Source organism: Enterococcus sp. 3G6_DIV0642, assembly GCF_002140635.1.
GTDB classification, from domain to species: Bacteria; Bacillota; Bacilli; order Lactobacillales; family Enterococcaceae; genus Enterococcus_D; species Enterococcus_D casseliflavus.
Genome location: NZ_NGLH01000001.1, coordinates 3,238,110 through 3,295,780, shown reverse-complemented (window position 1 = coordinate 3,295,780; position 57,671 = coordinate 3,238,110). Strand labels below are relative to the sequence as shown.

At 44.9% G+C, this 57,671-nt stretch carries 56 protein-coding genes and 2 other annotated features (1 of these 58 only partly in view); of the genes, 43 read left to right on the top strand and 13 right to left on the bottom strand.

The window, feature by feature from the left end; all coding sequences use genetic code 11:
* The 5 genes from A5878_RS15930 to A5878_RS15910 all read left to right on the top strand — a co-directional run.
* Positions 1 to 821, top strand: the 3' portion of a protein-coding gene (locus A5878_RS15930; protein WP_005230620.1) for a bifunctional 3,4-dihydroxy-2-butanone-4-phosphate synthase/GTP cyclohydrolase II. 391 nt of this gene lie to the left of the window's left edge; 821 of the gene's 1,212 nt are visible here — the last part of the coding sequence; the start codon falls outside the window, past its left edge; it ends in the stop codon at positions 819 to 821.
* Between the two features lie 21 nt (positions 822 to 842).
* Positions 843 to 1,316, top strand: a complete 474-nt coding sequence (gene ribE / locus A5878_RS15925; RefSeq protein WP_005230622.1) for a 6,7-dimethyl-8-ribityllumazine synthase — start codon at positions 843 to 845, stop codon at positions 1,314 to 1,316.
* Positions 1,317 to 1,786: 470 nt separating this feature from the next.
* Positions 1,787 to 2,860 carry an iron ABC transporter permease gene (locus A5878_RS15920; protein ID WP_005233272.1) on the top strand — a complete coding sequence of 358 codons (1,074 nt, stop codon included), beginning with the start codon at positions 1,787 to 1,789 and terminating at the stop codon, positions 2,858 to 2,860.
* 4 nt (positions 2,861 to 2,864) lie between these two features.
* Complete coding sequence (locus A5878_RS15915; protein ID WP_005230626.1) at positions 2,865 to 3,647, top strand: ABC transporter ATP-binding protein; 783 nt, start codon at positions 2,865 to 2,867, stop codon at positions 3,645 to 3,647.
* Positions 3,640 to 4,653, top strand: a complete 1,014-nt coding sequence (locus tag A5878_RS15910; protein ID WP_005230628.1) for an ABC transporter substrate-binding protein — start codon at positions 3,640 to 3,642, stop codon at positions 4,651 to 4,653. Before A5878_RS15915 ends, A5878_RS15910 begins: the two co-directional genes overlap by 8 nt.
* Before the next feature lie 149 nt (positions 4,654 to 4,802).
* On the opposite strand, the gene A5878_RS15905 is transcribed toward A5878_RS15910, so the two are convergent.
* Positions 4,803 to 5,144, bottom strand: coding sequence for a MazG nucleotide pyrophosphohydrolase domain-containing protein (locus A5878_RS15905; protein WP_005230638.1), 342 nt, complete (start codon positions 5,142 to 5,144; stop codon positions 4,803 to 4,805).
* Between the two features lie 86 nt (positions 5,145 to 5,230).
* On the opposite strand from A5878_RS15905, the gene A5878_RS15900 reads away from it, so the two are divergent.
* The 7 genes from A5878_RS15900 to A5878_RS15870 all read left to right on the top strand — a co-directional run bounded on the left by A5878_RS15900 (position 5,231) and on the right by A5878_RS15870 (position 13,139).
* Positions 5,231 to 5,791, top strand: a complete 561-nt coding sequence (locus A5878_RS15900; protein WP_005230646.1) for a TIGR00730 family Rossman fold protein — start codon at positions 5,231 to 5,233, stop codon at positions 5,789 to 5,791.
* A gap of 146 nt (positions 5,792 to 5,937) precedes the next feature.
* Positions 5,938 to 6,924: a tRNA-dihydrouridine synthase gene (locus tag A5878_RS15895; RefSeq protein ID WP_005230648.1), complete on the top strand. Its 987-nt coding sequence runs from the start codon at positions 5,938 to 5,940 to the stop codon at positions 6,922 to 6,924.
* A gap of 150 nt (positions 6,925 to 7,074) precedes the next feature.
* Entirely contained in the window at positions 7,075 to 7,515 is a 441-nt protein-coding gene (locus tag A5878_RS15890) for a MarR family winged helix-turn-helix transcriptional regulator (RefSeq protein ID WP_005230651.1), read from the top strand.
* The gene (locus A5878_RS15885; RefSeq protein WP_034869469.1) at positions 7,512 to 8,948 is read left to right on the top strand and encodes an MDR family MFS transporter; all 1,437 of its coding nucleotides are present in this window, start codon (positions 7,512 to 7,514) and stop codon (positions 8,946 to 8,948) included. Before A5878_RS15890 ends, A5878_RS15885 begins: the two co-directional genes overlap by 4 nt.
* Positions 8,949 to 9,103: 155 nt before the next feature.
* Entirely contained in the window at positions 9,104 to 10,009 is a 906-nt protein-coding gene (gene rarD, locus A5878_RS15880; protein WP_005230654.1) for an EamA family transporter RarD, read from the top strand.
* Positions 10,010 to 10,287: 278 nt separating this feature from the next.
* Positions 10,288 to 11,130 carry a BglG family transcription antiterminator LicT gene (licT, locus tag A5878_RS15875; protein ID WP_005230655.1) on the top strand — a complete coding sequence of 281 codons (843 nt, stop codon included), beginning with the start codon at positions 10,288 to 10,290 and terminating at the stop codon, positions 11,128 to 11,130.
* A 137-nt stretch (positions 11,131 to 11,267) separates the two neighbouring features.
* Positions 11,268 to 13,139, top strand: a complete 1,872-nt coding sequence (locus A5878_RS15870) for a beta-glucoside-specific PTS transporter subunit IIABC (protein ID WP_005230656.1) — start codon at positions 11,268 to 11,270, stop codon at positions 13,137 to 13,139.
* Between the two features lie 187 nt (positions 13,140 to 13,326).
* Here A5878_RS15870 and A5878_RS15865 read toward each other — a convergent pair whose 3' ends face one another.
* Positions 13,327 to 13,998: a cyclic nucleotide-binding domain-containing protein gene (locus A5878_RS15865; protein WP_086295771.1), complete on the bottom strand. Its 672-nt coding sequence runs from the start codon at positions 13,996 to 13,998 to the stop codon at positions 13,327 to 13,329.
* A gap of 196 nt (positions 13,999 to 14,194) precedes the next feature.
* Here A5878_RS15865 and A5878_RS15860 point away from each other — a divergent pair, with 196 nt between their 5' ends.
* The 5 genes from A5878_RS15860 to A5878_RS15840 all read left to right on the top strand — a co-directional run bounded on the left by A5878_RS15860 (position 14,195) and on the right by A5878_RS15840 (position 18,426).
* Positions 14,195 to 15,127 carry a phosphate/phosphite/phosphonate ABC transporter substrate-binding protein gene (locus tag A5878_RS15860; protein ID WP_005230658.1) on the top strand — a complete coding sequence of 311 codons (933 nt, stop codon included), beginning with the start codon at positions 14,195 to 14,197 and terminating at the stop codon, positions 15,125 to 15,127.
* Positions 15,128 to 15,287: 160 nt separating this feature from the next.
* Positions 15,288 to 16,079, top strand: a complete 792-nt coding sequence (phnC, locus tag A5878_RS15855; protein WP_005230661.1) for a phosphonate ABC transporter ATP-binding protein — start codon at positions 15,288 to 15,290, stop codon at positions 16,077 to 16,079.
* Complete coding sequence (gene phnE / locus A5878_RS15850; protein ID WP_010748971.1) at positions 16,051 to 16,830, top strand: phosphonate ABC transporter, permease protein PhnE; 780 nt, start codon at positions 16,051 to 16,053, stop codon at positions 16,828 to 16,830. Before phnC ends, phnE (A5878_RS15850) begins: the two co-directional genes overlap by 29 nt.
* The gene (gene phnE / locus A5878_RS15845) at positions 16,827 to 17,609 is read left to right on the top strand and encodes a phosphonate ABC transporter, permease protein PhnE (protein WP_005230666.1); all 783 of its coding nucleotides are present in this window, start codon (positions 16,827 to 16,829) and stop codon (positions 17,607 to 17,609) included. Before phnE (A5878_RS15850) ends, phnE (A5878_RS15845) begins: the two co-directional genes overlap by 4 nt.
* 4 nt (positions 17,610 to 17,613) lie before the next feature.
* On the top strand, positions 17,614 to 18,426 hold the full coding sequence (locus A5878_RS15840; RefSeq protein ID WP_005230667.1) for a metallophosphoesterase: 813 nt from the start codon (positions 17,614 to 17,616) through the stop codon (positions 18,424 to 18,426).
* A gap of 69 nt (positions 18,427 to 18,495) precedes the next feature.
* On the opposite strand, the gene A5878_RS15835 is transcribed toward A5878_RS15840, so the two are convergent.
* Positions 18,496 to 18,972 carry an ImmA/IrrE family metallo-endopeptidase gene (locus tag A5878_RS15835; RefSeq protein WP_005230668.1) on the bottom strand — a complete coding sequence of 159 codons (477 nt, stop codon included), beginning with the start codon at positions 18,970 to 18,972 and terminating at the stop codon, positions 18,496 to 18,498.
* 5 nt (positions 18,973 to 18,977) lie between these two features.
* A complete protein-coding gene (locus A5878_RS15830) occupies positions 18,978 to 19,310 on the bottom strand; it encodes a helix-turn-helix domain-containing protein (protein ID WP_005230670.1) in 333 nt (110 codons plus the stop codon).
* A gap of 163 nt (positions 19,311 to 19,473) precedes the next feature.
* Here A5878_RS15830 and A5878_RS15825 point away from each other — a divergent pair, with 163 nt between their 5' ends.
* On the top strand, positions 19,474 to 19,839 hold the full coding sequence (locus tag A5878_RS15825; RefSeq protein ID WP_005231942.1) for a hypothetical protein: 366 nt from the start codon (positions 19,474 to 19,476) through the stop codon (positions 19,837 to 19,839).
* A gap of 41 nt (positions 19,840 to 19,880) precedes the next feature.
* On the opposite strand, the gene A5878_RS15820 is transcribed toward A5878_RS15825, so the two are convergent.
* Positions 19,881 to 21,632: an ABC transporter ATP-binding protein gene (locus tag A5878_RS15820; RefSeq protein ID WP_034869465.1), complete on the bottom strand. Its 1,752-nt coding sequence runs from the start codon at positions 21,630 to 21,632 to the stop codon at positions 19,881 to 19,883.
* Between the two features lie 59 nt (positions 21,633 to 21,691).
* The gene (locus A5878_RS15815; RefSeq protein WP_034869462.1) at positions 21,692 to 22,537 is read right to left on the bottom strand and encodes a MarR family winged helix-turn-helix transcriptional regulator; all 846 of its coding nucleotides are present in this window, start codon (positions 22,535 to 22,537) and stop codon (positions 21,692 to 21,694) included.
* A 201-nt stretch (positions 22,538 to 22,738) separates the two neighbouring features.
* On the opposite strand from A5878_RS15815, the gene A5878_RS15810 reads away from it, so the two are divergent.
* The 4 genes from A5878_RS15810 (at position 22,739) to A5878_RS15795 (ending at position 25,568) form a co-directional block, all read left to right on the top strand.
* Positions 22,739 to 23,344: an NADPH-dependent FMN reductase gene (locus A5878_RS15810; protein ID WP_005230680.1), complete on the top strand. Its 606-nt coding sequence runs from the start codon at positions 22,739 to 22,741 to the stop codon at positions 23,342 to 23,344.
* Between the two features lie 36 nt (positions 23,345 to 23,380).
* Complete coding sequence (locus A5878_RS15805) at positions 23,381 to 23,902, top strand: NADPH-dependent FMN reductase (RefSeq protein ID WP_005230681.1); 522 nt, start codon at positions 23,381 to 23,383, stop codon at positions 23,900 to 23,902.
* Positions 23,903 to 24,126: 224 nt separating this feature from the next.
* A complete protein-coding gene (locus A5878_RS15800) occupies positions 24,127 to 24,960 on the top strand; it encodes a glycosyltransferase family 8 protein (RefSeq protein ID WP_005230685.1) in 834 nt (277 codons plus the stop codon).
* A 140-nt stretch (positions 24,961 to 25,100) separates the two neighbouring features.
* Positions 25,101 to 25,568 carry a TspO/MBR family protein gene (locus A5878_RS15795; protein WP_010748985.1) on the top strand — a complete coding sequence of 156 codons (468 nt, stop codon included), beginning with the start codon at positions 25,101 to 25,103 and terminating at the stop codon, positions 25,566 to 25,568.
* A gap of 47 nt (positions 25,569 to 25,615) precedes the next feature.
* Here A5878_RS15795 and A5878_RS15790 read toward each other — a convergent pair whose 3' ends face one another.
* Positions 25,616 to 27,421 (bottom strand): M3 family oligoendopeptidase, encoded by a 1,806-nt coding sequence (locus tag A5878_RS15790; RefSeq protein WP_060791883.1) that lies wholly within the window; start codon positions 27,419 to 27,421, stop codon positions 25,616 to 25,618.
* Positions 27,422 to 27,820: 399 nt separating this feature from the next.
* Here A5878_RS15790 and arcA point away from each other — a divergent pair, with 399 nt between their 5' ends.
* The 8 genes from arcA to A5878_RS15750 all read left to right on the top strand — a co-directional run bounded on the left by arcA (position 27,821) and on the right by A5878_RS15750 (position 35,356).
* Entirely contained in the window at positions 27,821 to 29,044 is a 1,224-nt protein-coding gene (arcA, locus tag A5878_RS15785; RefSeq protein WP_005230691.1) for an arginine deiminase, read from the top strand.
* A 19-nt stretch (positions 29,045 to 29,063) separates the two neighbouring features.
* Positions 29,064 to 30,083 carry an ornithine carbamoyltransferase gene (gene argF, locus A5878_RS15780; protein WP_005230693.1) on the top strand — a complete coding sequence of 340 codons (1,020 nt, stop codon included), beginning with the start codon at positions 29,064 to 29,066 and terminating at the stop codon, positions 30,081 to 30,083.
* A 17-nt stretch (positions 30,084 to 30,100) separates the two neighbouring features.
* Positions 30,101 to 31,036 (top strand): carbamate kinase, encoded by a 936-nt coding sequence (gene arcC / locus A5878_RS15775; RefSeq protein WP_005230702.1) that lies wholly within the window; start codon positions 30,101 to 30,103, stop codon positions 31,034 to 31,036.
* 41 nt (positions 31,037 to 31,077) lie between these two features.
* Positions 31,078 to 31,767, top strand: a complete 690-nt coding sequence (locus A5878_RS15770) for a Crp/Fnr family transcriptional regulator (protein ID WP_005230704.1) — start codon at positions 31,078 to 31,080, stop codon at positions 31,765 to 31,767.
* A 63-nt stretch (positions 31,768 to 31,830) separates the two neighbouring features.
* On the top strand, positions 31,831 to 33,282 hold the full coding sequence (locus A5878_RS15765) for a YfcC family protein (RefSeq protein WP_005230705.1): 1,452 nt from the start codon (positions 31,831 to 31,833) through the stop codon (positions 33,280 to 33,282).
* Positions 33,283 to 33,359: 77 nt separating this feature from the next.
* Complete coding sequence (locus tag A5878_RS15760) at positions 33,360 to 33,866, top strand: arginine repressor (RefSeq protein WP_005230706.1); 507 nt, start codon at positions 33,360 to 33,362, stop codon at positions 33,864 to 33,866.
* A 214-nt stretch (positions 33,867 to 34,080) separates the two neighbouring features.
* A complete protein-coding gene (locus A5878_RS15755) occupies positions 34,081 to 34,596 on the top strand; it encodes a VanZ family protein (protein ID WP_034869460.1) in 516 nt (171 codons plus the stop codon).
* 64 nt (positions 34,597 to 34,660) lie between these two features.
* Entirely contained in the window at positions 34,661 to 35,356 is a 696-nt protein-coding gene (locus A5878_RS15750; protein ID WP_005230708.1) for a YoaK family protein, read from the top strand.
* 33 nt (positions 35,357 to 35,389) lie between these two features.
* Here A5878_RS15750 and A5878_RS15745 read toward each other — a convergent pair whose 3' ends face one another.
* The 3 genes from A5878_RS15745 to A5878_RS15735 form a co-directional block, all read right to left on the bottom strand.
* Entirely contained in the window at positions 35,390 to 35,719 is a 330-nt protein-coding gene (locus A5878_RS15745; RefSeq protein ID WP_005230709.1) for an SdpI family protein, read from the bottom strand.
* A 159-nt stretch (positions 35,720 to 35,878) separates the two neighbouring features.
* Positions 35,879 to 36,361, bottom strand: a complete 483-nt coding sequence (locus A5878_RS15740) for a VOC family protein (RefSeq protein WP_005230712.1) — start codon at positions 36,359 to 36,361, stop codon at positions 35,879 to 35,881.
* A gap of 39 nt (positions 36,362 to 36,400) precedes the next feature.
* Positions 36,401 to 37,279, bottom strand: a complete 879-nt coding sequence (locus tag A5878_RS15735; RefSeq protein ID WP_373270296.1) for an aldo/keto reductase — start codon at positions 37,277 to 37,279, stop codon at positions 36,401 to 36,403.
* Between the two features lie 97 nt (positions 37,280 to 37,376).
* Between A5878_RS15735 and A5878_RS15730 the strand changes: the two genes are divergently transcribed.
* Complete coding sequence (locus A5878_RS15730; protein ID WP_005230715.1) at positions 37,377 to 37,745, top strand: helix-turn-helix domain-containing protein; 369 nt, start codon at positions 37,377 to 37,379, stop codon at positions 37,743 to 37,745.
* Between the two features lie 62 nt (positions 37,746 to 37,807).
* Here A5878_RS15730 and A5878_RS15725 read toward each other — a convergent pair whose 3' ends face one another.
* The 3 genes from A5878_RS15725 to A5878_RS15715 form a co-directional block, all read right to left on the bottom strand.
* Positions 37,808 to 38,107, bottom strand: a complete 300-nt coding sequence (locus A5878_RS15725; RefSeq protein WP_005230717.1) for a hypothetical protein — start codon at positions 38,105 to 38,107, stop codon at positions 37,808 to 37,810.
* 154 nt (positions 38,108 to 38,261) lie between these two features.
* On the bottom strand, positions 38,262 to 39,659 hold the full coding sequence (locus tag A5878_RS15720) for a L,D-transpeptidase family protein (RefSeq protein WP_005230719.1): 1,398 nt from the start codon (positions 39,657 to 39,659) through the stop codon (positions 38,262 to 38,264).
* Positions 39,660 to 39,943: 284 nt separating this feature from the next.
* Positions 39,944 to 40,927: an L-lactate dehydrogenase gene (locus A5878_RS15715; RefSeq protein ID WP_005230720.1), complete on the bottom strand. Its 984-nt coding sequence runs from the start codon at positions 40,925 to 40,927 to the stop codon at positions 39,944 to 39,946.
* A gap of 355 nt (positions 40,928 to 41,282) precedes the next feature.
* Here A5878_RS15715 and pth point away from each other — a divergent pair, with 355 nt between their 5' ends.
* The 12 genes from pth to lysS all read left to right on the top strand — a co-directional run bounded on the left by pth (position 41,283) and on the right by lysS (position 56,197).
* Positions 41,283 to 41,843: an aminoacyl-tRNA hydrolase gene (gene pth / locus A5878_RS15710; protein WP_005230721.1), complete on the top strand. Its 561-nt coding sequence runs from the start codon at positions 41,283 to 41,285 to the stop codon at positions 41,841 to 41,843.
* An 11-nt stretch (positions 41,844 to 41,854) separates the two neighbouring features.
* Complete coding sequence (mfd, locus tag A5878_RS15705) at positions 41,855 to 45,373, top strand: transcription-repair coupling factor (protein WP_005230743.1); 3,519 nt, start codon at positions 41,855 to 41,857, stop codon at positions 45,371 to 45,373.
* Positions 45,374 to 45,388: 15 nt separating this feature from the next.
* Positions 45,389 to 47,020: a polysaccharide biosynthesis protein gene (locus A5878_RS15700; protein ID WP_086295769.1), complete on the top strand. Its 1,632-nt coding sequence runs from the start codon at positions 45,389 to 45,391 to the stop codon at positions 47,018 to 47,020.
* The gene (locus A5878_RS15695) at positions 47,007 to 47,273 is read left to right on the top strand and encodes an RNA-binding S4 domain-containing protein (protein WP_005230745.1); all 267 of its coding nucleotides are present in this window, start codon (positions 47,007 to 47,009) and stop codon (positions 47,271 to 47,273) included. Before A5878_RS15700 ends, A5878_RS15695 begins: the two co-directional genes overlap by 14 nt.
* Positions 47,274 to 47,356: 83 nt before the next feature.
* Positions 47,357 to 47,803 carry a septum formation initiator family protein gene (locus A5878_RS15690; protein WP_005230746.1) on the top strand — a complete coding sequence of 149 codons (447 nt, stop codon included), beginning with the start codon at positions 47,357 to 47,359 and terminating at the stop codon, positions 47,801 to 47,803.
* Positions 47,804 to 47,877: 74 nt separating this feature from the next.
* On the top strand, positions 47,878 to 48,321 hold the full coding sequence (locus tag A5878_RS15685) for a S1 domain-containing RNA-binding protein (RefSeq protein ID WP_010748998.1): 444 nt from the start codon (positions 47,878 to 47,880) through the stop codon (positions 48,319 to 48,321).
* A 100-nt stretch (positions 48,322 to 48,421) separates the two neighbouring features.
* Positions 48,422 to 49,822, top strand: coding sequence for a tRNA lysidine(34) synthetase TilS (tilS, locus tag A5878_RS15680; protein ID WP_005230749.1), 1,401 nt, complete (start codon positions 48,422 to 48,424; stop codon positions 49,820 to 49,822).
* Positions 49,823 to 49,841: 19 nt separating this feature from the next.
* The gene (gene hpt / locus A5878_RS15675) at positions 49,842 to 50,387 is read left to right on the top strand and encodes a hypoxanthine phosphoribosyltransferase (RefSeq protein ID WP_005230750.1); all 546 of its coding nucleotides are present in this window, start codon (positions 49,842 to 49,844) and stop codon (positions 50,385 to 50,387) included.
* A gap of 73 nt (positions 50,388 to 50,460) precedes the next feature.
* Complete coding sequence (gene ftsH, locus A5878_RS15670) at positions 50,461 to 52,569, top strand: ATP-dependent zinc metalloprotease FtsH (protein WP_005230753.1); 2,109 nt, start codon at positions 50,461 to 50,463, stop codon at positions 52,567 to 52,569.
* Between the two features lie 142 nt (positions 52,570 to 52,711).
* Entirely contained in the window at positions 52,712 to 53,593 is an 882-nt protein-coding gene (gene hslO, locus A5878_RS15665) for an Hsp33 family molecular chaperone HslO (RefSeq protein WP_005230756.1), read from the top strand.
* Positions 53,594 to 54,607: a tRNA dihydrouridine synthase DusB gene (gene dusB / locus A5878_RS15660; protein ID WP_005230757.1), complete on the top strand. Its 1,014-nt coding sequence runs from the start codon at positions 53,594 to 53,596 to the stop codon at positions 54,605 to 54,607.
* A gap of 96 nt (positions 54,608 to 54,703) precedes the next feature.
* Positions 54,704 to 56,197, top strand: coding sequence for a lysine--tRNA ligase (lysS, locus tag A5878_RS15655; RefSeq protein WP_005230758.1), 1,494 nt, complete (start codon positions 54,704 to 54,706; stop codon positions 56,195 to 56,197).
* Positions 56,198 to 56,866: 669 nt separating this feature from the next.
* Positions 56,867 to 57,431: a sequence feature (16S ribosomal RNA rRNA prediction is too short), on the top strand.
* 20 nt (positions 57,432 to 57,451) lie between these two features.
* Positions 57,452 to 57,639 (top strand) — a sequence feature (16S ribosomal RNA rRNA prediction is too short).
* Positions 57,640 to 57,671: the final 32 nt, after the last annotated feature.

The window sequence follows — 57,671 nt, the reverse complement described above, 5'->3', positions numbered from 1 at the left end:
ATCGCCCTGGTCATATCTTCCCTTTGACCGCTCAACCTGGCGGCGTGTTGGAACGCAGAGGACATACAGAAGCGGCTGTGGATTTAGCAAAGCTTGCTGGCAGCGTGGAAGCAGCCTACATTTGTGAGATTTTAAATGAAGATGGCACGATGGCTCGGGTCCCAGAATTGAAAAAATTAGCAGAAAAATGGCAGCTGCCGTTTTTGACCATTGATGAGTTGGCGGAATATCTACGAGGAACCACGCCTATCACGGTGGATCTGCCAACGGCTTATGGGGCGTTCCAATTGACCTTATTTGAAGATGAGTTCGGCAATGAACACCTTTTACTAGCCAAAGGCGAGATTCAACATACTACCGAGCCGCTGTTACTACGGATCCATTCAGAGTGTTTAACAGGCGACGTCTTCGGCTCTCATCGCTGTGATTGCGGCGAACAGCTACAAGAAGCGATGCGGCAGATCGAAGCAAAAGGCCGCGGTGCGATTTTGTATCTACGCCAAGAAGGCCGCGGTATTGGCTTGCGGAACAAGCTCCGTGCCTATCAGCTGCAGGAACAAGGCATGGATACTTATGAAGCAAATATTGCATTGGGGTTTGCAGCAGATGCTCGTCATTACACGTTTGCCGCCGATGTTTTACGTTCCTTAGAAGTGCAGGAGATTCAACTGATGACCAACAACCCTGACAAGGTGAAGGAATTAGAAAGCTTAGGGATCAAGGTAGTAGCACGGGTACCGCTGGAGATGCCTGCGCATAAAGAAAACAGCAGCTATTTGAAAACGAAGAAAGAAAAGTTTCACCATTACCTATCTATTTAATCAACCAAAGGAGAATGAGCGATGACAGTATTTGAAGGAACGTTTCAGGGAGAGGCAGTCAAAGTAGGGATCGTGGTCTCACGATTCAACGAGTTTATCACTTCCAAGTTAGTGGAAGGCGCCAAAGACAATTTGCTGCGTCATGGAGTCAAAGCAGAAAACATCGATGTGTATTGGGTACCAGGGGCTTATGAGATTCCGTATATTACCAAAAAAATCGTTGACCACAAGCAATACGATGGGATCGTGACATTAGGTGCCTTGATTCGCGGAGCAACGACTCACTATGAATTGATCTCAAATGAAGTGGCGAAAGGCGTAGCCCAAATTGGTCTGAATGCCGACATTCCGATCATGTTTGGTGTGTTGACGACTGAAACAATCGAACAAGCCATTGAACGGGCGGGAACCAAAGCCGGCAACAAAGGCAGTGAAGCCGCTCAAGGTCTTTTGGAGATGATTTCGTTGAATCAGCAAATCCTTGGCAACGCATAGGTTTCACGTTCGAACAAAGGGAAGCTACAAGAACAAGCCTGCCTGAGCATAGGCATCAGACTGGAGACAGACTTCGTACAAAATGAAGTCTGTCTTTTTTCATCATTTAAAAGCATGGGATTATTTTTGCCAAAGGATTCGCTTCTTCACGGGTACCGTATTTTCGATAGGTCAATGGAGAGGAAAACGCCCAATCAATCACGAACATTAGAATAACTCTTATTTAAGGAAATTTTCAGAAAATTATTTACATTTCACAAAAGGTTCCTTATAATGACTCTATTCATTGAGAGTGATTCTCATTTGCAAATAGATGTCAAAGCAGTACATGGCTTTGGCGCTTTTCATGAGAAGAACTGTTATAAGCGAAAAAACGCACAGATGCTTCTTTTATGATGGTGGCGAGGCAACAGTCAGGTTGTTTTTGCTGTGAAATCAGGAGAGGATCGTGCTGAATAAAGGAGAATCACATGTCGGTAGGGTTGATTAAATCAAATCGTTGGATGGTTTCGACAATCATTTGCTGTGTTTTAGTTGTCGCCATTCTCTTATCTGCAGGAGTTGCTTTGGCAAACGGACAAGCCAATATCACCCTTGGCGAAGTTTATCAAATTCTCTTCTATAAAATCAGCCATGGATTGGTTGGTGATCTTTCAGGCATTTCAGACGCAAACATCAATATCGTCTGGTTTGTTCGGGCACCGCGGGTCTTGCTGTCTATTTTTGTGGGCATGGGGTTAGCGATCAGCGGGGCAGTGATGCAGGCGGTGGTCCAAAATCCGCTGGCAGATCCCTATATCTTAGGGATCTCTTCAGGCGCATCCTTAGGGGCGACCTTCGCCATCTTAGTCGGTTTTGGCGGCTCGGCGCTAGTCTTGCAGCTGGGCTTATCGTTTGGTGCCTTTGCAGGAGCGGGGATTGCCACCATTTTGGTGCTGCTGCTTGCTAGTATCGGTGGGAAAATGACTTCCACAAAACTCGTGCTGTCGGGGACGATCGTCAGTGCCTTATGCAGCTCTGTTTCAAACTTGATCATCTATCTGGCTAGCAATGCAGAAGGGATGAAGACTGTGGCGTTTTGGTCGATGGGCAGCTTAGCCTCGGCTTCTTGGAACAAATTGGGCTTTATCGTGGTTCTGGTTTCTTTGATCACGCTGTTCTTCCTGACGCAATACCGTGTTTTGAATACGCTTTTGCTGGGAGATGAAGTTGCTTCCACCTTAGGGGTCAAGCTGACCTTCTATCGTCGTTTTTACATGCTGCTAGCAGCGCTATTAACCAGTATCATCGTTGCGAATTCTGGTATGATCGGCTTTGTCGGCTTGATCATTCCTCATATCGTACGTGGAGTCAGCGGGTCGGATCATCGCCTGTTGATGCCTTTGACCGCTTTGACAGGCGCGTTGTTTTTGATTTGGGCGGATGTGATCGCCCGCTCGACCCTGCAAGGAGTCGAACTGCCGATCGGGATCATTACAGCGCTGATTGGCGCACCGATCTTTATCTATATCATTGTCAAACGGCAATACAACTTTGGGGGGTGACGGAATGAAATTAGCAGTTGAAAAGCTCAATCTAACGATCGGGGACCAACAGATTCTAAAAGACATCTCCGTCCAAACCGCACAGGGGCAATTTGTCGGCTTGATTGGTTCCAACGGCAGCGGCAAGTCTACATTGTTAAAAGCTATCTACAAAACGTTGAAACCTGACAGCGGCGACATTTATTTAGGTGAGATGAATATTTTGAAAAGTTCCGAAAAAAAAGTCGCCCAGCAAGTCAGCGTCGTCAGTCAGTTCAATGAGTTGAGCTTTGATTTAACAGTAGAACAGATGGTGCTTTTAGGCCGCACGCCCCACAAGGGTTTGTTGGAACAAGACACTAAAGCCGATCATGAGCTGGTCACCGCAGCCTTAGCCAAAACAGGGTTAAGTGCCTACAGAAAACGCAGCTACCTCTCATTATCAGGAGGCGAAAAACAGCGGGTCGTCCTTGCTCGTGCCATCACCCAAGAACCGAAATTTATGATTCTCGATGAGCCGACCAATCATTTGGATATCCGATATCAACTGGAAATCTTAGAGACCGTCAAGCATCTGAAGATTGGCTTGTTGGCGGCGCTGCACAATTTGGAACAAGCAGCCAATTATTGCGACATCATCTATGCCTTAAAAGATGGTCGGGTCGTAGGGTATGGCGAACCAGAAACGCTGCTGACAGAAGAACTGATCGAAGAAATCTATGGCGTGAAATGCAGTATTTACCATCATCCGATCACAGGCGGATTAGGGTTTCATTATTATTTTGAAAAGGAGCAAACAGATGAATAAATGGGGAAAAATGATTGGGGTAGGATTGGCAGTCTTTACATTAAGCGCTTGCGGCAATACGAAGGATGAAGGAACTTCGGCTTCTTCCTCACAGGCAGAAAGTACGTATCCCTTAACCATCAGCAACTACACCAAAGCAGAAGGCGGTACGCAATGGACCGCCAAGGACCAAACCTTTAATGAAGCACCGAAAAAAGTCGTAGCCAACACACGACCAGCAGCGGAATTGCTGCTGCATCTCGGCCTCAAGGATCAGATTGCGGGTGTCGGTGCAACCTTTGGTGCCGCTGATAAGGAAGTTGCTGCTGATTACGCAGAACTAAACGACCTGGGCAGCGACTATATCAGTAAAGAAACGGCGCTCAGTGTGGATCCAGATTTGATTTTTGGCCGCGGAGGACTTTTTGATAATCAAGATTGGGGCGTTGGCACCGTTGATTCCTTGAACGAGATGGGCATTCCGACTTACGTCCAAGAAACCTCTGTCACTGGGGCGACGTTTGATTCTGTGTATCAAGACATTGAAAACCTTGGTAAGCTCTTCAATGTCCCCGAGGCAGCCGCTGCTTTTGAAAAAGAATTAAAGGATCGCCAGAGTGCCTTGGAAGAAAAAGTAGCAGACAAAGAAGAGCAAACCTTTGCCCATCTCTTTATGTCTGATCCAAGTGTGGTCAGTGTCTATGCCGCTCAAGACGAGTCTTTTTTCAACAGTAACTTTGACATGATCAAACTGAACAATGTGTTTCAAGACTATTCAGGAGAAGTCAGTGTCGAAACCTTGATCGAAACGGATCCCGATGTCTTGATCGTCGGCGACTGGTCAACGATCGAAGGCAGTGTTTCTGGTCAAGAAATCATTGAAGGCTTGTACAAAAATGACAAACTCTCCAGCATGAAAGCCATCAAAAACAAACAAGTCTACAGCATGGACTACAATTATCTCTTTGGCTACGGCTACCAAGCCTTGACTGGTTTGGAAGAACTGGTAGAGCAAATGGCACAATAAACACCTCCTATTGCATAAAAAGGAGAACCAACTTTTTATATAATAGAAGAAAACCAACGTTTCACTGGCCGATCGACCACAGAAACGTTGGTTTTTTGTATTTAAGAAAAGCAACCTTTGCCGCTGCCCGTTCCGCAACAAGTATCCCGTTAGCTATTTTTTTCTGTCATATGGTTCATTTGATAGCGAGACAATAGCTTCTCTTTGTGTTTTTGCATGATCGTTTCTAGAGAAATATCGTATTTATCGGCGAGAATAAATAAGTTATCCAGTACATCGCCCAATTCTTCCGTCAGATTTGCCAGTTTTTCTTCCGGCAAGCCTTCTTGTTCATCGGGACGGTCACGGCCAATCTCCAATGTCCGAATGGCACGGCTCACTTCCCCGACTTCTTCTGCTAAAAAATTCGCCCGAATAAACGGATCATATTGATACCAGTTGCGGGCTTTGTAGAAGTCACTGATAAATCGTTGATATTCCTCAATGTTCATAATTTTTTTTCCATCCTTTCCCAGAACCTTTATCAGAATCATGATATACTATTTCAAAATGATTGAGAAGGATGATGGAGAGTTTTATGAAAATTGCAGTCTATTGTGGTGCCAGTGTCGGTAATGAACCTAGTTTTGCAACAGCCGCCCAAGAATTGGGGCAGTGGATCGCTTCACGGCAAAATACGCTGGTCTATGGCGGCGGAAAAGCGGGCTTGATGGGCGTGCTGGCAGATGCTGTCTTAGAAAATGGCGGTCAGGTGATCGGGGTGATCCCAACCTTTTTGAAAGATCGGGAACTAGCACATCCTGGATTGACCGAACTCCATGTCGTCGAGACGATGTCAGAAAGAAAACGAAAAATGTTCGAATTGTCGCAGGCCTTTGTCGCACTGCCAGGCGGTCCTGGTACGCTGGAAGAAATCACGGAGATGATCTCATGGTCAAGAATCGGTCAAAACCCGAATCCGTGTGCTTTTTATGATGTGAACAATTTTTACCGCGCAACGAGAGCCTTGTATGACAATATGGTGGAAAATGAGTTCTTGACGCAGGCCGATCGCGAAAAAATCGGTTTTGCGCAAACAACCCAGGAGCTTGAAGCTTTTATTCAAGCCTACGAACCGCCAGTTATTCGGCAGTATTAAGTATCTGTTGTAAAAGAGCAAGGCGAAGCACCGGCGGGTGTCGTCTTGCTCTTTTGCTTCTTTGACGCATTCTTAGTATAATGGGGTTTGTTTTGCAAGTGGGGTCATAAAATAAGATCCTTGGACAAAGAAATGGAGCGTAAATCATGACAACAAATTTTTGGGCTGAATTGCCGAAGCCTTTTTTTATCCTAGCACCAATGGAAGATGTCACCGATGTCGTTTTTCGACATGTCGTTCAAGCTGCCGGCGCACCAGATGTTTTCTTTACGGAATTTACCAACTCCGATAGTTACTGCCATCCAGAAGGACGCGACAGTGTGCGGGGACGTTTAGTCTTCACCGAAGATGAGCAACCGATGGTAGCCCACATTTGGGGCGACAAGCCAGAGTATTTCCGTGAGATGAGTATCGGCTTAGCGGAGATGGGCTTTAAAGGGATCGACTTAAATATGGGCTGCCCAGTGCCAAACGTTGCTGGACGAGGCAAAGGCAGCGGCTTGATCTTGCGACCAGAAGTTGCTGCAGAGCTGATCCAAGCAGCCAAAGCTGGCGGTCTGCCGGTCAGTGTCAAGACGCGTTTGGGCTATACCGAACTAGGAGAAATGGAAGCTTGGTTGACCCATGTCCTGCAACAGGATATCGCCAACCTTTCGATCCATTTGCGAACCCGCAAAGAAATGAGCAAGGTCGATGCCCATTGGGAATTGATTCCTGAAGTGGTTGCCTTGCGGGATAGAATCGCCCCACAAACGAAGCTGACGATCAACGGCGATATCCCTGATCGTACCAAAGGTTTGGAGCTAGCAGAAAAATATGGCGTAGACGGAATCATGATCGGCCGGGGTATTTTCAAGAATCCCTATGCCTTTGAAAAAGAACCGAAAGAGCATACCTCAGAAGAGCTATTAGGCTTGTTGCAGCTGCAATTAGATCTGCAGGACCATTACGCCAAAATGGTGCCACGCTCGATCGCAGGATTGCATCGTTTCTTTAAAATCTATGTCAAAGGCTTCCCTGGAGCCAGTGATTTGCGGGCAAAATTGATGAATACCAAATCAACGGATGAAGTCCGGCAACTGCTGGCAGAGTTTGCGGAGAAAAAGAACCACGAGGAAAGTATTGAAGCGTAAGTTTCAATGCTTTTTTCGTTTTTGGTTGCTGTACCCGCTCTCATTGTCAATCCTTCCTTGACAATAGGTAGGTACCTATGTAAAATGGAGAACAGACTTTTAATTAGGTACCTATCTAAATAGTGAAGAGGCGAAAGGAGCTGAAGGTCGATGGTTTCCGAACAAGAAATCGTGGAACGATTGTTTGAAGTGTATAAATTAAATCGGCGGTATGCGGAACAAAAATATGGGCGTTTTATGCCAGGTCGGGGACAGTTCAATTGCCTACTGGTATTGGACGAAAAAGGGACGTTGACCCAAAAAGATCTCGCCGCGTATTTAGCGATTCGCTCGACATCCACTGGCGAACTACTAAAAAAACTGGCTGAAAAAGGGCTGATCCAAAAAGAAGTCGATCCGAAAGATAAACGCAGCCATCTGATTTCGCTGACGGAAGCAGGCAAGGAAGAGGCACAGCGAATGAAAGAAAAACGCAGCAAGGCGCACCAAGAAATGCTGACCTATTTGACGGCAGAAGAAAAACAAGCCTTTGGTCAAGCCTTAGCAAAAATCGAACAGTTTTATCTTGAGAAGGAGGCGGACGTTGATTGAGTGAAACAGTCCAACGAACGGAACGTCAGCGGACGCTGATTTTTATTAATTTAATGATTACATGTATTGCCGTATCCATGTTGGCGACCGCCTTGACGACGGCTTTACCCGCCATTGTCACTGACCTGCAGATTTCCGTCACTACGGGCCAATGGCTGACTAGCGGTTATTCCTTGGCGATGGCGATCGTTATGCCCTTGACGGCATATCTTATGAATCGTGTGCCAACCAAAAAGCTGTATCTCGCTGCCTTAGGAATTGCGTTGGTGGGCTTGCTGCTTTGTGCTGCAGCGCCCAATTTTCTAGTCATGATGCTTGCTCGTATTTTGCAGGCCGTAGGCAATGGAATCTTGACCGCGATGGCGCAAGTGATCCTCTTATCGATCTATCCGATCAATCGTATCGGTGTGGTGATGGGCTGGTATGGATTATCGATCACCGCGGCACCCGTGATCGCACCGACTCTTGCTGGGGTGATCGTGGACCGCTTGAACTGGCATGCGATTTTTTATATCGTTGCCGTGATCGTTTTGATTTCACTGATTTGGGCCATAAAGGTTTTTGATGATGTGTTGCCAGTAAGCAACAGTAAATTTGATCAGACCTCTTTTGTTTTGAGTGCCTTCGCCTTTGGTGGGATCACTTTAGGCTTTGGCAATATCGGCAGCTATGGCTTTTTCAGCTTGCCGGTTTTAGGAACCTTAGGGATCGGTTTGGTAGCAGGGGTCTTCTTTGTCTTCCGTCAGTTAAGAGCGAAAACCCCATTTTTGGATCTGCGGGTCTTAAAAACAAAAGAGTATGCCATCAGTGTCTTTGGCAGTATCATGCTTTACTTGGTCTTGATGGGTTCGGCGATGCTGATGCCGCTTTACGTGCAGTCGATTTTAGGCAAATCAGCGACGATCTCGGGATTAGTCGTTTTGCCAGGCTCACTGGTCTCGGCTTTCTTAAGTCCCGTGGCTGGGCGAATCTATGACAAAGTCGGCATCCGTCTGTTGACACTTTTTGGCGGCGGCTCACTGGTCTTGAGCAACATCGGTATGTATTTCATCCATATGCACACGGGTATTTGGGTAGCAGTGGTTTTGAACATGCTGCGCTGTGCCGCCACAGGCTGTTTGTTGATGCCCTTCGTGACGTGGGGAAATAAAAATATTCCGCCGCAGCTGACGGCACATGGAACAGCGTTATTGACTTCTTTGCGAACGGTGGCAGGCGCCATCGGGACAGCATTATTTGTCGGGATCATGAATAGTGTGGCGCAAAAAAGCACGACCTTAACAGGAACAAGTGCACTGCTTCATGGGATGAATGTTTCTTTCTTATTGATGACGATCGCTTCGGGAATGTTGTTTGCAACGGGGGTATTCTTGATTCGTGATCAGAAGCCAGAAGCCGTGTGGCTGGAAGGTGCAGAAGAACCACTGGAATAAAGAGGGCACCTTTCTTTGAAGGGTGCTTTTCTTGATTTATTTCATGAAACTCTATGAAAAACCAAAAAATTCGATATAATAAGATAACTTATGGTTTAGGAGGAGTATTTTTTTTCAGGAAAGACTTGTTTTAATGGAAAAAAATCAGGGAGAAAATGAAGAATAAAGGCGTTTATTTTGGGTTGTCTGCCTATGTATTATGGGGCTTGGTCACACTATATTGGAAAATAATCGTTGGGGTTTCGCCATTAGCAACGATGTGCTACCGAATCGTGTGGTCCTTTGTTTTTATGGTGTTGTTTATCGTGCTTTCTGGGAAGAAAACGCAATTTTTACAAGAAGCGCGTCTGCTGTGGAAGAACAAAGCATTTGCTGGACTGATCGTTTTAGCTTCTGTGCTGATCTCCATCAACTGGTTCACCTTTATCTTCGCGGTGAGTGCGGGCCACGTGATGCAAGCCAGCTTAGGCTATTATATCAATCCGCTTGTCAATGTCTTGTTAGCGACCGTTTTTTTGAAGGAACGTCTTAGTCGTACTGGCATGCTGGCGTGTCTGCTGGCAAGTATCGGGGTGATCTTATTATCGATCCAAACAGGAACGATTCCTTATGCCTCACTGATCATGGCCTTTTCCTTTAGTACGTATGGCTTGATCAAAAAAAGGATCCCCATTAGTTCGGTTACTGGGTTAACGATCGAAACGATGGTGATTTTCCCCTTTGCCCTCGTGTATATTTTAGGATTTTCAACCGTCGGCTTTATGAATTATCCCTTGCAAACCAATCTCTTATTGATGGGTGCTGGGATCGTGACGGCTATTCCGCTATTGCTGTTTGCGGAAGCCGCGAAAAATGTTTCTTACATTACGCTTGGGTTTATTCAATACGTCAACCCGACAATCATGCTTTTGTTAGCCATCTTTTTGTTTCACGAAACCTATTCACTGGCCCAATTTTCCGCCTTTGCGTTTATTTGGCTGGGGATCGCTGTCTTCACCTATGGTACGTTAGGAACGGCGATGAAAGAGCGGCGCATGGGACAGCAAAGAAAGCAACTTTGATACATTAGGAATGGCTGCAGCTGAGCCATTCCTTTTTTTATTAAAAAACAACTCAATTTAGATAGTGAAGGAAGTTGCAAGGAGAATTGTTCAATGGTATAACAAAGGAAAAGCACGTTGCAGAAATTCTGATTGAAAAGGGTTGCATCTGCCACAGGGGTGTGTTATTATTCTTTCAGTTACAAGGATTGTTACTGTTCGGCAGGCAAAACCAGAATTGACCGTAGCGCGCTAATGGGGAGATTCTAGGTTTTTTTATTTTGGAGTGAGGGAAAGCGATGATTATTGGAAAAATTTTAAATAATAATGTCGTCATCTCGACCAATGATGCCGGTCAGGAAGTGATCTATATGGGTCGCGGCATTGCGTTTAAGAAAAAAGTCGGCGATCCAGTGGATGAAGCCTTTGTCGAAAAAGAATTTGTGTTAAAGGATACCTTTACCGCAAATCAGTTTCAGCAATTGTTTTCAGACATTCCTGTGGAAGAAGTCGAAGCCGTCAAGCAAGTGGTGGATGATGCAGAAGCGTCCTTGGGGATCGAGCTGTCGCCAAATATTTATTTGACACTGACCGACCATATCCATTATGCGCTGGTTCGGGCACGTGAAGGCATTGAGCTGCCGAATCCATTGTTGTTTGAGACCCGCAAATTTTATCCGAAAGAGTATGCGGTTGCAGCAGATGCCGTTGCTTATTTTGAAAAAGTCTTCGGGATTTCATTGCCGGAATCGGAAATTGGCTTTATCGCCTTTCATATCGTCAATAGCGAACAAGCCAATGGTACGATGGAAACCACGATGCAAGCGGTAGAGATCGTTCGTGACGTACTGGCGATCATCAGTCGTTTTTATGGACGAGTCTTTAACCTAGATTCCTTGAACTATCAACGGATCACCACGCATTTACAGTATTTTGCGCAGCGCTATTTAAGCGATGAACTTTCGGGGGAAAAAGATGAATTTTTATTTGCCCTTGTGCAATCGAAGTACCCTAAAGCGTTTCAAACGGTCCAACGGATCAACGAGTACTTGATCAAAACCTACGACAAATCGATCGGTGAATCAGAAATGATCTACTTAACGATCCACATCGAACGTGTCGTCAATGATCAAACCAATTAACATTCAATCATTAACGGATTGTTACTGTCAGGCAGGCAATACCCAGATTGAAAAGACAACAGTCAGCGAGGAAAAGACTCGTTGGACGGTCGTTTTTTCAATCTGGGTTTTTTTATTAAAAAAGGAGTGTTGAAAAAATGAGTTCAAATAAAGAAATTGCAGTTCGCGTCCTCGATGCGGTGGGCGGCAAAGAAAATGTCAACAGCGTGGTGCATTGTGCGACCCGCTTGCGTTTCAAATTAAAAGATGAGAACAAAGCGGATACGGCACGCTTGAATCAAGACGACGACGTGATCCAAGTCGTTCAAAGCGGCGGACAATACCAAGTGGTGATCGGCAGTCATGTCAGCGACGTTTACCGTGAATTGAATGGAGTAGCGAACTTCGATGGCGAAGCAGACAGCAAAGGCGACAAAGGCAACCTCTTGAATCAACTGGTGGATATTATTTCGTCGATTTTTACGCCATTTTTAGGCGCAATGGCAGGTGCCGGGGTCTTAAAAGGATTCTTGACGCTGGCAGTCACCTTGAATTGGCTGGCAGCTGATTCTGGGGTCTACACCGTATTGTATGCGATTGCTGATGGGTTATTTACCTATTTACCAGTGATGTTGGCTTTTACTGCAGCGAAGAAGTTTCGTACCAATGAATTTCTAGCGGTTTCCTTAGCGATGGCATTGGTTCATCCAAATATTACCGCTTTGGCTGGACAAACCTTGAGTTTCTTAGGCCTCCCTGTCATTATTGGTGCGAGTGCTTATACGTCTTCCGTCATTCCGATTATTTTAGCGGTCTTTTTACAAAGTTATGTGGAGCGTTTCTTTAAAAAAGTCATTCCTAGCTTCTTACAGATCATCTGCGTGCCTTTAGCGGTCTTCTTGATCATGGCGCCGTTGACCTTTATTGTCGTCGGTCCACTAGGAACGATTTTAGGAAACTTGTTAGGTAGTGCTTACGACAGCATTTACCACTTCAGCCCACTGATCGCTGGCGCTGTCATGGGTGGTTTATGGCAAGTCTTTGTGATGTTTGGCATGCACTGGGGCTTTGTACCGATCATGATGTTGAATCTCAGTCAAACCGGTGTCGATACCATGGTGCCGATGCTGTTGCCAGCTGTCCTTTCTCAAGGGGGTGCAGCGCTAGCAGTGTTCTTTATGACAAAAAATGTGAAATTGAAAGGGTTGGCCCTTTCTTCAACGATCACCTCAATTTTTGGGATCACAGAACCGACGGTGTATGGGGTAACCTTGCCATTGAAAAAACCATTTATCGCCGCGTGTATCAGTGGTGCCATCGGGGGAGCCTTCATCGGCTTCAGCCAAGTCGAAAACTATACCTTTGGGTTAGTCAGCTTACTAAGTCTGCCTTCCTTTATCCCACAAGATACGAAAGATCTAAGTGGTCTGATCGCCGCTTCGATCGGAACGGCTATCGCTTTTGGCGCCGCGTTTGTCTTGACCTTCTTCTTACGTTTTGAAGATCAGCCAGCAACCGATGCCAGTGCAGCACCAGCAAAAGAGCCAGTTACACCCACCGATAGTTCGTCTAAAGAACGTGTGATCCTCAGCAGTCCGTTAGAAGGCAAAGTGGTTCCCTTAGCAGAAGTCAAAGACCAAGTCTTTTCTTCTGGTGCATTAGGAAAAGGTATCGCTATCGAACCAACTGTCGGGGCTTTATATGCGCCAGCAGATGGCACCATCACGACGCTCTTTCCTACCGGCCATGCCGTTGGTTTGACCACCACGGATGGAGCCGAAGTTCTGATGCATATTGGTATGGATACTGTGGAACTAGACGGCAAAGGCTTTGAGGTCTTTGTTAAACAAGACGATCAAGTCAAACGCGGCGATTTGTTAGTGAAGTTTGATCTAGATACGATCAAAGCAGCTGGCTTATCCACGATCACACCGATCGTTGTGACGAACACCCCGCAATATTTAGATGTGATGGATATGAACCAAACCGATGTCTTGCAAGGAGAAGACTTCTTAGCCATCGTGAAATAAGCAAAAAAAACCCGATCCTCGACTGAATATCAGCAAGGATCGGGTTTTTTGTAAGAAAATAAGGCGCAGTTGCCCTTCTCGCTTGCCTGACACGGTAGCAAACGCTTGTCACAGCGCGAGTTAAGGGCAAGACCAACATCAGGAACGCCTGCTCAGGGAAAACCCGAACATTCTTGGGGACTGCTCCTTACACATGGCTTAAATTTTCGGCAAGCGACTCTAAAGCGGGGAAATCGAGAATCGCATAGCCCTGTTTTTGTTTTTCGATCAGCTTGTCTTCCCGAAAGCTGGTAAAGGTTCGCAGCAGGTGGCGATAGCTGACATTCAAGATCGCGGCACAGGTGGTCAACTGAAAGGAAAAGTGTTGATTTTCTTGATGCGCAAGAATAAATTTGGCCAACCGTGTCTCTACAGGTTCCGTCAATGAATTCGCTAAGTTGATCCCCGAATTCAAGCGGGAACTTAGCAACTGACAGATGGTTTGCAAAAAGCGGACGTCTTGTTGCAAGGTGTTGCGGTAGCGATTCAAAGGGATGCAGACGCAGACGCAAGCAGAAGCGGCTTTGACACTGCTTTTCGGCAAGAGTTCCCACAAAGAGGAAGCTTCCCCTAAAGGTGCAGCCGGCTTAGCGTAATCAATACAAATCGTTTGGGTATCCGAAGAGAAGGAGTAGACCATCACGGTTCCTTCTACGAGAAAATACAAGTATTCAGAAGGCGTGCCCGTTCGAATCAGGTGCTCTTCTTTTTCAAAGGAATGCAAAGTGGCCATCGCTAACAAATCACTGTCCATATAAGATTGCAGATCGTATGTGTCAATGTAATTACTGAGGCGTGCGGTATCATCGATTTTTTTCATGGGAATCAGCCACTCCTGAATGGTTTTCTTTAAGTATAGCTTAGTTCCCCTTTTGACTCAACACGAACGATAAATAAAAACTAATGTAAATTGTATGTAAAAATAAGGTAAAATAGGACATGTGTCACTTCATTTTGACGGGATACTTGGTATGATTTGAATGTAAGAATGCTTCAAACCATTAGGAGGAGAAAAAATGCCATTGAAACGAATTGTTAAAGGAATGTTAGGAATTGCGTTAGTTGCCGCATTGACCGGCTGTGGGAATGGGAGCAGCAGCAGCGACAGCAGTGCCGCAGCCGAAAAAGAAAAGCTGGTGGTACAATTCGTACCGACCAATAATGACGGCTCGATGCAAGCCAAAGCAAAACCGTTTGCTGAGTATTTATCAAAAAAATTAGACCGTGAAGTAGAAGTAACGTTAGCAACGGATTATTCGACGATCGTAGAAGCTATGGCTTCTGGACAAGTTGATTTAGGGATCATGCCGCCAGCCGCTTATGTTCAAGCCAAAGACATGGATGCAGCTGAAGCGATTTTGACTTCTCAATTAGGTGCTTATGATCCAGAGACGGGCTTGCCATTAGAAGGGGAAAAAACCAATACCTTCAAAGGGGAGATCTTGGTCCGTGCGGATAGCGACATGACAGAATTGACGGACTTAAAAGGGAAAAAAATCGCTACATTGAGTCCAAACTCTGCTAGCGGCTATATTTACCCAGTTGCCGAGTTGAAAGATGCAGGAGTTGATCCAACGACGGATGCTACATTAACGACCGTGAATGATATTCCAAGTGAGATCACTGCAGTCTTGAATGGTCAGATGGACGCCGCCTTTGTGTTCCAAGGGGCACGAAATGTCTTTGCGTCAAGCTTCCCAGACAACGACTTATTCAAAGACCTAAAAGTCCTTTACTTGACCGAAGGGGATATTCCAAATGACGCCATTGCCGTCCAACCATCAATGGATGCTGAACTAAAAGAGCAGATCAAAGAAGTGTTCTTGAACATGGCAGATGATGAAGAGGGTGCCGAAGCAATGAGCTTGTGGGGACACCAAGGGTATGAAGAAGCAGCAGATTCTGCTTACGATACCATTCGCGATTATACACAACGAGCAGCAGAGTAAAAAATCAGGGATTGCGGTAGAAGGATAACGGGACACGGAGATGTGCAGCGATTTACTAGGGGAATAGGTGGAATACGCAGTACCAGTGCATTTTTTAGTGAGATAGACCGTGACCGATTGGGGAAACTTTGCCGCGGTCCCTACATAATGGAGAAAACAGATGATAACTTTTGAGAATGTATCCAAAGTCTACCCAAATGGGGTCAAAGGATTACAGAACATAGATGTAACGATTGAGCAAGGTGAATTTGTGGCCATCATTGGCTTGAGCGGTGCTGGTAAGAGTACCTTTTTGCGCTCGATCAATCGCTTAGTGCCAATCACTGAAGGAGATATCCGAGTAGACGGCAAATCAGTCACGAAAGCCAATAAAAAAGAATTGCGCTTGATTCGTCGACAAATCGGATTGATCTCGCAAAGCTTCAATTTGGTCAAACGCAGTACCGTTCAAAAAAATGTTTTGTCTGGGCGTTTGGGGTATTACGGGACCTGGAAAAGTATTTTAGGGTTGTTTACGAAAGAAGACTACGAAAGAACGAAAGAAGCGCTAGCGACTGTCGGCTTGTCAGACAAACTGCAAACGAGAAGTGACCAGTTGAGTGGTGGGCAACAGCAGCGGGTATCCATCGCCCGTGCCTTGGTCCAACAAGCGCCGGTGATTTTAGCAGATGAACCCGTGGCATCACTAGATCCCATCACGACAGAGAAAGTGATGGAGGATCTGAAGAAGATCAATCAAGAAATGGGCAAAACGATTGTCATCAATCTGCATTCGATTCCCTTGGCTCGTCAGTATGCGACAAGGATCATTGCCTTAAAAGCAGGTGCGATCGTTTTTGACGGCAACGCAGCCGCTTTGACAGATCAGCGTTTAGAACAAATCTATGGCAAAGCAATTTTTGAAGAAAAGGCAGGAGAAATCGATGAAACTGAAAGAAACAGTTCATTTTAATTGGTACAAACACCTGCTGCTGGTTCTTTTATTGCTGCTCTTTTTTCAAAGCAGTGCCTGGATCACAGGGGCTGATTTTGCCCAAGTGTGGTCGAATCGCAGCCAGATGACGGCTTTCATGGCTCGCTTTTTGCACCCAGACTTTAGTTATCTACCGCAACTGATGATGCCCTTGATCAAGACATTGCAGATGTCCTTTTTAGGCACCGTTTTAGGAGTAGTCGCAGCGATACCGGTGAGTCTGTTGGCGACAACAGTCGTGACAGAAAGCCGTTGGGTCTCGGTGCCGATGCGTTTTCTCTTAGGGCTGGTGCGGACGATCCCCAATCTATTGTTGGCGGCATTGTTCGTAGCGATTTTTGGGATCGGTGAAGCCACTGGTGTTTTGACCATCGCGGTCTTTACCTTTGGTATGGTTTCACAGCTGATGTTCCAAGCGATCGAAACCATTGATTTTGCGCCGATCGAAGCAGCAGCAGCGGTAGGAGCGAATAAATTTCAAGTGACCGTTTGGGCGATCATTCCCCAAGTCATCAGCCAGTTTGCCAGCTATACTTTTTATGCCTTTGAAGTCAATGTTCGAGCTTCGACGGTGTTAGGGTATGTTGGTGCCGGCGGGATCGGGGTCATCTTGAACGCCTCATTGGCATTGTTGAATTATGAGCGGGTCTCGATCATTATCTTGACGATTTTGCTGACGGTAGCGATCGTTGATTTTCTCAGTGAGCGGGTAAGGAGGTCTTTCCTATGATGATCAGAGAAGTGAAGAAAACGACTTGGCTGTTATGGGGACTCTTTGCTATCTTACTGGCATTATCTGCAGCGACGCTGGATTATTCCGGATTGAGTACTTTTTCCTTAGCGATGGGAAGAGATGTCCTGCAAGGGTTGAGTCAGCCAGACTGGTCTTTCTTTTACGACGGTAGCGGGGAGGATCTGTGGAGCTTATTGTTACTGACGATCGGGATCGCTTGTCTAGGAACGATGATCGCAACAGTCTGCGCGATACCGGTGACCTTGCTGAGTGCCGCCAACCTATGGTCTTCTGCACCGTGGGTCGCAAAAATCGGCAAAATGATCTGCAATATCTTGCGGGCATTTCCCGAGCTGGTTTATGCGATTATTTTTGTCCGTGTGGTAGGTCCAGGACCTTTTGCTGGAGTTATGGCGATCGGTGTCCACCAGATCGGTATGCTGGGCAAGTTGTTTACCGAAGAAATGGAAGCCATGGATGAGCGCTTGACGGAAGAGATGCAAGCCGTCGGTGCCAACTTTTGGCAGACGATGTTTTTCGTGCGGGTCCCTTACTTAGCGCCTATCTATAGTTCCTTTGCACTGAATCATTTTGAAATTGCGGTCCGCAGTGCGGCAACGTTAGGGTTAGTCGGTGCTGGCGGGATCGGTGCACCATTGATTTTTGCTATTCAAACCAGAACCTGGAGCAAGGTAAGTATTATTTTGTTGGGCGTCGTTGTGACCGTCTTCTTATTAGACCAGTTGACTGGAATCATCAGAAAGAAATTGAGATAAACCTATGAATGTATTGCATATATCAGATATCCATTTTCGAGAAAGTTACCTGCCTTGTGAAGAAGGGTATCAAGGAATGCTGGCAGCTATGCAAAATCCCTTGATTCCTCTTGAAGAGTGTATCCAAGATGCCAAGGCGCGAGTAGCGATCGATTTGGTGGTGATCAGTGGCGATTTGACCGAAGATGGCGCGCCTGCCGATTATGCCTCTTTGAAGCGATATTTAGAAAAAGCCTTTGGCTCAGTGCCCATCGTAGTAACGCTAGGTAATCATGATATCAAACGGCATTTTCGCCAAGGCTGGCAAGGCAAGTCAGTAGAAACCGCCAGTGATACACCTTTTAATCAAGTCTATGAAACGGAGACATTGGCGATCGTGACTTTCGATAATTCCTGCTATGGCTATGCCAACGGTATCGTGGATGAGCGACAGTTTGAATGGCTGCAAGCCACGCTGGCGCAGCTCAAAGAGAAAAAGATCGTTTTTGTGACGCACCATCATTTGTTGCCCGACCAAGCAAGCACGCCGGCATGGGCCGGTGCCAATCGTTTGGTGGCATTATTGCAGCAGTATCAAATCTCTTGTATTCTCAGTGGACATACCCATCATGCGTTTACGGGAACGATCGCAGGGATTCCTTACTATACTGTGGCAAGTATGTCGTTTGTCGGGGAAGATGAAGGCGATGGGATGGTCCGTTTTGAAGAACGCTATGGATACAATTTGTATCGTTTTGAGGAAGGTGCATTGGTTCATCAATCCTCAGAAAACTATCGACCAAACCGTGTATTGATGCGGGTCAACATGCAAGGATAAAAAATAGACGTTCCGTCAACGCTGCACTTAGCAGCAGAAAAGGAACGTCTGTTTTTGTGTGAAAAAGGCTTAGCCTTGATTGCCAAAGGTTTTGATAACTTCAATCGTGCCGTCGATATGGAAAAACAAGGTATAGTTCTCTTCGGTTTTGATACCGTCAAAGCGGCGAGCATAATACGTGACCGCGTCTTTGAAGGTTTGTGGGGGAACCCCTAAATAATCAGCGCATGCCGCCAATGTTTTGCAGCCTTCTTCAAAACAAGCGATGATATCATAGGGCGTGACCACGATCGCAGAACCAATGTCGCGGGCTTTGCGTTCTTGTTTGCGTTTTTCGTTGGTGTCTTGGGCGGTAATGTCGCCAGCACTGGTCAGATAATGACCGATTTCTTCACCGATGGTGCTCAAGAGGTCTTCTTGTGATTGGTCAGGGTTCAAGTAAATATGGTGATCGATGTACAATCCTTGCTGACCATCAGGCATATTTTTATCGAAAATAAAGTGCAAGTCTGGGTAGGCGGCCATCAGTTCTTCTACTTTATCCATTTCCATCATTCCTTTTGGGCGTGCCGCTGTTTTATAAATTCAATATAGCTGAGGATGTCTTCCATCTGCTCATCGGTGACGTCATCATCAATATGGGCCGCAACGGTTTGAACTTTTGCAGAGGGTGGCGTGAAGCCTGCCGGGACTTGTCTGCCTAATAAAAAATCGGTGGATACTTGAAAAATCTCCGCGAGTTTGACGATGGTCTCGCCATCGGGTTCGTTACGATCATTTTCGAAATGCGAATACGCTGCGCGGGTGATCCCTAGCTGATCTGCGATCTGCTGTTGTGTTTGGTTGGTTCGTAGTCTGAGTGTTCTTAGCCGTTCGCCAAGCATGAGTGATCGCCTCCTTTTTTGTAGTATAGCACGTTAGATATAATTTGTATCTATTTTTGTATTATTTGATATAAAAAATATCACATCAGTTGACGATACGAATCGTATCTTTTATACTGGAAACAGATGATATGAATTGTATCAAAAAGAATGGGGGAGGATCATGGATACATCGATCGTAACAGTTGTCTTGCCGTCACTCATTACTGGTGTACTTACTTATTTGGCTACCCGAGTATCCAGCAAAGCGAATTTGGAACAAACGAATATCGAAAATGCCCAAAAGCTTTACCTAAAATATGAACAGATCAATCAAGAATTGACCCATAAAATCGATCAGTTAGAAGAAGAAGTCCAAAAGACCGCCAAAACCTACCAAGAAGAAGTCTTGGTCTATCAAGGAAAGCTTGCTACTGCCCAAAGCGAACGGGATTTTTTGCGGGCAGAAAATCAGGTGCTGAAAGAATTGCAGCGAGTGAATCAAGTGCCTGGGACGCGTGAAGGGAAGCAACATTCAGCCGTTGGCTAATAGAAAAAAACTGCTTATCCGTCAATAAGCAGTTTTTTCGATTAGTTGATCATTTGTTCATTGACATAGGCAGCATAAAGCGGGTGGTTGTTGATCAATTGTGCATGGGTACCTTGACCGGTAATGGTGCCTTTTTCTATAAAGTAGATTTGGTCGGCATCCACGATGGTCGATAAGCGATGAGCGATCACTAATGTCGTGCGCCCTTCCATCAGATGATCCAACGCCCGCTGGACTTTTTCTTCTGACTGAGAATCTAGGCTGGCAGTCGCTTCATCCAGCATCAGCAGCTTGGGATCCCGCAAGAATGCTCGAGCGATGGCGATCCGTTGTTTTTGACCACCAGATAGTTTGACGCCGCGTTCACCGATTTGTGTTTCTAGTTTTTCGGGGAACTCTTGGACGAACTGATCGGCATAAGCCAATGCCAGTCCTTGCCACAATTCCTCCTCTGACAGTGTTCGGCCCAATCCGTATTGCAAGTTTTCCCGAATCGTACCAGCAAAGACCGCACTGTCTTGGGAAACATAGCCGATCTGTGCCCGCCAGTCCTGTAGATCAATGTCAGCTATCGGCTGATCTCCAATCAGCAAGCGCCCGCTGGTGGGTTCATAAAAGCGTTCTAGTAAAGCGAAGATCGTGGATTTTCCGCCGCCGCTTGGTCCTGCAAAAGCAATCACGGTGTTGGGTTTGGCTTCAAAAGAAATGTTTTGCAAAATCGGCCGTTTGGGATCGTAACTGAAATCGATTTGTTCTGCTCGTAAGACTGCGCCATCGATGGCGGCTTTGGGTGCTGCCTGGATCGGCTCCAGCGGCGTATCCAAAATTTCTTGGATCCGTTCCGTAGCACCCATCGCTTTTTGGACTTGTGAAAAGAACATCGCAAACGTCGTCACAGGCGCAATAATATTAAAGAGATACAGTAGAAAAGCGATCAATGCGCCGCTCGTCAAGGTGCCGGCTTGCACACGGATCGCGCCATAACCGAGGATTCCTACGAGTAAGCCCAGCATGGCCGTCGTCATGATTGGCTGCAAAATCGCACTGACTTTCGCATCCTTGACCCCGAGGGTAAAAATTGCCCCAATGTTGCGCCGACCGTTTTCTTGTTCACTGGCTTCTCCGTTGCTGGCTTTGATCAAACGGATCTCTGAGAGCTTTTCGCTGGCATCCGCATTGAAATCGGCGGTCGCTGCTTGCAACTGGCGTCCTAGTTTTGACATGATCTTGCCGATTGGCCACATGATCAAGGTGATCAAAGGCACCGCACTGAACATGATCGCAGCCATCTTCCAATCCATCAAAAACAAGATGATCATCGAACCGACCAATTGGATCAAGCCAGTGACAAAGCTGGGAAATTGCGAGGTGACTAGTTCTTTGATCACGGAAGTATCATTGACGAGTCGCGAACTGCTTTCCCCCGACTTGTGGTCATCAAAATAGCTGACTGGCAAATGCAGCAGATGTTTCCAAAGACGTTCCCGCAACGTTTTCACAGCACTTTCTCCCACATAGCGCAAGAGAAAACCGCCTAAAGTCCCTACGCCTAATTGCAGCACAAAGGCTAGGATCAAAACGACCAGCATGGAGGTGCTAAACGTGGGGGTGCCGCTGGCATCGACCAGTGTTTTCGTCAGCTGCGGCACGACCAAACTGGCGGCACTTGTGATCAGGCTAAAGAGCATCCCTAAAAGAAACAAGCCTTTTTTAGGATTGACACTGACGATCAGGTGGATAAAGTCTTTCATTTTAAATTTGTTTTTGTTCACTGTTGGTGTCGTTGTTTCCATTCGTTTTCCTCCGCAGCAAGCAAGATGGCTCACCGCTTTTTCTTTTTAATTAGGTGTTATTAGAAATCCTGCCAATCCTCCTCGGCTGCTTCGTCTTTAGAAGCGGAAGTCGGTCTTGCTTTGCGGTCTTGTCCAAACCCATAGGCATCAAAAAAGTTGCCTTTTACCCATGTGTACCGTGGATCATTCGCCTCGCTATTATCAAACGGCCCAAACGGCCCAAATGGCCGATTGCCAAACATGCCGCGATGTCCAGGAAACGGCATTTGCCGCATGGCTTCCTTGATCTGTTTTTTCGTTTGGCGTCGCTCATCAACGCCCATTTCTTGCCAAGTATCTTTCATTTGTTGCCTCATTTTTCGGCGCTCGTCATTCGACATTTCCTGCCAATTTCCGCCCCATTGCTTCATCATTTCTTCCCGAATCTCTTGCATGGCTTGCAAACGATCCATTGGGTCAATAAAGCGTTGTGCCTGCTGTTGGAAGTCCGTCTCCCATCCAGCAGCAATGTTTTCAAGAAGACGAGCAAATTCGGTTTGTTCCTCCTCTGAGAGCCCTGCAAAAAACGACTGACTGCTGGCTGCTTCTTTTTGTGCCAGTAATTTTTCTGCTTTTTTTCGGCCAGTTTCTGTCAGATAGATTCGTTTGATCCGTTTGTCAGCAGCATCTTCTTTGCGCTGAATATCGCCACTATTTTCCATTTTCTTCAATAGTTCCGCTAGAGAGCTTGGCCGTAGGTCTAAGACTTCTGCAAGATAACTTTGCACCAAGCCGTCTTCTAAATTTAAAACGGCCAGGACACGTTGCTGTCCCGAAAGGCGCTGGTTGTTTTGACTCATAAAGGCATTGCTGGCTTCGCTGATAAAACGAAGCTGTTTCATTAAGTGGTCGGTCATTGTACTCATGGTGTACACTCCTTTTGGTTTATCGTTCGGTACCTAACGATATCGATGAGTTGATTATAGTTCGGTACCGAATGAATGTCAATAAGAAGCAGCTGAGATTTTTTTCTAACAAAAAGTAAGCAGAATGATTGACTTACTAAAAGTAAGTTTGGTATGCTGAGTCCATCGTTAAAGAAACCACAACAAAAGGAGTACAAAAGAATGGTCTTTGGATTTGGGAAAAAAGAACAAATAATTGAAAAAGAAGTAATTAAAGAGGTGTATCGCACCCCTGAAAAGAAAAAAGCGCAAAAAATCGGGATCATCGTTGGCAGTACGAGAGAAGGCCGCGTGAGTCCGCAAGTAGCCGATTATGTTTTACAAACAGCACGCGCGCATAGCGACCGCTCGTTTGAAATCATTGATATCAAAGACTATGACTTGCCCTTTATGGGTACAGGTGAAGTGAACCAAGCGTGGAACGAAAAAATCGCTGAGTTAGACGGCTACATCTTCATCGTACAAGAATACAATCATGGCATATCAGCTTCCTTGAAAAATGCGTTGGACAGCGCTCGAGAGGAATGGTTCAACAAAGCAGCAGCGATCGTCAGCTATGGTTCGGCAGGAGGGATTCGTGCCGCTGAGCAAGTTCGCTTGATTTTGGCGGAACAAAAAGTAGCCACGGTGCGCACCAATCCTGCCTTCAACTTATTTACTGATTTTGAAAACTTTGCCACCTTTACCCCTGGCGAGCATATGACTGTAGGAATGAACGACATGTTGACGGAATTATTGGACTGGGCAGACACATTTGCCAATCGTTAAGAAAACAAAATAAGACAACCTTAGGAGGAACCTATCATGAAATTTGGTATTATTTTAGGCAGTACAAGAGAAGGACGCGTAAGTCCGCAAGTCGGAGCATATATTCAAGAAATTGCTAATCAACGGTCAGAGCATCAGTTTGAGATCGTTGATGTAAAGGCATTTGATTTACCGTTTATGGGAACGGCTGAGCCAAACTTGGCATGGAACAAAAAAATTTCTGAATTAGATGGCTATATCTTCATCGTGCAAGAATACAACCACGGTTTTGCAGCTTCCTTGAAAAATGCCGTAGATTCTGCTCGGGAAGAATGGTTTGATAAAGCTGCTGGGATTGTCAGCTACGGTTCTGGCGGTGGGATTCGGGCCGCTGAACAATTGCGCAACGTATTAGCTGAACAAAAAGTTGCCACGGTGCGGACCAACCCAGCCTTCAACTTATTTACTGATTTTGAAAGTTTCAGTACCTTCAAACCCGGTGAGCACATGGCTGCGGGTGTCAATGATATGCTAGATGAATTGTTGTTGTGGTCAACGGCTTTTGCCACGATTCGCTGATCTGTTTTTAAGACGCAATCATTTATAAGCGATCCTTTGCTGTTTCATCCCATGGATGGAACAGCTTTTTTGGCGTCTGCCAATCAAGGGTTCGATTGGCAAGGGTGTTTCACTGAAAGAAAGACCAAAAATCGGGTATACTAGAAGAACAGAAGATGCGGGCAACTGCTTTCGATTTTTCCAAAAACGAGCACGCAACCAGTAACAGAGGAGTGAACAAGAGCATGAATCTACTTTTTGCGATTGATGATCGGTTCAGCGAACAATTAAAAACAACGTTATATTCAATCAAACGTCATACGACAGCAGCATCTTTCGATGTCTATGTCTTACAAGAAAAAGAATTGAAACAAGGTGCAGAGCTCAAGGCTTTTTGTCAAAAGCTGGCGATGACCTATCATCCCATCATCATCGGTTCTGGCTCGATTTTTAAAACCGCGCCAGTCAGTGATCGCTACCCTGAGTCGATCTACTATCGATTATTGGCACAAAATTACTTGCCGCAGCAAGTGGAAAAAATCCTGTATCTGGATGCGGATATTTTGTGCATCAATGATTTGCGCCCCTTGTATGAGCTGACGTTAGGGGATTTTCTGTATGCCGCTGCCAGTCATTCCAAGCTGACAGAAGTGACGACGGTCATCAATAAAGTCCGTTTGCGCAATTATGAGTCAGAAGGCTACTATAATTCAGGTGTCTTGCTGATGAATGTGCACCAGCTGCGGCAAGAGGTCAAAGAAACAGAGATCGCTGCGTTCATTGAGAAAAATCATTTGAACCTCTTTTTGCCAGATCAAGACATTTTGAATGGGTTGTACGGCGATCGGGTGCTGGCGATTCCTGATCAGCTCTATAACTATGATGTACGGAAAAACCGTACGTATGAAACGATCAGTTTAGGGGAATGGAGTTTGGATTGGGTCATCGAGCATACCGTTTTGTTACATTTTTGCGGCAAAGAGAAGCCATGGAAAAAAGGCTACCGCAGCCGCTACGGGGCGCTATACAAATATGTAGAAAATGAACGCCGGAAGTTTGAAGAGGAACAATCAAAGTAGCTGTCATTGAATATAATCAAAATTACCTTGAAAGAAACGTCCACACGGCCGTTTCTTTTTTTAAGCGTTCTATTCTGCTTTTTTTCGATTCGATGGTACGATTAAATGAGAGAGTCATGAAAAAAGAAGGAGTGGAGAACATGAAATTTTTGATTTGGCTGGTCTGTGTGATCGGCATCGAAGCAACAGGAATCATCTCGAGTTTGTTTGCAGGAGACATCGCTGGAACGTATGCGCAAATGGAAAAACCTTTTTTAGCCCCTCCTGGTGGGATCATTGGGATCGTTTGGACGATTTTGTATGCCTTTATGGGAACAGCGTTGTATCTGTTGATCGTAGCCAAAGTCAATCCAGCGCTTAAAAAGAATGCCTATATCTTCTTTGCGATCCAGCAAGTACTAAACTTCTTGTGGAGTATCGTTTTCTTTGGCTGGAATGCTTACTGGGCAGGAACGGTCATTATTGTCTTGTTAGTCCTATCAGTGATTATTTGCATGATCCTCTTTGCTCGCATCGACAAAAAAGCAATGTACTTGTTTATTCCTTATTTGATTTGGTGTCTGTACGCAGGCTACTTAACGATTGGCTTAACTTTATTGAATGCCTGATAGAAAAACCCTCTTCCAAGCGTCGTGTTGGAAGAGGGTTTTTTCTTTTAGATATAGTCTTCAGTCAATTCCATAAAGCTGGCAACATCTTTTAGGACCATATCGATCCCTGCTTGCCAGAAGTCTGGTTTTGTTAAATCAACACCAAGGTGTTTTTGCGCCAGTTCTTCCGTCGTCATTGAAGCAGTATCTTGCAATAAAGCAATGTACTCTTCTTCAAAGCTAGACCCTTTTTCATTGGCATACGCATAGATCCCCATGCTAAAGAGGTAACCAAAGGTGTAAGGGAAGTTGTAAAACGGCACATCATCAATAAAGAAGTGCAATTTGGCTGCCCAGAAATGTGGATGATAAGTTGCTAACCCATCCGCATAGCTTTCTTTTTGCGCCGCTGTCATCATTTCCGTGATTTGCTCCGCTGAAACTAAGCCGTTTTGACGGGCTTGGTAGAAGCTGTTTTCAAAAATAAAGCGTGCATGGATGTTCATGAACATCGCGATCGCATTTTGCATTTTGGCATCCAATAGATTGATTTTTTCTTCCTTCGTTGTCGCTTCTTTGAGGGTTGCATCAGCAACGATCAATTCAGCAAAGGTACTTGCTGTTTCGGCAACGTTCATGGCATAGTTGCGGTTTAATTCCGGCAGCTCCCAAAGAACGCTGCTGTGAAACGCGTGACCTAACTCATGGGCAAGCGTCGCTACTTCGTTGACTGAATTGCTGTAGGTCATGAAAATACGTGACTCTTTGGTTTCTGGCAAGCTGGTGCAATAGCCGCCAGGACGTTTGCCAGGACGATCTTCTGCTTCGATCCAGCTTTTTTCAAAAGCAACTTGGGCAAAGTCAGCCATTTTAGGACTGAACTTACGGAAGTTGGTCAAAATAAAGTCAGCTGCTTCATCAAAGGTGTAGGTTCTTTCTTCCATGTCACCAAGGATGATCGGTGCATCTTGGTCTTGCCATTCCATTTTTTCTTTGCCGAAAAGCTGGGCTTTGCGGGTCAAGAAATCAACGATCGGCTGTTTGTTCTTTTGGATCGTGCCCCACATAGCATCCAATGTCGCTTTTTGCAGACGATTGTATTCTAATGGTTCTTTCAAGTAATCAGTGACCCCGTGAAGCTTGAAGGTAGAAAGGCGGAAGCCGTCTAAATGGTTCAAGGTATCTGCAAAGAGGTCTTCTTTTTCTGCCCACGTCTTTTCCCAAGTGTCAAATAAACGCGCACGAACTTCTGGATCTGGATCACCCATCATTTTATTGAAGGCTTGACCAGCGGACAAGTTGATCGTCGTGCCGTCTTCTTGAAGGAAAGGAATTTCGATTGAGGCAACGATCGTATCGTAATGTTGGCTCCAAGCATTTAAGCCATCTAAATTTAACGTGTTGATGATGGTTTCTTCTGCTTCGGATAACAATTCTTTGCCGTCGCGACGAATCTCGCTTAGACGAAAGGCGATTGGTGCTAAGTTTTCCGCGGTAAGTAATGCGGTCCAATCATCCTCAGAAATTTCTGTCAATTTTTTCGAGAAAACGGTTTGTGCTGCTTGCAGTGCTGGCAGTTTTGCGTAGAGGTCGCCGGTCAGGATTTTGGCTTTGCTGTCGTTGACATTCGCTGAAAGCAAGGCATTGATAAAGCTGCCACATTGTGAAAATCCTTGATTGATTGTGCCAGAAAGTTCGATTAATTCCTCTAATTTTGTCGCATTGTCTGAAGCGTTTGGTACCCAAGCGTCAACTTTTTCACGGTAAGTTTTGATTTCTTCTTCCAGTTGGTTCATGCGTTCTTTTAATTGAACAGAATCACTGCCTCCTGGAAAAATTGTTTCTAGATCCCAATTGATTGAATAGGTCATTCCTATCAAACCCCTTTCTTTTCCTACGATCTTATTAAGTATAGCATAGCCACATTTAGTCGCAACCATCGGATTTTTTTAATCGAAAAAGGAAAGCTATTGGTTGAAAAAGTTCTTTTCTTTCGTAAGCTTTGCCTGCATTGGGCGGGGAGGTCAAAATCAAAGAAAAGAACAAAATCGATCATTTTTTGATTCTCATCAAATTCTTATTTAAAAATTGCTGAATAAATATTACATAAAAAAAATAACAACGAGTAAAAAAACGCTCGCAAGAAGATATTCACTCTTTATTGCATAATGACAAATGCTTTGCATAATGAAGGCGAAATACGTCGCTTGGTAAGCGCATACATTCTTGTACTATGTAGGCGTAATCAAAACAAAGGAGGATGTAAAGAAATGTCAAATGCTATTCATGTTTTTTCAGAAATCGGCCGCTTGAAGCAAGTCATGCTCCATCGCCCTGGTCGAGAATTAGAAAACCTCGTGCCTGATCATTTAAATCGCTTGTTATTTGATGATATTCCCTTTTTGGAACAAGCAAGGGCTGAACATGATCAATTTGCCGATGTATTGCGTAATAATAATGTGGAGGTGTTGTATTTAGAAGATTTAGCAGCAGAAGCGTTAACTAGTCAAGAAATCAAAGAGCAGTTTATCAAGGAATATTTAGAAGAAACAACGTTACAAAGCCCAGAAATCATTGCTGAAATTACCGATTATTTCTTATCTTTTGAAGATAACCGTCAATTCATCGATAAAACGATGGCAGGTCTAGCGAAAAATGAACTGAAATTGCCCCATAGTCAAAGCTTAGCTGGTGCTGCGGATGACCAGTATCCGTTTTTGATCGATCCAATGCCGAATTTGTATTTCACTCGTGATCCGTTTGCGACGATCGGTAACGGGGTTTCCTTGAATCGCATGTATTCAGAAACAAGACGTCGTGAAACGTTGTATGGCAAATACATTTTTGCTCATCATCCAATGTTCCAACAACAGCCACCGCACTTGCTTTATGACCGTGATCAGCCAACACGAATTGAAGGTGGCGATGAATTGGTTCTGTCAAAACGAGTGTTAGCGATCGGGATCTCCCAACGAACAGATGCCACTTCCATTGAACAGTTGGCTCGTAATGTGTTCCAACATGAACCAAGTTTTGAGTACGTCTTAGCTTTTGATATTGGTCAAGAACGCAAATTCATGCATTTAGATACGGTATTTACAATGGTTGATTATGACAAATTTACGATCCATCCAGAAATTGAAGGAGAACTGACCGTTTATTCAATCTCACGTGACGGGGATGGCGTAACCATCAAAGAAGAAAAAGATACGTTAGAAAACATTTTGTGCCGCTACTTAGAATTAGATGCAGTGGAATTGATTCGCTGTGGGGGGAACGATTTGGTCGCTGCAGCTCGGGAACAATGGAATGACGGTTCCAATACCTTGACGATCGCACCTGGCGAAGTCGTGGTCTATGACCGCAACACGATCACCAATCAAAAATTAACTGAAGCCGGCATCAAATTGCATAAAATCTCCGGCAGTGAATTGGTTCGCGGCCGTGGCGGCCCTCGCTGCATGAGCATGCCATTTATTAGAGAAGATATTTAATCTAGAGGAGGAATTACTAATGAAACAAGTATTTAAAGGAAGAAGCTTCTTAGCAGAAAAAGATTTTACGAAAGCCGAGTTAGAATACCTGATTGATTTTTCAATCTATTTGAAACAGTTGAAAAAGCAAAATATTTCTCATCGCTATTTGGAAGGCAAGAACATCGCCCTCTTATTTGAAAAAACGTCGACTCGGACACGGGCGGCATTTACGACGGCTGCCATCGATCTTGGTGCCCATCCAGAATTTTTAGGTGCGAATGATATCCAGCTAGGCAAAAAAGAATCCGTTGAAGATACCGCCAGAGTTTTAGGCAGCATGTTTGATGGCATTGAGTTCCGCGGGTTCAGCCAACAAGTCGTTGAAGATTTAGCCAAATTCTCTGGCGTTCCTGTTTGGAATGGCTTGACCGATGAATGGCATCCAACCCAAATGATCGCTGACTTCATGACGATCAAAGAAAACTTCGGTACATTAGAAAACATTACGTTAGTCTATGTGGGCGATGGCCGAAACAATATGGCGAATAGTTTGTTAGTGACGGGGGCGATTTTAGGTGTCAATGTTCGCATCTGTGCACCAAAAGAACTTTTCCCAGCTGAAGAAGTGACAGACTATGCCAACAAATTTGCCAAAGAATCTGGCAGTCAGCTGATGGTAACAGACGATATTCAAAAAGGCGTCAAAGATGCCGATGTTCTGTATACCGATGTTTGGGTTTCAATGGGGGAAGAAGACCAGTTTGAAGAACGGGTGAAGCTGTTGAAAGATTACCAAATCAACCGCGAAATGGTAATGGCGACTGGAAAACAAGACGATGGCTTGATCGTGCTTCACTGCTTGCCAGCGTTCCATGATACGAATACGACGTATGGAAAAATGATCGAAGAAAAATTCGGCATTTCTGAAATGGAGATCACAGACGACATTTTCCGCAGTCACTGGGGCCGTCAATTTGAAGAGGCTGAAAACCGAATGCACTCGATCAAAGCAATCATGGCAGTAACCTTAGGCGATCTCTTTATTCCTAGAGTGTAAGAAGGAGCAGTGAGCAGATGAGTGAAAAGAAACCAACGATCGTTGTCGCCCTTGGCGGCAACGCTATCCTAGCAGATGATGCCAGTGCCAAAGGGCAAAAAGAACGGCTTAAACAGACCGTCGAGTATTTAATTCCCCTGATCCAAAAAGACGTTCATTTGATCATTACCCATGGGAATGGGCCTCAAGTGGGAAATTTGGTTTTGCAGCAACAAGCCAGTGATTCTAGCAAAAACCCAGCGATGCCTTTAGATACTTGCGTGGCAATGACGCAAGGCAGTATTGGCTATTGGCTGCAAAATGAGCTGAGAATCCAGTTGAAAGAAGCCCAAATGGCTAAGCCGGTGGTAACAGTGGTGACGGAAATTACAGTCGATGCGCAAGATCCAGCATTTGCCCATCCGACCAAACCGATCGGTCCTTTCTTAACGGAAACAGCTGCCAAAGAAGCCATGGCAGCAACAGATGCCATCTATCGTGAAGATGCTGGTCGTGGTTGGCGGAAAGTCGTTGCCAGTCCTGCACCACAAGCGATTCAAGAAGTTGCCAGCATCAAGGCGCTGATTGAACAAAACACGATCGTTATTTGCGCAGGCGGCGGGGGCATTCCCGTGTTAGATAATGGGCTGGGGGTTGAAGCCGTGATCGATAAAGATTTTGCTTCTGAAAAATTGGCTCGTTTAGTCGATGCGGATCAGCTGATCATTTTGACGGGCGTGGAAAAAATCGCTTTGAACTTTGGCAAGGAAAATGAGCAGTGGTTGGATCATGTGACCGCCGCTGAATTGGAAACCTATGTCGATGAAGGGCATTTTTCACCGGGAAGCATGTTACCGAAAGTACAAGCAGCTTTGAATTTTGTCAAAATGGGCACAGAGAAACGGGCAGTGATTACTTCCTTAGATAAGCTGGCAGAAATTGAAGACGCTGGTACACAGATCACCTGGAAATAAGCGAAGTAGCAAAGCAAGTCCAAAACATTGGAGTGAGAGAAATGATCGACTACCAAATAAAAGATCCATCAACAAGAGCGAATAGCTTTCAATGGCTGGAAGAAGAAAATCAACAGCGATTGAAGGAGCATATTTACTGCCGTACGTACAAAAAAGGCCAAGTGCTTTTTTATGAAGGCGACGTAAGAGATCGGATATTCCATGTGATCGAAGGTCTCGTACGGATCGAAAAAACCGACGGAACTGATTCCTATTGTTATGTAGATTTTGTTGGGCCTGATCAGTTATTTCCTTTGATTGGCTTGTTTGAAAGAGACAACTATGATGTATCGGCATTCGCTGCAACAGACATTGTCGTGCAGTTTGCAGCGATGTCGCTGTTTGAACCGCTGGTTGTTTCATCTACAAGTCAGTTGCTGTGGCTGAATCAGCAAATGAGCCAGCAGTTGGAGAAGCAAAGACGCCGAGTGGAGTACTGTGTCACCTCTAGCGCGCAGACAAGAGTCGTCAATACGATCGGTCTCTTGATGATCGAGCACGGACAGTCACAAGGAGAGCAGATTCGCATTCCTTTTCCAGTTTTTATCAATGATATTGCTAAATACAGTGGAACGACGCGAGAGACGGTCAGTCAAACCATCAAGGCGCTCGTGCATAAAAGAAAGATTTATTATCGTTACAAAGAACTCATTATTTATGACAAAGATTATTTTTCCCATGTTGCGAATTGACCACAGACAGATTAGCTGTTGGCAATTTGCATCTAAGATTGATTCAATAGAGGAGGAACGAAGATGAAAAAAAAGCAAAAAGAAAAAAAGTCGCTGACATCGTTCAGTATCTTATTTCTGATCATTATTGCGTTGACGGTCGCTTCTTGGCTACTAGCCGGTCAGCCCTTTGCACCTTCATTACCAGCAGGGCAAGAAGAGATGGTCAGCCAAGTCGTCGGTGCCAAGTTTTCTGATTTCTTTATGGCGCCTTTTAACGGATTTCGTGATGCGATCGAGATCTGTGTGTTTATTCTTTGTTTGGGTGGCTTTTTGAATATTGTCACACGAACAGGCGCTTTAGAAGCTGGTATTCAGCATTTGGTCAAAAAACTCAAAGGCAACGAGTTGATTTTGATCCCGATTTTGATGGTGTTGTTTTCGATTGGTGGCTCAACTTATGGAATGGCGGAAGAAACGATTCCGTTCTATTCCTTATTAGCAATCACAATGGTGGCATCGGGCTTTGATACGATCGTCGCAGCAGGAACCGTCATGTTGGGGGCGGGTGCCGGTGTGATCGGCTCCACCGTTAATCCCTTTGCTACAGGGGTGGCAATGGATGCTTTACGAAGCATCGATATTGCTCCGAATAATGGCACGATCCTAGTAGTTGGCGCATTGCTTTGGCTAGTCACGACCGCGTATTGTATCTTTGTGGTGATGTCTTATGCCAAAAAAGTTAAAGCCGACAAAGGCTCCACGATCTTATCGCTGCAAGAGCAAAAAGAAATGGAAGAACATTTTGTCAAAGATACGAACGAAGACTTAGCGTTTACGCAAAAGCATCGCCTGATTTTGACGATTTTTGGCTTATCCTTTGTGATCATGGTGGTTTCCTTGATTCCTTGGGGCGACTTTGATATCCACGTGTTTGACGGTTGGACCGCCTTTTTGACCGGTAATAGCTTCGGTGAATGGTATTTTGGTGATTTGGCTATGTGGTTCTTCTACATCAGTATCATCATTGCATTGATTCAAGGATTCTCAGAAAAAGAAATCGTGACCAACTTTATCGATGGGGTCAAAGACATTTTATCCGTTGTCTTGATCATCGTTGTGGCACGGGGGGCTTCCTACATTATGCAAACGACGTACTTGGATCTGTTTATTTTGGATCGGGCTTCCCATCTTTTAGAAGGGTTATCACCTGTCCTGTTCGTAATTGGCGCCTATATTTTGTATCTGCTCTTATCGTTCTTGATTCCATCGACTTCAGGACTGGCATATGTATCGATCCCTATCATGGGTGCCTTGGCGCAAAGCATCGGACTCAATCCGAACGTCATGGTCATGATCTTTACTGCTGGTTGCGGATTAGTGAATTTGATCACACCAACTTCTGGCGTCGTGATGGGCGGATTGGAGCTGGCGCGGGTCAACTATTCTACTTGGACTCGCTTTATGCGCAAACCGTTACTGGTTATCGGAATTTCCAATCTTGCCATTTTAATCTTCTCGATGCTGTTCTTGTAAGCTGCGTTTCAAGAAGTGAACGAGACGGATCAACTATTTCAGTAAGCGAGGCGACTTGAGAGGAGCGGATCAAGTAAATGAAAAAAAAAGAGCGACAAGCAATTATCAAAAAACTCTTTGTCCTACATCGGATTGAGTCTCAAGAAGAATTGATGAATTTATTAAAAAAAGAAAATGTTTCAGCTACCCAAGCCACGATTTCTAGAGACATGCGGGAAATGAACATCGCTAAAACGTATGCCAAAAATGGCCGACCGTATTATTCGATCTTTGAATCCAAAGAGCAGGATCTAGAAGACAGAATTGCGTTTTCGATGTATGAGTATCTAAAAAAGATTACGCAGATTGACTTTTTAGTTGTCGTTCATACGGCTGAAAACGGCGCCGATGTGATCGCCAATTATCTTGATGAAATGGAGCTGCCAGAAATTGTCGGCACGATTGCAGGGTTTGATATTTTATTGATCATCACGCCGTCACAAGAAGCGGCAGCAGAGGTCGTCGAGCGGTTGAATCATTATGTAGAAGGCTACGAGATGGGTTCGTCATTATTTACTGGAGAAAAAAACGCAAAACAGCCCTGAGAATCGTTGAGGAAGCTGAACGTCACAAGCCCAAAGATCTCACAACCAAACGGGTGACGGCTTTTCATACCGATGGCTATTTTTAAAAAGAAAGAGTGCTTCTAAACTTGACGGAAGCACTCTTTTTGTGTGTGCAATGTCTCCACGGTTTGCTGGAAAAACAGTTGCATCACCAAATGAAAATGGTAAGATAGGAAAATGAGGAGTGAAAACTATGAAAAAATTACTGAAAGAACCGAACTTTTACTTTTGTATCGCAATTGCGGTAATGGTCATCCTCTTTATCAGCTCTTCACAAACCTATGAGCAGCAATCACAAATCGGGTTGCTTTCACGAATCTTAAAAAATGAACCATTGAAAGATTGGTTGGAGACGATCTCTTTTTCCTATGCTGGGTCGGAGATCAGTATTGCGGAAAAAGGCTATTTCTCATTTGTGGAATTTTTCATTCGCAAAGGTGCGCATTTCTTCACTTATTTTGTCTTAGGGGGCAGTTTGTTCTTAACGCTTAGTTTGCGAAAACAGCCTTTTTGGCTAGCCGCTTTTTTTGCTTGGTTGGCAGCCACCGGCTACGCTGGGATCGATGAATACCATCAAATGCTGACGGGAGGACGGACGCCGCTTTTTCAAGATGTCATGCTGGATTCAGCTGGAGCACTGACCGCCGTTCTTTTGGGGTGGTTGATTTGTCAGCTATCGAAAAAGTCACCTAAACGCCGCAAAACATAACGAGTTGTCGACGTTTTTTAAGCAGTAAGCTGTCAGAAAGTATAAAAAACAAGAGGCGAAACCAATGGAAAAAAGTTTGAGCAGTGTTAAAAGCAAATCGGAGTTTGTCGTGCATGAAAGTTTGCCGGTGGGGATTCTTCTTGCGATGGCAGGTGGTTTTTTAGATGCGTATACCTACTTGTTTCACGGGGAAGTATTTGCAAGTATGCAGTCGGGGAATGTCATTTTGTTAGGGATCAATCTTTCAACGGGGCAGTTTGAACAAGCCTTTCGATATCTGCCGCCAATCTTCATGTTTTTAGTGGGGATCGTAGTGACGAATTATCTGCAGCATCATTTTCCGACAGGGGGCTGGATCGTTTGGCAAAATGCCGCATTGATTTTTGAAGCAATCGGTATTTTGGTTCTGGGCTTTTTTGCTCGATCATTCCCCAATGTCATGATCGATTCGGGGTTATCTTTTTTTGCAGCGATTCAATATGCCGCCTATCGTCGATTGGCAGGGATGCCCTATGCCACCACGATGACCACCGGCAACTTACGTTCACTGGCTGATTATGTGTACATGCGCTGGTTTAAAAAGGACCGATCAGTGACACCCAAGATCATTTCTATTTCCTTGATCATCGGCGGCTTCTTTTTTGGTGCAGTCTTAAGCAGCTTGCTAGGGATTTTCTTATTCCACCGCACTATCTGGGTGGTTTCAGGGATTTTAGCCTTGGTGTTGGGGATCACGATCCATCATCAAAATAAACAATAGAAAAAAGACATTCGCTGGAATGTCTTTTTTGTCTTACTTTTTGGTGCTTGTGCGTGAATCTTTGAGATACAGTGCCGTTTCTACGAGTAGCGCTGCTAGAAGATAGCTGCCAAAAACGGCTACTTGGTAAAAAGCCTCTGCGATCAGCTCGTTGTGATGCAATAAAACGACCCCGCCTAGAAAGAGCATCGCTAACAAGGAGAACCACTGCTGGGCAAAACGCCAATTGCTGACACTGGCTGTACTGCGCTTGGTGCGAAAGCCGAATACATAATTGGGTTCTTCTCGGAAAAAGCACCAGAAGACGATGAAAAAAATACCCGTAAAAATCAACAACAAAAGTCCAATATCGATCGAGATCACTACCTTTCACGTGCGATTTGTTGGATAAGTAAGTGAAGCAACTAAAGATGAGTACATACTTATTGTATCCGCTATGAACGCTTCTATGAAGGGGAACAATCGAAAAATACGTGCTTCTAGCAAAAAAACGGCTGGCGATTTGCAGCGCCATCCGGTTTTTTATCCCCGTTGAAAAGGGCCTTTTGGTGCAATCAATTCAAGATTGGTACCGTCTGGATCTGTAAAGTAGGCAACACCTGTCCCGAAACCGCTTTTTAAACCATCTTGTTCTTCAAAAACGATGGGGGTGCCGTCAGGCTCAACGCCAATGGCTTTTAGACGAGCAACGGCTTCATCGATAGCTTCGACTTCAAAACAAAGATGCATCGCGCTGATTTGCTCATTGGAATAGCTAGCTTTGTTGGATCTTGGTTCGACGTATTCTAAAAGATCGATGTTGAGATTGTCTAAATGAAGATTGGCATATTTGATCAGTGTATCTTCTAATCCTTGCGTTTGCGCCATGCGTTTGCCGCCAATCGTATCTTGATTGGCGATTTTTTTTCCCGTTAATGCTTCATAAAATTGGATGGAACGTTCGAGATTGCTGACGGTGATTCCCACGTGGTTAACCATTGAAAAGCCTGTGTTTGTGTTTGTCATTATACTTCCTCCTAAGGTTTTGTTTAGTATATCGTTTGGTTAATGAAAATCGAATGTGTCTGGATCTGGACCCACTCGTAAGTCTTCATTTAATGCGTTCAAGCGGGCCATGTCAGCTTCTGATAAATGGAAATCAAAAATCGCTGCATTGGCGATCATTCGCTCGGGGTGTGTCGATTTGACATTGACTAAGATCCCTTGTTGAATAGCCCAGCGTAAAAGCACTTGTGCCGCTGATTTTTGCTGTGCATCGGCGATCGCCAAGACGGTGTCATCTTTCAGCAGTTTGCCTTGCATCAAAGGTGACCAGGCTTGGATCGTAATTGCTTTTTCGGCACAAAAAGCCCGCAGGTCTTGTTGCGTCAGTTTGGGGTGCAGTTCGATCTGATTGATAACAGGAACGACCTTAGTAACGGCCAATAATTGCTCCAGATGATGGATCTGGAAGTTGCTGACCCCGATCGCTTTGATTTTTCCTGCCGCATAGAGGTCTTCCAAGGCACGCCAGGACTCTTGAAATGCTTGATTTCCTGGCCAATGGATCAAGTACAAGTCGAGATACTCGAGGTTTAAGCGGGCCAAACTTTCATTGAAGGCGTGGATCGTTTCATCATAAGTTAAATGATCGTTCCAAAGTTTGGAAGTGACAAAGAGTTCTTCACGAACCAACCCCGTTTCTTGCAAGCCTTGTTTGATTCCTGCCCCTGTTCCTGTTTCATTGCCATAGATAGCCGCCGTATCAATCAAGCGATAGCCATTGATAATCGCTTGCTTCACAACCTCTGCTGTGTCAGCTTCAGGGATTTGAAAGACACCTAACCCTAAACCAGGGATTTTGCTGCCGTTGTTCAGGGTGACGGTATCTGATAATTTTTCGATCATAAAAACATCTCCTTTATTTTTTTCTGGTATCATCATATAATGAGGTGGTGATACTGTATAGTACGTACTTTTTTGTTTGATACCCACCTTTTGGTAACCTTTGTGTGGTATCAAGCGTAATGAGGTGGAAAAAATGGCAGAAAAAATTTATAATATCGGTGTTGAAGCAACGATGGATATCATCGGTGGGAAGTGGAAACCCATCATTCTTTGTAATTTGCGCCATGGGGCATTACGTCCCAGTGATTTACGGCGGAAGATCCCTGGCATCAGTCAAAAAATGTTGACCCAGCAATTGCGGGAATTAGAAGAATCTGACATCGTTACTCGCAAATCCTATAATCAAGTACCACCCAAAGTTGAGTATTCCTTGAGTGAATATGGAGAAACCTTAGGCGGCTTATTGGATACTCTTTGCCAGTGGGGCACGATGCACGTTGCTGCACTGCAAGGCAAAGGAGAGCAAGTTACTTTGTTAGAACAAGAAGAAGCGATGGTCTAACAAAGGGCAAGTGGCATGAGAAAAGGCGGCAGAAACCATTGGTTTCCGTCGGCCTTTTTAGGTTATGTTTGTTGGATCAATTCTAGAATGGCTTCAGTATTCATCCCGCTGTAATGATTGACAGGAAACGAAAAGCGCTTGATGCGTGGTGGGATGGCCTGCTCGATCATCGGATCTGTTAAAGAAAGCAAGGGATCGACCAAAACGAGTTTTTCTTGCGCAAAACGATAATTCGCCAGACGTTCTGGTGTCACAACAGTTACGCTGATTTGATCCTCGGACAGCAGTTGGATGTTGCGGGCGAAAATTTTAATTAGACTTCCAGCCAAAGTAGAACGATCAATAAAAACGACTTTTTCCAAAATGATTCTCCTTATTAATTAAAATGATTAATTAAGTATATTAATTAAATGGTTCTTTGTAAATAGGAACATTTGGGAGACAACAAAAAAGCCGCAAAAGATCTTTCTTTTGCAGCTTTTGGTTCGTCTATAAAAAGGTTTGATTCTTTTTTGATTAAATCACGATCACGGGTGTACCGACTTCGGCTTTGCTGTACAATTCTTTCATCACGCCTGGCGGAGTATTGATACAGCCGTGAGAACCACGGGTTTTCCAAAGATCGCCACCGTATTCCGTCTGCCAATCAGAATCATGGATACCGACACCGGTCCAATCGATGGGCATCCAGTAATCAACAGGGGACGCATAATCTTCACCAGTCAAGGTTGCATCTTCTTCTTTGTTCCAGACATAGAAGACGCCAGTTGGTGTTGGTGTGGCTGGTTTTCCGGAAATTATGGCTGTTTCAAGAACAAGCTGTCCGTCTTTGTAATACCACATGTGTTGGTTTTTTAGATCAACTTCGATATAGGTGTTGCCAAACAGCGGGCTGCCTGCATCGGTGCTTCCTTGAGCGATCGGTGTGCGGGTGAAGTCTTCGCCAGCTTTTAACGCCTCGATCAAGGCTTCTGTTTCTGCATCGGTTTGGATCGTCCAGCTAAGAGTACCGGCTGGGACTGTCACTTCGCCTTGCTTGGTACTTTTGAAGGTCGAAGAATTGGTGCTAGTATTGTATTGTTCGCCGATCGATGTGACATAGCTTCGTACTTTGTCTTCGTCGATCGTTGTGTTGCCGTCTTTATAAGAGAGCCAATCCATGATCGTTTCTCTTGGGATTTGAAACGTATTTCCGTTGATCGTATAATTGCCAGTTACTTTGGCGATTTTATTCAACGAATCCATTTCTTTCGTTAAGTCTGGATCATCGGCGGTCACACTTGGTTTTGTGACGTAATCAACGAGATTCAATTCCTGTTCGCCGCTGACGATGGCTTCTTGCAAGTCTGCCACTGCTTTGTCAACATCGATGGCGTCGCCGTCAACTTCTGGTTTGATAGAAAAACCGTCTTCGCCTTTTTCCAATGTTGCATCGGCTGATTTTGTACGATCTTCATTTAAGCTTTCGAGTTCTTTTTGGATCGTGTTGGTCTCGCTAGTCAAGGTGTCTTGGTCTACTGAGAGATTGCCTAGTGTTTTTTCTTCGGCAGCCGAAACGTAAGCCATTCCCCAGCTCCACTGATTTTGTTCATCTTTTAATGATTGCAGCTCATCGGTGAAATCCGTCTGCAAACCAAATTGAGCAAGGTTGACTGTTTTCCATTCGCTATCACCATCTTTGATGGTAAAGTCTTCTTGTGAATAGCGATCATGCAGCAGGGCATTGGCCTCAGCGACGGTTTTGTTGCTGATGTCGATCCCATCAATTTCAGTCTTTGGTAGAAAACGGTTTGCATAATATGTACTTCGGTAGGTATAGCCGCCAGCGATCACTACGAGTAAAGCAGCCACAACGATCAGAACAATTTTCTTCGTATTATTCTTGGCGTCAGTATGTTTGTTTGAACGAGTCATTCAACTACTCCTTTTTTCTAATGGCATAATAGATAATAACGCTTAAATCATACCATATTCCCACGGGAAAGCGAATATGGCAAATGAAACTTCCATGAAAAATAGAAAATTCTTAAACTATCTTTAGGCAAGCTGTAGAAACGCATTTCTTACGATAAAAAAACTGAACGAATTGGCAGCAAGCCATCTTGATCAAAGGGTTCTGAAAAAGAGTGAGCTGGAGGATTCGTTCAGTCGCATAATTGACTAACTAAATTTGACTATCTAACACGAGGGAAAAGAAATTATTGATTGTCTTCCGCATCTAATTTTGCAAAAGCTTCATCAAGAATATCTTTTAATTGTTTTGCCGAAGCGGCCATCCGGTCTTTTTCACCATCCGTCAATGGGATCTCAATCACTTTTTGGATCCCTTGGGCGTTGATAACTGCAGGCGCACCGATGTACAAGTCGTTTAAGCCGTATTCGCCGTTCATGTACACAGACAATGGTAAAACAGCATTTTCATCGTCTAAGATCGCGCGAGTGATTCGTGCTAAGGCTACCGCGATCCCATAGAAAGTCGCACCTTTTTTCTCGATGATGGTGTAGGCTGCATCACGAACACTGAAGAAAATGTTGACCATTGCTTCTTCATCGATGTCTGGGTTATTTTTGACCCATTCATAGATTTGTAGGCCAGCTACGTTGGCATGAGACCAAACAGGGAATTCTGAATCGCCGTGTTCCCCTAAGATATAGGCATGGACGTTACGGGCATCGACATCGACCAATTCAGCCAATGCTTGACGGAAACGGGCAGAGTCTAATGAGGTACCTGAACCGATAACGCGTTCTTTCGGGAAGCCTGAGAATTTCCAAGTAGAATAAGTCAAAATATCGACTGGGTTTGCTGCAACTAAGAAAATTCCGTTAAAGCCTGAATCAACGATTTGGGTAACTACTTCACGGTTGATTTTCAAGTTTTTATGAACTAAGTCTAAACGGGTTTCGCCTGGTTTTTGAGGCGCACCAGCAGTAATAACGACTAAATCAGCATCATGTGCATCTTCATAAGAAGCGGCATAGATTTTTTTAGGGGAAGTAAATGCCAAAGCATGGGACAAGTCAATTGCGTCGCCTTCTGTTTTTGCTGTATTTATATCAATGATTCCGACTTCTTGCGCAATGTTTTGGGTCACCAGCGCAAACGCGTAACTAGAACCAACCGCACCGTCTCCAACAAGAATTACCTTTTGGTGATCTTTTTTGTTCGTTTTTGCAGTCATCTGTGTATCATTCCTTCCGCATAATTGTTTTACTAGCTATCATCCTACCATTTTCAAGTATGTTTGTCATGTGATTTGCACAACAATATTACACAAAATATCGCTGTTTCAGTTGTAAATGCTTTCTTTGTTATTACGTCAAAAAGAAGATATATCAAGGTTTTATTAAGATTCGTTAAGAAAGATAAAAACTGAGCAAGAGGGTGCCACCATAACAGTCCATTTCGTGTTATAATTACCTAAGCAAAAGAACTGGGCGCATTTGTGTGCCCAGTATTTTGTGTTTGGATAAGAAAACCGATAAAATAGATGAAGAATCAGCTTGAAACTAGAAATAATGGAGCGTAAATAAAAAATGAAAATGATTGTAGGCTTGGGAAATCCTGGCAAAAAATATGAAAAAACCAAACATAATGTTGGCTTTATGGTAGTGGATGCGTTGGCACAAAAGTACCAAGCAACCTTTAAAAAGTCGGCTTTTGAAGCAGAGGTGGCAGAGTTTTTCTTGAATGGTGAAAAAATCCTTTTGGTCAAACCACAAACCTTCATGAATGAATCCGGTCGTGCGGTAGGCCCGTTGATGACCTATTTTGGCATCTACCAAGAAGAACTAGTGGTGGTCTATGATGACCTCGATTTAGCATTAGGGAAAATTCGTTTGCGCCAAAAAGGCAGTGCAGGTGGCCACAATGGGATCAAGAGTTTGATCGCTCATTTGGATTCAACAGTCTTTGACCGTATCAAAATCGGGATCGATCGTCCACGTCCAGGACAAACCGTGGTCAATCATGTCCTGAGTCCTTTTGCAAAAGACGATCTGCCCATCGTTTTACAAAGTATTGATAAAGCGGTCGAGGCAAGTAGTGATTACTTGACCAACGGCGACTTTCTTGCCACAATGAATCGATTTAACTAAGGAGGGCCGAGATGGATTTAATTGAATTAATAAATAAAGTGCCGACAGTGGCGGCTTGGCATACAGGTTTACGTGAACAGGCCCCCCGGCAATTACTGACCGGTCTAGCTGGATCGGCAAAAACATTAGCGATCACTGGTGTGTATCAGGCATTTCAAAAACAAGTGATCGTCGTGACCCCAAATCTCTATTATACAAATCAACTAGCCGAAGATCTGCGCAATGTGACGGAAGATGTCTATGTTTTTCCAGTGGATGAAGTGTTGTCAGCCGAAATGGCTTTTTCTTCACCAGAAGCACGAGAAGAACGCGTGGCAGCGCTGAATGCTGTTTCGCAAGGAAAAACCGGGATCTATGTGTTGCCGGTGGCGGCTTTGCGAAAGTATTTGCCTGAAAAGAAAACCTGGTTAGCCAACCAATTCCAATGGCAAATCGGCGATGAGATCGATTTAGAGCGTTTGCCGCAACAATTGATCTTGATGGGCTACGAACGTCAGTCAATGATTGGCAAACCTGGCGAATTCAGTATTCGTGGGAGCATCCTCGATATTTATCCATTAAACGCCGAATATCCCGTACGGATCGAGTTATTCGATGTAGAAATCGACTCGATGCGTTCTTTCAACGTGGAAACGCAACGCTCAGTGGAAACGCTGCAGCAAGTGGCTATTTTACCCACTACTGAATTGGTTTTCTCAGCGGAAGATTTAGCGGCGGGGCAAAAGCAGCTGCAAGAATTATTGAACAAACGGTTGGCAGTCACCAAAGAAGCAACCGATCGCGCCTTTTTAGAAGATTATTTTGGCCAGTTGGTTTCTCAATGGCAAGCGGGGATTCCTGGTGAAAGTGCCCGTTATTACACGGATTTGCTGTATCGTCAGCAAACGAGCGTCTTAGATTATTTTTCTGAAGATGCCTTTTTGATGATCGATGATTATGCTCGGATCATGGAGACCAATCGTGAGATCGAACGGGAAGAGGCGGAGTGGCATACCCAAAAATTAGCGGAGCTGCGAGTCTTTTCTGAACAGCAATTCGGGATCGATGTCCATCAGCTGCTGCAAAAAGAAACCTTTGTGACCAGCTTCTTTTCTTTATTCCAAAAAGGAATGGGGAACATTCGCTTCCAAGCGATCCATCAATTCCAATATCGGCCGATGCAGCAGTTTTTCAGCCAAATGGGTCTCTTGAAAGTTGAAATCGATCGCTGGGAGAAGCAGCAGCAGACGGTGATTTTTCTGGTCAGTGATCAAGAGCGGGCCAAGAAGTTAGAGCAAGATCTGCGAGATCATGATATCTATGCCGTGCAGACGCAACAAGACCGCCTGTTTACAGGACGCACCCAAATCGTGGTGGAACGTTTGCAAAGCGGCTTTGAAATGCCGCAAGACAAGCTAGTGGTGGTTACGGAAAAAGAAATTTTCCAAAAGATGAACAAAAAAAGAGCCCGCAGGCAAAATGTCACCAATGCGGAACGGCTCAAAAGCTACAATGAGTTAAAAGCGGGCGATTATGTCGTCCATGCGAATCATGGGATCGGGAAGTACATCGGCATGGAAACCTTAGAAGTCGATGGCGTCCACCAAGATTACATGACGATCTTGTACCAAAACGAAGACAAGCTCTTTATTCCAGTCACCCAATTGAATTTGATTCAAAAATATGTGGCTTCCGAATCGAAAACACCGAAAATCAATAAATTGGGTGGCAGCGAGTGGGCGAAGACCAAGCGCAAAGTGACGGCTAAAATTGAAGACATCGCAGATGATTTGATTTTATTGTATGCCAAACGCGAATCAGAAAAAGGCTATGCTTTTCAACCAGACGATGCCTATCAAAAAGAATTTGAAGATGCCTTTCCGTATTCGGAAACCGATGATCAGCTGCGCAGTACGGCAGAGATCAAGCGGGATATGGAAAAAGAAAAGCCGATGGACCGCTTGTTAGTCGGGGATGTTGGTTTTGGGAAAACAGAAGTGGCGCTGCGGGCTGCTTTTAAAGCGATCAAAGAAAGCAAACAAGTGGCTTTCTTAGTACCGACAACGATCTTGGCGCAGCAGCACTATGAAACGATGGTCGATCGTTTTGAAGGATTCCCCGTCAATGTTGGGGTACTGAGTCGTTTCCGGACGAAAAAACAGCAGAATGAAACGATCGAGCAAGTGCGCAAAGGGCAAGTCGATATTTTGGTGGGGACCCACCGATTATTGTCAAAAGATGTCGAGTTTGCTGATTTGGGCTTGTTGGTGATCGATGAAGAACAACGGTTTGGGGTTAAACACAAAGAGCGCTTGAAACAACTGCGTTCGCAAGTCGATGTGTTGACGTTGACGGCAACGCCGATCCCACGAACATTGCATATGTCGATGCTGGGGGTACGGGACCTATCTGTGATCGAAACACCACCAGAAAATCGTTACCCGATCCAAACCTATGTGATGGAGATGAATCCAGGAGCGGTGCGAGAAGCGATCCAACGGGAGATGGCACGGGGAGGTCAAGTGTTTTATCTCTATAATCGTGTCGATACGATCGAGCGAAAAGTCGAAGAACTGCAGGCGTTAGTGCCAGACGCACGAATCGCTTATGCCCACGGGCAAATGACCGAGATCCAATTGGAAAACACCTTATTTGACTTTATTGAAGGGCAATACGATGTGTTGGTGACGACGACGATCATTGAAACCGGTGTGGATATTCCCAATGCCAATACGTTGTTTGTGGAAAATGCCGATTACATGGGACTTTCGACGTTGTATCAGCTGCGTGGCCGTGTCGGTCGAAGCAATCGGGTCGCCTATGCGTATTTCATGTATGAACAGCAAAAAGTGTTGAATGAAGTCAGTGAAAAACGCCTGCAAGCCATTAAGGACTTTACCGAGTTGGGGTCAGGTTTCAAAATCGCGATGCGAGATCTTTCGATTCGTGGAGCGGGTAATCTATTGGGGGCGCAGCAGCACGGCTTTATCGATGCAGTCGGGTTTGACATGTACTCGCAAATGCTGTCTGAAGCAGTCACTCGGAAACAAGGGAAAAATACCCAAACAGAAAAAACGACCGTCGAGATCGATCTGGGGATCGATGCCTACTTACCGACTTCGTATATTGAAGACGAACGGCAAAAAATCGAGATCTACAAACGAATTCGTGAGCTGGAATCCCAAGAAGCAGTTGATGAACTTCAAGATGATCTGTTAGACCGTTTCGGTGAATACCCTGTAGAAGTGGCACATCTCTTAACGGTGGGCGAGATCAAAATGAACGGCGATCGTGCCTTGTTAGAAACTATCCGCAAGCAGCAGCAGACGGTGTCGTTTACTTTGAGTAAAGTCGGCACGAAAAATTATTCGGTGGAGCAGCTGTTTGAAGCATTGAAAGCTACTAAATTAAAAGCCACGATGGGTGTCGATCATGAGCAAATGACCATCAAATTACAGATTCCGCCAGTGATGAAGGAAAGCACCTGGCTATTAGAAATCCAAGATTTTGTCAAAGCGTTACGGGAACAAAAATACGCCAGCCAAGGCTAGAAAGGAACCAGCGGGATGCCGAAATCACAATTGAAGCGTACGATGGAAGGGGCGTTTATTTTAACGATCGCTTCCTTTATCGCAAAAATCTTAAGTGCCGTTTATCGGGTCCCTTTTCAGAACCTGGTAGGGGACGAAGGGTTTTATGTGTATCAACAAGTCTATCCGATTTATGGATTGGCGATGACGTTAGCGTTGTCAGGGTTGCCACAGTTTATCTCCCGCATCGTCGCTGAAGAACCCGATCCTTTGAAAAGCAAGGAACGGCTGCAAGCGTTGACGCCTTTCGTACTTTGGTCTGCGATCGGTTTATGGGCGGTGACCTTTTTATTTGCTGGTCCGATCGCACAAGTGATGGGGGACCACCAACTGGCGGGCTTGATTCGAGTCGTTTCTTTTACCTTCTTATTTGTCCCGCCTTTGACCTTTTATCGAGGAATGTTTCAAGGAAATTTGCAAATGGTGCCGACAGCAGTTTCCCAAGTCGTAGAGCAGCTGCTTAGAGTTGGTGTGATTTTAGGTGCTGCGGCAGCTTTCCAGCAATTGGGCTGGACGATTTATCAAACGGGGACTGTCGCCATGATAGGTGCCTTAGTCGGGGGCCTTGCGGCGTGGTGGATCTTAAGTTATTATAGCCGACAAATCAACGGCAAACGCCTGTCGCTATGGCACAAACCGGTCACCAGTACAGGAGAAAATCCCGCTGGTTTATCCGCCTCGTTGAAGAAACGGTTCTTCTTAGAAGGCGGTCTGTTGACGATTTATAGCGGCTATTTGATCTTGTTCCAGTTAGCGGATTCGTTTTTATTGACCAATGCGCTAGAAGCGGGGGGGGTGACGGCACAAGCAGCCCGAATTTCAAAAGGGATCTATGATCGCGGACAACCCCTCGTCCAACTAGGTCTTGTGGTGGCGATGGCGTTAAGCTCGACGTTTTTACCAACGTTGACCAAGTATTTGACGGTAAAAAATCAGCAGCTGTTTGAAAAGTCGGCAAAAATGTATTTGCGCCTGACGATCGGGATTGCTTCGGCTTCCGCCGTGGGCTTAGCGATTTTGCTGCCTTATATTAACTTTGCCTTATTCAAAGACGGTTCTGGCAATGCGGCGCTGGTATTGTTTGTCTTTTCTATCGCTCTGATGGCGACGATCCAAGCCTATCAAAGCATTCAACAAAGTCGCAATACCTATACCTTCGGCTTGCTCGCTGCGGGGATCGGTCTTTTGATCAAATGTCTATCGATGTGGCCGCTGACTGCTTCTTATGGGACTGCAGGAGCGAGTATCAGTACACTGTTGGGGTTAGGCGCGACCTTATGCTGTTTTGTGGTTTCCGAACAGCGTCGAGCACAAAGCAGCATCAATCACTTTTGGCATGAAGGAAATTATGGAAAAAAACTATTTATTTGTTTAGGGATCATGGCAAGCGTGCTATTCTTATATTATAGCTTCGTTGCGATCTTATTGAACGGTCCTTTGACCCATCGACTACAGGCACTGCTTTTTTGCCTAGGCGGTGTCGGTCTGGGAGGCGCAGCCTTTATCGGGGCAGCGATCAAAATCAAATTGTTAACGATTCGCGAATGGCTGTTAGTTCCATTTGGAAAGAAACTATTAAGAAGAGGTGAAAAACATGAGATTAGATAAATTTCTTAAAATCTCCCGCATCATCAAGCGTCGCTCTGTGGCCAAAGAAGTGGCAGACAAGGGACGCATTCAGATCAACGGCAAATTAGCCAAGTCAAGCAGTGACGTCAAAGTAGGCGATACCATGCGCATTCAATTCGGGAATAAGGTCTTGGAAGTAAAAGTCAATGAATTGCATGAATCGACGAAAAAAGAAGACGCTGCAAAAATGTATGAGATCGTTTCAGAGGAAAGAATCTCAGAAAATGCTTGATTTTTATGGCATTTTCAGTTAGACAAGCTTTGCGGATGTTGGTATAATGTAAAAAACAAAGACAGCGACGGGAGCGAGTTCAGGTGGCAAAAGAATCAAATAAAAAAATAGAACTATTGCAGACCGATTATGCGAAAGAGCAATTTGCCAAGTTTGAAAAAGAGCGGCGGCAAGTCGTGTTTCGCCGACGTCGGCTGGTGGCGTTTTTCGTGGCGGCATTAGCGATATTTGCGATCGTAGGGATTCAAATGTTCAACGATCAAATGCGCCTGCAAAAGCTAAAGGAATATAAGGCGGAAACAGTCGCCGAACAAAAAGAGGCAGAACAAAAGGTGGCTTCACTGGAGCGAGACGTTGCCTTGCTGCAAGACGATGAGTATGTGGCAAAATTGGCACGCAGCCGATTCTTCTACTCAAAAGATGGTGAAAAAATCTATCCAGTCTTGCCAGACGGGACGGATTCTCAAAACACCAATGAGCGTTCTTCGCAAAGTGGACAAGAATCATCATCCACAGAGTCACAAGATTAAGCAATGTCATACCTACTCAGCGCAGTAGTTTGAATTATTTTAAATGGGTAAAAATTAGGAGGAACATTTTTTATATGTCAATCGAAGTTGGAGCGAAACTAAAGGGCAAAGTGTCTGGTATTACAAATTTTGGTGCGTTCATTGATCTTGGTGAAGGGAAAACTGGTTTGGTGCATATCAGTGAAGTATCAAACGGATTCGTCAAAGACATTCACGACGTGTTGTCTGTTGGGGATGAAGTGACAGTACTTGTTACGGCAATCGGCAACGATGGAAAAATCGGCCTATCGATCCGCAAAGCAGAAGATAAACCGGAAGAAAAACGTGAATACCCGAAAAAAGAATTCAATCGACCAAATCCGAAAAAATCTTTTTCACGCAATCAAAATACGAATGTAAATAAACAAGACTTCGATTCATTGATGAGTTCTTTTCTAAAAGATAGTGATGATCGTCTTTCGTCATTACGTCGAAATACAGAAGGAAAACGCGGTGGCCGCGGCGGACGCCGTAACTAAACATGAATAGCAAGTTGGAAAAAGCTGGAACAAAACTGTTGGTTCGTTTTGTTTCAGCTTTCTTTCTTGTGGGAGTACCATATGAGAAGGAGGTCAAACGATGGTCATTCAAACCGTTCGAGGGCAACTCACTGCCATCGATCCTGATAAAAACCGACGCTTTTTGCTGGCGGTATCGACGGGCGTCGATTCGATGGTCTTGTTGCAGATCTTTTGTCAGTTGTTTCCCGAAATGCAAAAAGAGCCATGTTTTGGCGTGGCACATGTAAACCATCAATTGCGTCCAGCATCTGCCAAGGAAGCGGCTTTTTTACGGCAGTACTGCCAAGAACGCGGCATTCCTTTTTATGAGCGGTGTTGGGAAAATCCGCCAGAAACCGGCGTAGAAGCTAGCGCTCGCGACTTTCGCTATACGTTTTTTGCCGATGTCATGTCCCAAGAAGGCTATGATGTTTTGCTAACTGCTCATCACAGTGATGACCAAGTAGAAACGATGTTGATGAAGATGATGCGAGAAGGTCGCTTGCGATCGGCTGGCGGGATGCAACAGCAGCAGCCTTTTCACACAGGGGTCTTGTTGCGTCCACTGCTTACTGTCAGCAAGGCAGCGATTTACGACTATGCGCAAGCACAGCAGATTCCCTACTTTGAAGACGAAAGCAATCACGAACCGCTGTATTTGCGAAACCGACTACGCCAGCAAGTAGTGCCAGCCTTAAAAGCGGAAAATCCGCAGCTGCTGCCACATTTTCAACAGCTTTCTGAAGAAGTACAGTTCGCCAATCAGCTGATCCAACAAGAGCAGCAACAATGGTTGTCTGCGTTCGTTCAACAGCAAGCTGCTCGCTTAGTGATCGATCTGCAACAGCTGCCGACGTTTTCGCCGGCGCAACGTTATTTTTTCTATGCGGGATTTTTACAGCAAGCAGAGGCTTTTACGAAGCAGCCCCTCAATCAAAAACAGCTGCCACAGGTATTGCGTCTGCTAGATGAAAAGAAAGGGCAATGGCAATTGGCGTTGCACAAACAGTGGCAGCTGCGGCGCAGTTATGACCAATTGTTATTGGAACCTGTTACTGTTCCCCAAAAGCCTGCAGCGCCGTTGACAGAAGTTAGTCAGCGGCTGGTTTTAGGGGAGGGGATCTATCTTTCTGAAAAGGAATGGATTGGGTATTTTCCGATAAATGAACAGCATATTCCCAAAAAAATCACAAATTGGTCAGAGTTTTCCCAAGATTTACCGCTAAACTATTCCTCTGAGCTGATCGTCCGTAAGCGTCAGCCAGGAGACCGAATCCGCTTGGCACGTGGCCTGACCAAAAAGATCAGTCGTTTTTTTATCGATTCAAAAATTCCTAATGAAGAGCGAGAAAAAAGTTGGGTCGTCACAAACCTTGATAAACAGGTGATTGCCTTACTACCTCATGCATTTTCCTATTTGAGTATTGCGCCAGAAACTGATAAAATACACTACATACTTCTTTATAAATATCAGAAGTAAGAGTTGGAAGGAGAACTTTATGCTAGATAAAGATATTGAGAAAATTTTGATTTCCCGTGACGAAATCAAAAATCGTTGTGTGGAACTTGGTCAAGAATTAACGGCGGCTTATGCGGATAAAAATCCTCTAGTCGTAGGTGTGCTGAAAGGTGCCGTTCCTTTCATGGCAGACATCGTTCGTGAGATGGATTGTTACTTGGAGTTAGACTTCATGGATGTCTCAAGTTATGGCAATGCCATGATTTCATCTGGAGAAGTCAAGATCATCAAAGATTTAGATACAAATGTTGAGGGCCGTGATCTCTTGATCGTTGAAGACATCATTGACAGCGGTCGCACATTGGCTTATCTGGTGGATCTATTCAAATACCGTAAAGCGAAATCAGTGAAAATTGTAACGTTATTAGATAAGCCAGAAGGTCGTGTTGTTGAGATCGATGCAGATTATGTCGGCTTCGATGTGCCAAATGAGTTTGTTGTTGGATATGGACTGGACTATGCAGAGCAATATCGAAACTTACCTTACGTTGGCGTCTTAAAACCTAGTGTTTATCAGTCAAATTAGTGACTGTTCTAAATCAATTGTGATACAATTAAATGGTCAGGATTGATAAAACAAAATAGCCAGGGAGGTACGCATGAATAAGAAAAATAACGGTATGGTAAAAAATACCTTATATTATGTACTTGTCTTGTTGGCGATGGTCATGGTCGTTTATTTCATTTTTGGAAATGGCAATCAGCAGACCCCAACGATCGAGTACTCCACGTTTACAGAGCAACTGAAAGACGGGAAGATCAAACAGTTTACTGTTCAACCCGCTAACGGTGTGTATCGAATCGTGGGTGAATACAATGAAGAACAAACCGTCAGCAATGACAACAGCTTGTCTGTTTTAGGCAATACACAGGCGAGTTCGACCCGCTTTTCAACGATCATTTTACCGAATGATTCCACACTAAGCGAAGTCACCAGTTTGGCCTCGGCAGAAGGGGTCAAAACCACGATCGAAGAAGAATCCAACAGCGGCATTTGGTTATCGCTTTTGGTTAGCTTCTTACCACTTGTGATCATCATTTTCTTCTTCTACATGATGATGAGCCAACAAGGTGGCGGCGGTGGCGGTGGCGGCCGTGTGATGAACTTTGGCAAATCAAAAGCCAAAGAAGCGGATAAAAAAGCCAACCGCGTGCGTTTTTCAGACGTAGCCGGTGCAGAAGAAGAAAAACAAGAGCTTGTCGAAGTCGTGGAATTCTTGAAAGATCCTCGACGCTTCGTTGAATTAGGTGCTCGTATCCCAGCAGGTGTCTTACTTGAGGGGCCTCCAGGAACCGGGAAAACATTACTAGCCAAAGCCGTTGCTGGTGAAGCTGGCGTACCGTTTTACTCGATCTCTGGTTCAGATTTCGTTGAAATGTTTGTCGGTGTCGGTGCAAGCCGGGTGCGTGACTTATTTGAAACAGCGAAGAAAAATGCACCAGCCATCATCTTTATCGATGAAATCGATGCAGTCGGTCGCCAACGTGGTGCCGGTATGGGCGGCGGACATGATGAGCGGGAACAAACATTGAACCAGTTATTGGTTGAAATGGATGGTTTTGATGGAAACGAAGGCGTGATCGTCATTGCCGCAACGAACCGTTCGGATGTTTTAGATCCAGCGTTGCTACGTCCAGGTCGTTTTGACCGTCAGATTTTGGTTGGTCGTCCAGACGTGAAAGGTCGTGAAGCGATCCTCCGTGTCCATGCCCGCAACAAACCTTTATCAGATGATGTTGATTTGAAAGTCGTTGCCCAACAAACACCAGGCTTTGCTGGTGCGGATCTGGAAAACGTCTTGAACGAAGCTGCATTAGTTGCTGCTCGTCGTAACAAGAAAAAAATCGATGCTTCAGATATCGATGAAGCAGAAGACCGCGTGATCGCTGGTCCTGCGAAGAAAGACCGGGTCATCAACAAACGCGAACGTGAAATGGTTGCTTACCATGAAGCAGGACATACCATTGTTGGGTTAGTCTTGAGTCGTGCCCGTGTGGTACACAAAGTAACGATCATTCCTCGGGGACGTGCGGGTGGTTACATGATCGCCTTGCCGAAAGAAGATCAATTCTTGATGACCAAAGAAGATATGTTTGAACAAATCGTTGGGTTGCTTGGTGGTCGTACGGCTGAAGAAATCATCTTCGGTGTACAATCAACGGGTGCTTCCAATGACTTTGAACAAGCAACTGCGCTTGCAAGAAGTATGGTGACAGAATATGGAATGAGTGACAAGTTAGGTCCAGTTCAATATGAAGGAAACCATCAAGTCTTTGTTGGTCGTGATTATGGTCAAACAAAAGCGTACTCTGAACAAGTTGCCTTTGAAATCGATCAAGAGGTTCGCAAGATTTTAATGGATGCTCATCAAAAAGCCCGTGAAATCATTGAAGAACACCGTGCACAGCACAAATTGATCGCTGAAAAACTGCTTGAACATGAAACATTAGATGCCAAAGCAATCAAATCCTTGTTTGAAGAAGGCAAAATGCCTGAAGGAACCGAAAGCTCTGAGTATCCTAGTGAAAAAGCTCAAACGTTTGAAGAAGCGAAACGTGCGCTGGAAGAAAAAGATGCAGAGAAGCAAGCTGCAGAAAAACACAGCGAAGATGCACCATCAAACGATTTTGATCAACAATTGGAAGACGTTCGCCGCAATAGCGAAAGCCAACCGACTGATCAAGAAAACAAAGATGATAACGCCTAAAACAAGACGTATCAAGGCACCGAGGGAACTCGGTGCCTTTTTGTTTCTATTTAAGAAGACTTTCCTTAAATTCAAACACATTCAGTTGAAAAAAGCGGCGCTTCCTAGTATGATTCATTAATGAATAAAAAGGAGAATCAAGATGAAGGATTATTTAGTAAAAGCACTCGCATATGACGGCTTCGTCCGAGCATATGCAGTATCGGCAACAGAAACGATCGCCGAAGCACAACGACGCCATGAAACATGGAATACGGCATCCGCTGCTTTAGGGCGAGCGATGGTGGGAAGTTTGTTATTAGGCAGTACCTTAAAAGGGGAAGACAAATTGACCGTCAAAATTCAAGGAAATGGTCCTGCTGGGGCAATCGTCGTAGACAGCAATGGCCGTGGGGACGTAAAAGGATACATAAAAAATCCGCAGATCAGTCTGCCGTTGAACCCTCAAGGAAAATTGGACGTTCGGGGCGCAGTGGGTGACCAAGGGATCTTTACCGTGATCAAAGACTTAGGGCTAAAAGAACCCTTCTCTGGACAAACACCGATCGTTTCTGGGGAGCTTGGGGAAGACTTTACTTATTATTTAGCAGTGTCAGAACAGATTCCTTCTGCTGTTGGTCTGAGTGTATTAGTAGAAACCGATGATTCGATTCGGGCAGCCGGTGGCTTTATGCTGCAGATCATGCCTGGTGCCAGTGAAGAGATCATTGATGCCATCGAAAAACGTTTGGGAGAATTGCCTCGAGTATCAACCTTGATCGATGAAGGACAATCACCAGAAGAGATCTTAGCGACATTGTTGCCAGATACGACGATCGAAGTACTAGAAAAAATGCCAGTTCAGTTCCATTGTGATTGCACGAAAGAAAAATTTGCGACGGCGATCATCACCTTAGGGGCTGATGAGATCCAAGCGATGATCGATGAAGACCACGGGGCAGAGGCAGTCTGCTCGTTTTGTGGCAACAAGTATCATTTTGATGAAACGGAATTGGCGGCATTGAAGAAAGAGGCGGAAGCGTAAGTGAAAGATAGACAGACATGGCAGATCGGCTCGGTTGAGATTCCTAACCGCGTCGTCGTTGCGCCAATGGCAGGGATCACCAATTCTGCGTTTCGTGTGACAGTCAAAGAATTTGGCGCGGGTTTAGTCGTCTGTGAGATGATCAGTGATCGAGGGATTCAACTGCGGAACAAGAAGACCCTTGAGATGCTGTTTATTGACGAGACCGAGCATCCTCTTAGTATTCAGATTTTTGGTGGGAATAAAGCATCCTTAGTAGAAGCAGCGCAATTTGTCGCAGAAAACACAACTGCCGATATCATTGATATCAACATGGGGTGTCCTGTAAACAAAATCATCAAAGCAGAAGCTGGTGCGAAGTGGCTTTTAGATCCCGACAAGGTTTATGAAATGGTCCATGCTGTTTCCAGTGCGATCGACAAGCCCGTTACCGTCAAAATGCGGATCGGTTGGGATGAGCAGCACGTCTTTGCAGTTGAGAATGCCCAAGCCGCAGAAGCAGCGGGTGCCGCAGCGATCGGTATGCATGGCAGAACCCGTGTACAGATGTATGAAGGATCGGCTGATTGGGACGTGTTGAAACAAGTGAAGCAAAGTATCACGATTCCCTTTATGGGCAACGGCGATGTCAAAACCCCTGAAGATGCCAAACGAATGTTGGAAGAAGTCGGTGCAGATGCAGTGATGATCGGACGGGCAGCGTTAGGCAATCCGTGGATGATCCACCGCACCAAGCAATACTTGGAGACAGGCGAGTTATTGCCGGAACCAACACCACGAGAAAAAATTTCGACAGCGAAACTTCATTTAGAACGGTTGGCTGATCTAAAAGGGGAAAAAATCGCTTCGCGAGAATTCCGCCAACATGCTGCGTACTACTTAAAAGGTATTTCGCGGGCAGCCAAAGTCAAAGCGGCAATCAATCAAGCGGAAGATAAGCAGACGATTTTTGATTTATTAGATGCATTTGTGGAAAAGACCGAAAAACAGCCGCTAGCAACTCTTAAGGAATAAGAAACAAATCAAGTCGATTCGAAAGTTCGGCTTGATTTTTTGCGTCATCATTGGCATTATAAGAAGGAAACCCAAGTTAAGAATGGAGGAAAACTCGTGACAGAGGAACGACAAACACAAGAAGAATTGAATGATCAAATGTTGGTTCGCCGTGAAAAGATGGAAAAACTACGGGAAGAAGGCATTGATCCTTTTGGCAAGCGATTCGAACGCACCCATAATTCTGCCGAGTTACATGAGTTATTTGATCAAAGAACCAAAGAAGAATTAGCCGAAATGAATCTTTCAGCAAGCATTGCAGGAAGAATCGTTACAAAACGTGGAAAAGGTAAGGCTGGTTTTGCGCATTTACAAGACCGCGAAGGCCGTATTCAAATATATGTACGTAAAGACCAAGTAGGGGATGAACCTTACGAAGTATTCAAACACGCAGACTTAGGTGATTTCTTCGGCGTATCTGGTGAAATCATGAAGACCGATACCGGTGAAGTGACCATCAAAGCCAAAGAAATCGTGATCTTATCAAAAGCATTGCGTCCATTGCCTGACAAATACCATGGCTTGACGAACGTAGAACAACGCTACCGTCAACGTTACTTGGATTTGATCAGTAATAAAGAAAGCTTTGATCGTTTCATGAAACGAAGCCAAATCATCAGCGAAATTCGTCGTTACCTTGACGGTCATGGGTATATCGAAGTCGAAACGCCAGTATTGCATAATCAAGCAGGTGGTGCAGCGGCTCGTCCCTTCATTACCCACCACAATGCCTTAGACATGGATCTGTATTTACGGATCGCTCTTGAGCTTCACTTAAAACGATTGATCGTGGGCGGCATGGAAAAAGTCTATGAGATCGGCCGCGTTTTCCGAAATGAAGGGATCGATACGACCCATAATCCTGAGTTTACGATGTTAGAAGCGTATACGGCATATACAGATTTCAAAGATGTGATGGATCTGACCGAAGGCATTATCCGTAATGCTGCTGAAAAAGTCTTGCATACAGCAACGATCCAATACGATGGACAAGAAGTCGATCTAGCTAGCGACTTTGCACGAATCCATATGGTCGATGCAATCAAAAATCAAACAGGTGTTGATTTCTGGCAACCAATGTCCGTTGAAGAAGCCCGCAGCTTAGCGAAAGAACATCATGTTGAAATCACTGATGCCATGACTGTTGGCCATATCATCAATGAATTCTTTGAGACATTTGTTGAAGAAACGTTACAGCAGCCAACCTTTGTCTTCGGTCATCCAGTGGAAGTTTCGCCATTAGCGAAAAAGAATCCAGAAGATGAACGCTTTACCGACCGCTTTGAATTATTTATCGTTGGTCGTGAATTTGCGAATGCCTTCACGGAACTAAATGACCCAATCGATCAAAGAGAACGTTTTGAAGGGCAAGAAAAAGAGCGCGAAGCAGGAAATGATGAAGCCCATGGGGTGGATGAAGATTTCTTAGAAGCACTTGAATACGGTATGCCGCCAACTGGTGGATTAGGGATCGGGATCGATCGCTTAGTGATGCTGTTGACAGATGCGCAATCGATTCGCGACGTTTTATTATTCCCAACAATGAGATAAAAAAACTCCGTCCACTCGCAAGAGATGGGCGGCTTTTTTTCTTGTCTGCTGGATCAGGGAGAAAAACAGCGAGGAATTAGAGGGAAAAACGCCAGGATAGTTGCCAGAAAACGGATTAAATACGAACGATAAAAGCTGGATCCAATGCGATTAGACGGGTTTGTAAAAATTGAAAAAAGCCATAGAAAATGATTGACCGCAAGGGATTTAGTTGGTATATTATTACATGTGCCAAATGACTAAATGAATTCCTAAAAAGAATTGAAAAAAGTAGTTGACGCACAGCTCGACAGATGATATTATAACGAAGTCGCAATTTTAAAAAAGTTAATTGATGTTGATAGATCAACAAAATTAATTGAAAAAAGTTGTTGACAAATAACAAATCATTTGTTATTCTAATTAAGTCGCTGAGACAGCCGCTACGAAGTTGAAAAACTACGAGCGAAAAAAACTTTTAAAAAAGAGTTGACAATCAAATGTCGCTCTGATATGATATAAAAGTTGCTAACACAGCACGGTAGACCTTTGAAAACTGAACAAAGCAAGCAAACGAACCAATGTGTAGGACGTTTCAATTTATTGAAACAAATACATGCAAGCAATAGCTAGCAAAGTTAATTTTTATGAGCTTAATGACCGTATGGTCATTCAAACAAATCATTATGAGAGTTTGATCCTGGCTCAGGACGAACGCTGGCGGCGTGCCTAATACATGCAAGTCGAACGCTTTTTCTTTCACCGGAGCTTGCTCCACCGAAAGAAAAAGAGTGGCGAACGGGTGAGTAACACGTGGGTAACCTGCCCATCAGAAGGGGATAACACTTGGAAACAGGTGCTAATACCGTATAACACTATTTTCCGCATGGAAGAAAGTTGAAAGGCGCTTTTGCGTCACTGATGGATGGACCCGCGGTGCATTAGCTAGTTGGTGAGGTAACGGCTCACCAAGGCAACGATGCATAGCCGACCTGAGAGGGTGATCGGCCACACTGGGACTGAGACACGGCCCAGACTCCTACGGGAGGCAGCAGTAGGGAATCTTCGGCAATGGACGAAAGTCTGACCGAGCAACGCCGCGTGAGTGAAGAAGGTTTTCGGATCGTAAAACTCTGTTGTTAGAGAAGAACAAGGATGAGAGTAAAATGTTCATCCCTTGACGGTATCTAACCAGAAAGCCACGGCTAACTACGTGCCAGCAGCCGCGGTAATACGTAGGTGGCAAGCGTTGTCCGGATTTATTGGGCGTAAAGCGAGCGCAGGCGGTTTCTTAAGTCTGATGTGAAAGCCCCCGGCTCAACCGGGGAGGGTCATTGGAAACTGGGAGACTTGAGTGCAGAAGAGGAGAGTGGAATTCCATGTGTAGCGGTGAAATGCGTAGATATATGGAGGAACACCAGTGGCGAAGGCGGCTCTCTGGTCTGTAACTGACGCTGAGGCTCGAAAGCGTGGGGAGCGAACAGGATTAGATACC

Coding starts and splice junctions, on each gene's coding strand:
- tilS (WP_005230749.1), top strand. CDS start 48,422: ATGGTCATTCAAACCGTTCGAGGGCAACTCACTGCCATCGATCCTGAT.
- A5878_RS15695 (WP_005230745.1), top strand. CDS start 47,007: ATGAGATTAGATAAATTTCTTAAAATCTCCCGCATCATCAAGCGTCGC.
- mfd (WP_005230743.1), top strand. CDS start 41,855: ATGGATTTAATTGAATTAATAAATAAAGTGCCGACAGTGGCGGCTTGG.
- A5878_RS15870 (WP_005230656.1), top strand. CDS start 11,268: ATGAGTTCAAATAAAGAAATTGCAGTTCGCGTCCTCGATGCGGTGGGC.
- A5878_RS15715 (WP_005230720.1), bottom strand. CDS start 40,927: ATGACTGCAAAAACGAACAAAAAAGATCACCAAAAGGTAATTCTTGTT.
- A5878_RS15795 (WP_010748985.1), top strand. CDS start 25,101: ATGAAATTTTTGATTTGGCTGGTCTGTGTGATCGGCATCGAAGCAACA.
- A5878_RS15760 (WP_005230706.1), top strand. CDS start 33,360: ATGAAAAAAAAAGAGCGACAAGCAATTATCAAAAAACTCTTTGTCCTA.
- A5878_RS15825 (WP_005231942.1), top strand. CDS start 19,474: ATGGATACATCGATCGTAACAGTTGTCTTGCCGTCACTCATTACTGGT.
- A5878_RS15720 (WP_005230719.1), bottom strand. CDS start 39,659: ATGACTCGTTCAAACAAACATACTGACGCCAAGAATAATACGAAGAAA.
- A5878_RS15770 (WP_005230704.1), top strand. CDS start 31,078: ATGATCGACTACCAAATAAAAGATCCATCAACAAGAGCGAATAGCTTT.
- licT (WP_005230655.1), top strand. CDS start 10,288: ATGATTATTGGAAAAATTTTAAATAATAATGTCGTCATCTCGACCAAT.
- A5878_RS15700 (WP_086295769.1), top strand. CDS start 45,389: ATGCCGAAATCACAATTGAAGCGTACGATGGAAGGGGCGTTTATTTTA.
- phnE (WP_010748971.1), top strand. CDS start 16,051: ATGAAACTGAAAGAAACAGTTCATTTTAATTGGTACAAACACCTGCTG.
- A5878_RS15685 (WP_010748998.1), top strand. CDS start 47,878: ATGTCAATCGAAGTTGGAGCGAAACTAAAGGGCAAAGTGTCTGGTATT.
- pth (WP_005230721.1), top strand. CDS start 41,283: ATGAAAATGATTGTAGGCTTGGGAAATCCTGGCAAAAAATATGAAAAA.
- A5878_RS15800 (WP_005230685.1), top strand. CDS start 24,127: ATGAATCTACTTTTTGCGATTGATGATCGGTTCAGCGAACAATTAAAA.
- A5878_RS15905 (WP_005230638.1), bottom strand. CDS start 5,144: ATGAACATTGAGGAATATCAACGATTTATCAGTGACTTCTACAAAGCC.
- phnE (WP_005230666.1), top strand. CDS start 16,827: ATGATGATCAGAGAAGTGAAGAAAACGACTTGGCTGTTATGGGGACTC.
- A5878_RS15900 (WP_005230646.1), top strand. CDS start 5,231: ATGAAAATTGCAGTCTATTGTGGTGCCAGTGTCGGTAATGAACCTAGT.
- A5878_RS15815 (WP_034869462.1), bottom strand. CDS start 22,537: ATGAGTACAATGACCGACCACTTAATGAAACAGCTTCGTTTTATCAGC.
- A5878_RS15820 (WP_034869465.1), bottom strand. CDS start 21,632: ATGGAAACAACGACACCAACAGTGAACAAAAACAAATTTAAAATGAAA.
- rarD (WP_005230654.1), top strand. CDS start 9,104: ATGAAGAATAAAGGCGTTTATTTTGGGTTGTCTGCCTATGTATTATGG.
- A5878_RS15910 (WP_005230628.1), top strand. CDS start 3,640: ATGAATAAATGGGGAAAAATGATTGGGGTAGGATTGGCAGTCTTTACA.
- A5878_RS15750 (WP_005230708.1), top strand. CDS start 34,661: ATGGAAAAAAGTTTGAGCAGTGTTAAAAGCAAATCGGAGTTTGTCGTG.
- arcC (WP_005230702.1), top strand. CDS start 30,101: ATGAGTGAAAAGAAACCAACGATCGTTGTCGCCCTTGGCGGCAACGCT.
- arcA (WP_005230691.1), top strand. CDS start 27,821: ATGTCAAATGCTATTCATGTTTTTTCAGAAATCGGCCGCTTGAAGCAA.
- A5878_RS15835 (WP_005230668.1), bottom strand. CDS start 18,972: ATGGATAAAGTAGAAGAACTGATGGCCGCCTACCCAGACTTGCACTTT.
- A5878_RS15895 (WP_005230648.1), top strand. CDS start 5,938: ATGACAACAAATTTTTGGGCTGAATTGCCGAAGCCTTTTTTTATCCTA.
- A5878_RS15755 (WP_034869460.1), top strand. CDS start 34,081: ATGAAAAAATTACTGAAAGAACCGAACTTTTACTTTTGTATCGCAATT.
- A5878_RS15920 (WP_005233272.1), top strand. CDS start 1,787: ATGTCGGTAGGGTTGATTAAATCAAATCGTTGGATGGTTTCGACAATC.
- A5878_RS15740 (WP_005230712.1), bottom strand. CDS start 36,361: ATGACAAACACAAACACAGGCTTTTCAATGGTTAACCACGTGGGAATC.
- A5878_RS15840 (WP_005230667.1), top strand. CDS start 17,614: ATGAATGTATTGCATATATCAGATATCCATTTTCGAGAAAGTTACCTG.
- A5878_RS15810 (WP_005230680.1), top strand. CDS start 22,739: ATGGTCTTTGGATTTGGGAAAAAAGAACAAATAATTGAAAAAGAAGTA.
- A5878_RS15860 (WP_005230658.1), top strand. CDS start 14,195: ATGCCATTGAAACGAATTGTTAAAGGAATGTTAGGAATTGCGTTAGTT.
- A5878_RS15830 (WP_005230670.1), bottom strand. CDS start 19,310: ATGCTTGGCGAACGGCTAAGAACACTCAGACTACGAACCAACCAAACA.
- argF (WP_005230693.1), top strand. CDS start 29,064: ATGAAACAAGTATTTAAAGGAAGAAGCTTCTTAGCAGAAAAAGATTTT.
- phnC (WP_005230661.1), top strand. CDS start 15,288: ATGATAACTTTTGAGAATGTATCCAAAGTCTACCCAAATGGGGTCAAA.
- A5878_RS15805 (WP_005230681.1), top strand. CDS start 23,381: ATGAAATTTGGTATTATTTTAGGCAGTACAAGAGAAGGACGCGTAAGT.
- hslO (WP_005230756.1), top strand. CDS start 52,712: ATGAAGGATTATTTAGTAAAAGCACTCGCATATGACGGCTTCGTCCGA.
- ftsH (WP_005230753.1), top strand. CDS start 50,461: ATGAATAAGAAAAATAACGGTATGGTAAAAAATACCTTATATTATGTA.
- hpt (WP_005230750.1), top strand. CDS start 49,842: ATGCTAGATAAAGATATTGAGAAAATTTTGATTTCCCGTGACGAAATC.
- A5878_RS15790 (WP_060791883.1), bottom strand. CDS start 27,421: ATGACCTATTCAATCAATTGGGATCTAGAAACAATTTTTCCAGGAGGC.
- A5878_RS15865 (WP_086295771.1), bottom strand. CDS start 13,998: ATGAAAAAAATCGATGATACCGCACGCCTCAGTAATTACATTGACACA.
- A5878_RS15915 (WP_005230626.1), top strand. CDS start 2,865: ATGAAATTAGCAGTTGAAAAGCTCAATCTAACGATCGGGGACCAACAG.
- A5878_RS15730 (WP_005230715.1), top strand. CDS start 37,377: ATGGCAGAAAAAATTTATAATATCGGTGTTGAAGCAACGATGGATATC.
- A5878_RS15735 (WP_373270296.1), bottom strand. CDS start 37,279: ATGATGATACCAGAAAAAAATAAAGGAGATGTTTTTATGATCGAAAAA.
- ribE (WP_005230622.1), top strand. CDS start 843: ATGACAGTATTTGAAGGAACGTTTCAGGGAGAGGCAGTCAAAGTAGGG.
- A5878_RS15765 (WP_005230705.1), top strand. CDS start 31,831: ATGAAAAAAAAGCAAAAAGAAAAAAAGTCGCTGACATCGTTCAGTATC.
- A5878_RS15890 (WP_005230651.1), top strand. CDS start 7,075: ATGGTTTCCGAACAAGAAATCGTGGAACGATTGTTTGAAGTGTATAAA.